36 protein-coding genes (2 of these 36 cut by a window edge) are annotated in these 57,671 nt (G+C 49.5%); 5 read left to right on the top strand and 31 right to left on the bottom strand.

Annotated features, from left to right (window positions below; all coding sequences use genetic code 11):
* The 6 genes from BW42_RS15205 to BW42_RS16605 form a co-directional block, all read right to left on the bottom strand.
* On the bottom strand, positions 1-634 hold the 5' portion of the coding sequence (locus BW42_RS15205; protein ID WP_035413016.1) for a hypothetical protein. Its footprint begins 1,508 nt before the window's first position; the window shows 634 of its 2,142 coding nt (coding positions 1-634); its start codon is at positions 632-634; its stop codon lies off the left edge, out of view.
* Positions 635-728: 94 nt separating this feature from the next.
* A complete protein-coding gene (locus BW42_RS15200) occupies positions 729-2,417 on the bottom strand; it encodes an Ig-like domain-containing protein (protein WP_052019217.1) in 1,689 nt (562 codons plus the stop codon).
* Positions 2,418-3,091: 674 nt separating this feature from the next.
* Positions 3,092-5,200, bottom strand: a complete 2,109-nt coding sequence (locus tag BW42_RS15195; RefSeq protein WP_035413014.1) for a dynamin family protein — start codon at positions 5,198-5,200, stop codon at positions 3,092-3,094.
* 4 nt (positions 5,201-5,204) lie between these two features.
* Positions 5,205-5,501: a hypothetical protein gene (locus BW42_RS15190; protein WP_035413012.1), complete on the bottom strand. Its 297-nt coding sequence runs from the start codon at positions 5,499-5,501 to the stop codon at positions 5,205-5,207.
* A gap of 56 nt (positions 5,502-5,557) precedes the next feature.
* Complete coding sequence (locus BW42_RS15185; protein WP_035413010.1) at positions 5,558-6,841, bottom strand: McrC family protein; 1,284 nt, start codon at positions 6,839-6,841, stop codon at positions 5,558-5,560.
* The gene (locus BW42_RS16605) at positions 6,816-8,951 is read right to left on the bottom strand and encodes an AAA family ATPase (protein WP_052019215.1); all 2,136 of its coding nucleotides are present in this window, start codon (positions 8,949-8,951) and stop codon (positions 6,816-6,818) included. Before BW42_RS16605 ends, BW42_RS15185 begins: the two co-directional genes overlap by 26 nt.
* A gap of 519 nt (positions 8,952-9,470) precedes the next feature.
* Here BW42_RS16605 and BW42_RS15175 point away from each other — a divergent pair.
* A complete protein-coding gene (locus BW42_RS15175; protein WP_155960234.1) occupies positions 9,471-10,055 on the top strand; it encodes a hypothetical protein in 585 nt (194 codons plus the stop codon).
* Between the two features lie 51 nt (positions 10,056-10,106).
* Here BW42_RS15175 and BW42_RS15170 read toward each other — a convergent pair whose 3' ends face one another.
* From BW42_RS15170 to BW42_RS15125, 10 genes are all read right to left on the bottom strand, one after another.
* Positions 10,107-13,484 (bottom strand): Ig-like domain-containing protein, encoded by a 3,378-nt coding sequence (locus tag BW42_RS15170; protein ID WP_035413006.1) that lies wholly within the window; start codon positions 13,482-13,484, stop codon positions 10,107-10,109.
* Positions 13,485-13,836: 352 nt separating this feature from the next.
* Positions 13,837-14,259: an SMI1/KNR4 family protein gene (locus BW42_RS15165; RefSeq protein ID WP_035413004.1), complete on the bottom strand. Its 423-nt coding sequence runs from the start codon at positions 14,257-14,259 to the stop codon at positions 13,837-13,839.
* A gap of 14 nt (positions 14,260-14,273) precedes the next feature.
* A complete protein-coding gene (locus tag BW42_RS15160; protein WP_035413003.1) occupies positions 14,274-14,816 on the bottom strand; it encodes an HNH endonuclease in 543 nt (180 codons plus the stop codon).
* A 4-nt stretch (positions 14,817-14,820) separates the two neighbouring features.
* Positions 14,821-17,883 carry an ATP-binding protein gene (locus tag BW42_RS15155; protein WP_035413001.1) on the bottom strand — a complete coding sequence of 1,021 codons (3,063 nt, stop codon included), beginning with the start codon at positions 17,881-17,883 and terminating at the stop codon, positions 14,821-14,823.
* On the bottom strand, positions 17,880-19,784 hold the full coding sequence (locus BW42_RS15150; protein WP_197026255.1) for a hypothetical protein: 1,905 nt from the start codon (positions 19,782-19,784) through the stop codon (positions 17,880-17,882). Before BW42_RS15150 ends, BW42_RS15155 begins: the two co-directional genes overlap by 4 nt.
* Before the next feature lie 159 nt (positions 19,785-19,943).
* A complete protein-coding gene (locus BW42_RS15145; RefSeq protein ID WP_155960231.1) occupies positions 19,944-22,445 on the bottom strand; it encodes a hypothetical protein in 2,502 nt (833 codons plus the stop codon).
* Between the two features lie 121 nt (positions 22,446-22,566).
* On the bottom strand, positions 22,567-25,383 hold the full coding sequence (locus BW42_RS15140; RefSeq protein WP_197026254.1) for an exodeoxyribonuclease V subunit beta: 2,817 nt from the start codon (positions 25,381-25,383) through the stop codon (positions 22,567-22,569).
* Positions 25,384-25,956: 573 nt separating this feature from the next.
* The gene (locus BW42_RS15135) at positions 25,957-26,475 is read right to left on the bottom strand and encodes a hypothetical protein (protein WP_052019212.1); all 519 of its coding nucleotides are present in this window, start codon (positions 26,473-26,475) and stop codon (positions 25,957-25,959) included.
* Positions 26,476-26,529: 54 nt separating this feature from the next.
* A complete protein-coding gene (locus BW42_RS15130) occupies positions 26,530-26,883 on the bottom strand; it encodes a hypothetical protein (RefSeq protein WP_035412993.1) in 354 nt (117 codons plus the stop codon).
* Positions 26,884-26,937: 54 nt separating this feature from the next.
* Entirely contained in the window at positions 26,938-27,588 is a 651-nt protein-coding gene (locus BW42_RS15125) for a hypothetical protein (RefSeq protein WP_035412986.1), read from the bottom strand.
* Between the two features lie 273 nt (positions 27,589-27,861).
* On the opposite strand from BW42_RS15125, the gene BW42_RS15120 reads away from it, so the two are divergent.
* A complete protein-coding gene (locus BW42_RS15120; protein ID WP_035412983.1) occupies positions 27,862-28,476 on the top strand; it encodes a hypothetical protein in 615 nt (204 codons plus the stop codon).
* 8 nt (positions 28,477-28,484) lie between these two features.
* Here BW42_RS15120 and BW42_RS15115 read toward each other — a convergent pair whose 3' ends face one another.
* The 4 genes from BW42_RS15115 to dcm form a co-directional block, all read right to left on the bottom strand.
* On the bottom strand, positions 28,485-31,619 hold the full coding sequence (locus tag BW42_RS15115) for a hypothetical protein (RefSeq protein WP_035412981.1): 3,135 nt from the start codon (positions 31,617-31,619) through the stop codon (positions 28,485-28,487).
* A gap of 284 nt (positions 31,620-31,903) precedes the next feature.
* Positions 31,904-33,244: a hypothetical protein gene (locus BW42_RS15110; protein WP_155960228.1), complete on the bottom strand. Its 1,341-nt coding sequence runs from the start codon at positions 33,242-33,244 to the stop codon at positions 31,904-31,906.
* 709 nt (positions 33,245-33,953) lie between these two features.
* Positions 33,954-34,427 (bottom strand): very short patch repair endonuclease, encoded by a 474-nt coding sequence (locus BW42_RS15105; protein ID WP_081780450.1) that lies wholly within the window; start codon positions 34,425-34,427, stop codon positions 33,954-33,956.
* Between the two features lie 129 nt (positions 34,428-34,556).
* Positions 34,557-35,825: a DNA (cytosine-5-)-methyltransferase gene (gene dcm / locus BW42_RS15100; RefSeq protein ID WP_035412978.1), complete on the bottom strand. Its 1,269-nt coding sequence runs from the start codon at positions 35,823-35,825 to the stop codon at positions 34,557-34,559.
* A 190-nt stretch (positions 35,826-36,015) separates the two neighbouring features.
* Here dcm and BW42_RS15095 point away from each other — a divergent pair, with 190 nt between their 5' ends.
* Both BW42_RS15095 and BW42_RS16080 read left to right on the top strand, forming a co-directional pair.
* Entirely contained in the window at positions 36,016-36,789 is a 774-nt protein-coding gene (locus tag BW42_RS15095; RefSeq protein ID WP_035412976.1) for a hypothetical protein, read from the top strand.
* Positions 36,786-37,898: an HNH endonuclease gene (locus BW42_RS16080; RefSeq protein WP_052019210.1), complete on the top strand. Its 1,113-nt coding sequence runs from the start codon at positions 36,786-36,788 to the stop codon at positions 37,896-37,898. The genes BW42_RS15095 and BW42_RS16080 overlap by 4 nt, the downstream gene beginning before the upstream one ends.
* Positions 37,899-38,020: 122 nt before the next feature.
* Here BW42_RS16080 and BW42_RS15085 read toward each other — a convergent pair whose 3' ends face one another.
* From BW42_RS15085 to BW42_RS15025, 11 genes are all read right to left on the bottom strand, one after another.
* Entirely contained in the window at positions 38,021-41,383 is a 3,363-nt protein-coding gene (locus BW42_RS15085; protein ID WP_035412974.1) for a hypothetical protein, read from the bottom strand.
* Positions 41,384-41,446: 63 nt separating this feature from the next.
* Positions 41,447-44,020 (bottom strand): SNF2-related protein, encoded by a 2,574-nt coding sequence (locus tag BW42_RS15080; RefSeq protein ID WP_035412971.1) that lies wholly within the window; start codon positions 44,018-44,020, stop codon positions 41,447-41,449.
* Complete coding sequence (locus BW42_RS15075) at positions 44,004-45,218, bottom strand: hypothetical protein (protein ID WP_035412968.1); 1,215 nt, start codon at positions 45,216-45,218, stop codon at positions 44,004-44,006. The genes BW42_RS15080 and BW42_RS15075 overlap by 17 nt, the downstream gene beginning before the upstream one ends.
* 188 nt (positions 45,219-45,406) lie before the next feature.
* On the bottom strand, positions 45,407-46,198 hold the full coding sequence (locus tag BW42_RS15070) for a hypothetical protein (protein WP_035412962.1): 792 nt from the start codon (positions 46,196-46,198) through the stop codon (positions 45,407-45,409).
* A complete protein-coding gene (locus BW42_RS15065; RefSeq protein ID WP_035412959.1) occupies positions 46,195-46,971 on the bottom strand; it encodes a ParA family protein in 777 nt (258 codons plus the stop codon). Before BW42_RS15065 ends, BW42_RS15070 begins: the two co-directional genes overlap by 4 nt.
* The gene (locus BW42_RS15060; protein ID WP_035412958.1) at positions 46,968-47,651 is read right to left on the bottom strand and encodes a DUF3102 domain-containing protein; all 684 of its coding nucleotides are present in this window, start codon (positions 47,649-47,651) and stop codon (positions 46,968-46,970) included. The genes BW42_RS15065 and BW42_RS15060 overlap by 4 nt, the downstream gene beginning before the upstream one ends.
* Positions 47,648-48,427 (bottom strand): ParA family protein, encoded by a 780-nt coding sequence (locus tag BW42_RS15055; protein ID WP_035412957.1) that lies wholly within the window; start codon positions 48,425-48,427, stop codon positions 47,648-47,650. The genes BW42_RS15060 and BW42_RS15055 overlap by 4 nt, the downstream gene beginning before the upstream one ends.
* 626 nt (positions 48,428-49,053) lie before the next feature.
* Positions 49,054-50,130, bottom strand: a complete 1,077-nt coding sequence (locus BW42_RS15045) for a hypothetical protein (RefSeq protein WP_035412954.1) — start codon at positions 50,128-50,130, stop codon at positions 49,054-49,056.
* Between the two features lie 1,600 nt (positions 50,131-51,730).
* A complete protein-coding gene (locus BW42_RS15040; RefSeq protein ID WP_035412950.1) occupies positions 51,731-52,066 on the bottom strand; it encodes a hypothetical protein in 336 nt (111 codons plus the stop codon).
* An 83-nt stretch (positions 52,067-52,149) separates the two neighbouring features.
* Positions 52,150-53,292 carry a hypothetical protein gene (locus BW42_RS15035; protein ID WP_155960224.1) on the bottom strand — a complete coding sequence of 381 codons (1,143 nt, stop codon included), beginning with the start codon at positions 53,290-53,292 and terminating at the stop codon, positions 52,150-52,152.
* Between the two features lie 2,045 nt (positions 53,293-55,337).
* Positions 55,338-57,329, bottom strand: a complete 1,992-nt coding sequence (locus BW42_RS15025; RefSeq protein ID WP_035412939.1) for a hypothetical protein — start codon at positions 57,327-57,329, stop codon at positions 55,338-55,340.
* 213 nt (positions 57,330-57,542) lie between these two features.
* Between BW42_RS15025 and BW42_RS15020 the strand changes: the two genes are divergently transcribed.
* Positions 57,543-57,671: the beginning of a hypothetical protein gene (locus BW42_RS15020; protein WP_035412937.1), read on the top strand. 1,395 nt of this gene lie beyond the right edge of the window; only the first 129 of its 1,524 coding nucleotides appear in the window; its start codon is at positions 57,543-57,545; its stop codon lies off the right edge, out of view.

Here is a 57,671-nt window from a genome sequence, read left to right as displayed (position 1 = left end):
CCTGCTGTCCTGATCGAACGATCACGGGTGGACTTGCATCTATCTCATCATGCCTTACCGATACCTGCTGATGCTTTTGCCATTCGCCGATGGTCTTGTCGATGGAGAAGTTACCACTCCCTCTCTTGCTGAACTCTCCACGGAAGTCACCCGTCTCATCGGTCGTCAGCGACCGTCTCGAGTTCCAACCTTCGCCGTCGTAAGAGTACTCTATGGACGCATCCGGTTCGGTGTTGACGGAGATGGTCGTATCTCCACCCTTCATCGCCTTGATTCGAGTCACGATGGGCGACACTTCTTGGGTCCATTCCTTCAATACTTGTCCGTCCCTCGACAGGAGCTGGAATTGGAATCTGGTTTGTTTAGAGATATCGAATCGATACGGATATGTCGGGTTGCTCAGGGTAGTCTTTGTCCGTTCCCCATCAGCACGTTCATACTCCGCGATTAGATAGGATCCGGTAGGCGCATCGGATAGATATGATTTAATGTCTAATCTGATTTCGGTATCACTTTCCATGAACGACGGGCTGCATGCGCCCTCGGAAGCGGAGACCGTCTGGGAAGCGGCTAACCCGAATCCAAGCGTGATTGCCGCCGTCAGAAATATCTTGTACACCTTATTGCTTTTCACGTCATCATATCCTTTAAGTTAATTTATGTTCTCGTTGATCGGTCAGATAATCCTTGGCTTACATGCCCTTACTTCGTCAGGGTGGATGGTTCAATCAAAGGACTCTGATCGTCTTGTCCTTACTCCTGTTACCAGACTTGTCTTGAGCTCGGATGATCAGGACTGAACCACCTTTTTGTTTTTTTATCTTCACCTTGAAGCTACCTTTCCCATCGACCTTTCCTTCGCCGATTTTCTGTGAGCCGCGGAAGACGGTTATCTTGGCGTCGGACTCTGCCTTCCCGTTGACGGATCCGTCAGTGCGCTTCAGCTTGCTCACGCTCGATATCATCGGGGGAGTACGATCCGACACGGTCACTTGTCGCCTAGCGCTTTGATTCCCTGAGCTGTCGACGGCGTGGACGGTCAGCTTGGTACCCGCCTCCAATCCAATGATTTTGATGCTGTATGCTCCCTTATTAGCAATCACGCTCCCGATGACATTGTCACCCATCTTTATGAACACCTTCGCACCGACTTCGGCACGGCCGCTGATCGTCGTCGACTGGTCAGATACAGGATTCATCGTCGGGACCGGCGGTGGTGTCTTGTCCAAGACGATGATCTTTCTAGCACTCCCGATATTGCCCGCCTTATCGATTGACTGGACAAGTAGCTCAGTGCCCGACTTCTGTTTCGCGATGACGATTCCGTATTTCCCATCCTTACCGGCCGTTTTCTCCCCGATGATTTTCTTACCTACCTGGACCTTGACTTTCGCTCCCGGTTCCGTCCATCCACTGACCATGGTGGAGTGGTCCGAGACGTCGTTCACGGTCGGCGGGGATGGGGCCGTGACATCCTTGACGATGATTTCCGTCGCCTCACTATGATTATCCGCGTTGTCTATTGCGACGACCTGTAATCTCGTACCTGCTAATTGAAGGGGGATGAACGCTTCGTAGTTTCCGTCCGACTCTACTGAAGACGAGCCAATCTCTTCTCCGTTCTTCAAAATGACCGCATGGTTTCCGTCACGTACCTTTCCTCTTACGGTCGTAGTCTTATCAGTCACCTCATGGAAGATGGTCGGAGCAGAAGGCGGGCTTGCATCCCTGACGACCACCGAGGTCTCCTTACTTCTATGGTTCGATGCATCCGTCGCAGTGACGGTCAACTTCATGTTCGCATCAAGGGAATAGACCGATACCTTGAAACGCCCATCTTCCCCGACTTCCGATGACCCCTTGATGCTCGTTTGATGTTTGACGGTGATCGTGGTCCCGGGTTCAGCCGTACCGGTCACATAGGAAATCGCATCCGTCACATCATCGACCTGAGGAGCATCTGGCGGGGTGACATCCTTCACGATCAACCTCGTCTCTCCACTCACTTTTCCTTCGTCATCCATCACCTTGACGATTGCCGTCAATCCGGCTTGCTGTCTATCGACGATGAACTCGAATTCCCCGGTCCCGCTCGCCGTCACAGGTCCGAAGCTTTTCGTCCCTATCTTGAGGATGACCGTCGCGCGAGGCGCTACCTTCCCGCTTACGAGCGTCGTCTGGTCCGTTATATCGTTCACCACCGGGGGAGCCGGTGGTGTCGCATCCTTTTCGCCGACTCCTGATTCGTCGCTCGCATCTCTCGCCTGCATCGCTTTAGGTCTAATATCTCCAGAAGAAACACTCGTGGAACTAACCTTTTCATTTTGTGTGAAGGCGTTCGCCGGCATGGACATGCCCGTCTGCATCGCGCCAATCAATAGACTAGTACTGATGAATAATCGCTTGAACCTTTCCATGAATACCTCCAAGATGAAATTTCTTTGCGTACCGCCTCCACACTTGATGAATGAGTCACGAGATGACGGTATTTTTTCGCAGCATCACTAAAATCATTATCCTTCTTCATAGACATGATTGCACCATAAAAATGTATTTTTTTACTTTAGATTACTTTATCTTCTATATTTTTCTTTTATAAAGGAGAAATCGTATACAGAGAATTTCATCGCTCTATTCATTCGGATGATACGTCCGGATGAATAGAAAGAAAAAACAACTAAAGTGTATACATTTCGGTGTCGAAATGTATACACTTTAGTTGTTTTCAACAATCATCTATCCTAATTCGTTCTAGCACTATGATCAACCAAGGACGCAGATATGCACGTGGACATCACATGATTCATTCCAGCTCCTTCTCGATTCGAGACGACGTCCTATCGTCCGATTTTCCTACTCCAGTCAGTATCGTTATGGTGTAGAGGAAGGAATATTTAAAATAAAACGGATTAGGAAAGCGGCCCGTCGACTCATGTCGATAGGGCCGCCTACCATTCATCAGATGAAGATTTCTCAACTGCTCTTCGCTTTCCAAAAACATGGCAATGAAATCCTGAAAACTGGATCAGCTTATGAAAATCATTCTTCCTGAAGTCAGCTTATTTCGAAATTCGCATATGAGTATGCTCAATCACAGCATACTTTTTAAAGCGGATAAGTTTGTCTCATGACGTGACAACATTTCAATCTGTTTCTCGATTTCTGAGTTTTCAGCTCCATCAATCTCAGCTCGCATGTTCTCGATGTACAGACGCCACTCTTTCTCAAGTTCATCCGCACCTGCATCAAATCCGATTCTCGTATCATCCCAATACTTCGTGATACCAACGACGAATTGTTTTTCTGCATCTTCCTTATCGAAGGATTTACGTATCCCTTTCGCCATGCTCTCTTTCCAAGCAGTAGCTGATAGAGCCATATAAACCGAGAATCCGATGACCGCCGTCAACGCAATCCCTAACGTGATTGGACCACCTATAGCAGCGACCCCACTCATAATGCCCGACATCCCACCAAAGATTCCAACGTTGAGACCCAGTGCACTGAGGATGCCAGCACCTTTAGCGATGAGAATATATCCGCCAAGGTTTCCCATAGCAGCAGCGTAGGCAGCCATACCTCCGAAGGCGACGGCTCCTACAGCTCCTCCTACGAATACATTTTTGACGTTGAAGGAAACATTCAATCCATTCGAACCAATCGATGCGATCTCTATATCACTCTCAAAATTTGCTACATAGCCATCAACTTTCTCGACGAACTCTTCGGTGGATATCTCTAGGGCTTGGTTGAGACGGAACCTTAAATCGTTCGAGATGAGGTTCACTAGTGCGTTCTGACCTTCCTCATCTTTCTTTATACCTGCCTCATCAATTTGATTCACAATTTTCTTCGTGTCCATGACATCAGCGTATTCTTGGCGGAATCGAAAGATGTCCTTTTCTTTCAATCCCTCGATGAATCTATGGATTTCTTGTCGTTCTCTTCTTGCATTCAGACGACGTCCAGGTTCTGCAGTCTCTAATACATATAGTCGCTCGCTGTACTCCTTGCGGTCAGAAACGATTGCCTCGTGTTGTCGGATCTCTCTCTCAATCATTCTGCGCTGATCCTCAATCATGTCCTTTAGCGTGTTTCTCGTCTGCTCCTCTATCAGAGGTGGGAGCACATCTAGTACTTTGATTAGTTCCATTTCGAAACTTCTACGTGTCTCTTCATCATTCGTCGTGTACGGGTGGCAACGTTTTCTGATGTTAGCCTCAGAATATTCGAGACCACGGGCATTTGAATGAGATGCCCATTCTTCCTCGGGAACAGAACGATAGAAACGTCGCATACCGGCATCAAGAATCTGGTTCACCTTCGCCTCGTCACCGATGATATGGGACTGCGAAGCAAGAATGAATAGATTCTGCAAAGGACGACCTAATCCCTCGATGAAAGGTAAGGTATCAATGGTACTCTTCAAGAATGAGATATCCGTCCCCCTCATGAATGCATTCGATACCGACATGTAAAGGACGAGGTCAGCGATTTGTCGAGATTCCTGAGCATATTGATCATCCGATTCACGATCTCCCGTGCCGAATCCAGGGACGTCAATGATGTCACAGCGCTCCAATATCGGACTATCTAGATAGACGACAGCCGCTTTCGCCTCGTTCTCCTCGACATCAAGTTCTGACATCCTTGTCGCGTATGTGATTAGAAGGTCTTCTCCTCCTCTCATCAACACGCAGTTCTCTGAATACGCGCGTTCATCAACTCGATTGACGTCAAAACCATCCTGTCCCCCGGAGAAGATAATGACTTCATCCGAAAAGAAATCAGGTCTATCTTCGATATGTTTGATATATATGTTGATTGACGTCATAGGTGACCAATCAGAGGGAATTTTTGATGTACCGAGTAATGCGTTGGTCAGATGACTCTTACCAACATCAGACATGCCGACGATAGCTAATTTAGGCTTCAGCAGGGACTTTCGTACGACCCCTTCCAAATCTCGAATCCGCTTCATCGTTGTATCGTCCCATTCTCGGTCTTTCTTCAATTCATTTATTCTTGCGAGGAGGTCCAGTCTGAGCTGACGGATTGATTTCGCGTTTAACGTTTTCTCGATGTCCTTCTCGAACACCCTGCTCACTGCAATCTCCTTCGTCTCATCGATGACTTTGGATAACTTATCAAATTGTTTTTTTAAGTTCTTTTGATTCAGAAATTTTTTTGGATCGAACATGTGATTACCTTCTTTCATATTTAGTAGTTAGCATATAGGTCAGCTGACTTCGAGTCGTCAAACGACCTTTGAGCCATGCTTCGCTCGAACGACCCTCCAGTCTTCCTTCAGCAATCTCACGATGGTTGGCGTCCGTGCGCTCTAGGAATAACTTGATTTGCTCATACTTATCATTTGCAGCATCTCCATAGATGTCCTTCATCTCTTCAAGAAGAATGTCCTCCAAGGTATTAGGACGCTCTCCATCTCTTCCTATCTTTTTGATGATATCTTGTGACAAATCAAATAAACTTTCGTACATTTTCTTCTCGTCCGTTTCATTTAATAAATCTCCTCATCTCACCTCAACACTCATCCCTATGAATCCAGGCCTTGCAGGAAGCAGACCAAATCCTCTTCTCCATTCACGCAATCGAACAGATAGATATGCACGGTAATGTCACCATCCGTGTATTGGATATCCCTTATGTCATTCGGGAGGTTCTCGACCAGCGGATAAATCATTACGACCTGTTCGCAGGAATATTTCTTCGCATACGCGAACATCTGATACATGTCGCTCGAGGAAATCCCGAAGTTGGAGTTTCCATGATTAAGAACCTTCCATTTCGTATCGATGATTCGTGTTCCCAGTCTCCCATCCCTCTTGCCTTGATACTTCACTACTATGTCAGGGATGAGTCTGAACGAACCATTATCGAATAGATGTTCGACGGGGCCTTTAAGGGAAATATCCCACTTCTCATCAAAATGATGTTTAATCGTTTTTGCGATGTAACTCTCGAACAGTTGATTCATCGAGAATAGTAGGGATTGTACATTCAAACTACCGGTGGTATTTGATACGTTGGAGTCGTTCAAGAGCAGTCTCGCCCACCCTAACGGAATCTGATAATGTCCGTTCTTCCGGCTATCAAAGATACTAGAGAAGTCTTTCGCCACCTCGTGGCTCTCGGTCGTCCCCTCGAAGTACTCCAATAATCGTCTCGCCTCTTTACGATTCTTCGCATCTGTCGTAACCCCGATGACTTTCATTAAGGCCTTCTTCAAAATTCGATTCTCGGCGCAGTCGATTCCGTACTCGTCGTACGTGACGAAGAACCTTTCTTTATGCACGTGATTGATCGTGAGTTGCCGTGCGAAGTTCATCTTCCCCTTGTAGAAACGCACGTTCTCCTCGAGTTGACGATAGTCTGATTTCAAGCCTCTCCTGACCAGGAGGGACACTTCCTTCAAAAAGAGCTTGATATAGATTTCGAACATAGACATGTCCGAGCTTCCGAGATTCGTCGCATCGAACGACTTACTAGGGAAATCGCGCATCGTCTTCAACATCTTGAGCATGGCAGCCCTTGCGTCGACCTTCGCCCCATGGATTTTCGGAAGGATTTGGAGCTGTCGACCACTCGGCATCTGCAGGACGCCGACGTAGTTCCTTGCACGGATGACCTTGCCGATACCCTTGCGTGATGACAGGGACAGGAAATCGAGTCCGTCCCTTCCTTCCGAAGACAGTTCGAGCATGAGCTCCTCGAGTTCCTCGAACGTCTCCTTGTCGACTTTCTGTCCTGGCCCTCTGCGTACGATGGCTTCATACTCCATCACCTCGATGACATCAGACTTCCGCATGATGACCTGCATAAATCGCTTCATAGACATCTCGACGGCCGAGCGCCTCGGAGTTGATCTGATATGTCTTCTCAAGGTCCATGCTATAGATGGACGAACCGAACAGCTTGGATGAATCGGGACGTTCCGTCAAGATGTGTGGTCCGTTCTTCCTTTGGTCGTCTCCGAGCACGGCCCTGATTTTCTCCTGGTCATCAAAGAAATACTCCTGTAGGAGCGGTATGATCGACTTGAGGAAGATTTCCTTGAGCGCATCCACATCGTCCTCGGACGACAATCCAGAGAAATAGGCATGACCAATCATATGGTCCCGGTCATACAACGCCTCGATTCTACGGTTCATGACGTCGAGCAAGCGCTCTAGGTCGACCCCTCCGACGGAGACACCCTGGAATATCGAAGGATCGGGAGACATCTCGATGAATCGGAATCTTCTCCGCAGCGCCGTGTCCATCAACGCGATGGAACGATCCGCCGTGTTCATCGTCCCGATGATATAGATGTTGTTCGGTACGCCGAACTCCTTCTTCGAATAAGGGAGCTTTACGAGCGTCTCCTCGACCTCACCCAGGCGTTTCGAGGGCTCGATCAACGTGATGAGCTCACCAAGGATTTTCGAGATGTTCCCGCGGTTGATTTCATCGATGATGAACACATATGGCCTCTCGCTCCGGTCGTCCACTTCCCGGATTCCAGATTCCTCTTCGAGCATGCGCTCGACCTGGGATACGGATAGACGATCCAAGGGATAGACGGTCTTCTGCGTCAATTTCTTGCGCAAGTTCATTTCGTAGATGTCGAGCGATATGTTCTTGGCTAGCCAGTTCACCTTGCGGCCACGCTTATATCGCTCTTCATTCCCCAACCACTCAACATCCCCATCGATGATGCCGATGCCATCGATGCGATGTTCGTCCTTCAACGAGAGAACGATATCGCCCACTTCCATCGTCTCGTAGAAATAACTCAGGATGCTGCGCTCGGATGGATTCATGGAAGATGGATTCTTGAACGGATCTTCACCGAATCCATCCCAACCGATTCGCATCATCCCATCTTCGAAGCACGATTTCTTAAGAGGGTTTTCGCCCGACCCACCCAAGGAGACCTTCCAGATACGCGCATCGGCGTCAATCGAGACATCATGTCCTCCGAAACGATGGTCGGCGGAAGCAAGGTCACAGAACTCCTTGAAGATGCCCGATTCGATGTTGAACCCGACCTCGTTCGAACCTGCCGTCACGACCGGCTTGATACCTTCGATGAACTCCTCGTAGCCATAGGACTGGTGGAAGGTCGTGAAGGCGATGCGATTCTCGTCCCGATATGTCGCATATCTTCTTTTCACCTCTGCGTAGCCCTCCGTCTTGATTTCACTCATCGTCTTACCTTCGATGATTGCGACGGCATATAGTACCGTATGATATGTCTTTCCGGTACCCGGCGGCCCTTGTAGGATCATGTTCTTCGGATGCACTGCTTTTCCCCCTTCAAAATTTTTCACTTCGGCTGTCACTCGCTCCTCGAGCAGAGTCGGCGCCACTTCGAGTATCGCCTCGTAACTCGGCATGATTTGTTCGACCGCACCACGCAATACATCCGACAGTTCTCGATCAGTCGTCCTTCCGGTGGCGTTCGAGACATGCGTATAGACGAGTTCCACCTTCTTACTTTTCGCTTCATTGACTCGTTCTCTCAATAGTTCAGGATTTTCCGTTCCCGAGTCCGAAACATAACTGAACTCGTCCCCTTTCAGGAATGGGGCGTCCAATAGATGAGCATGTCTTGCCAAGTCGTCCTTTGAAGGACGACGTCCTCTCTCCCTTGTCGCGTATCGACACTGGAGTACCACGCGTGCGATTATGTTCTCCCCGTCTCTTTGTAGGTCGACTTGGATGCCGTGTGGTAGTTCCTCATATCCTATTTTCTTGAGAACGCCCCAGAGCCTCACCCCACTCCGTCTCACCGGTCTATTCATATCGTCTAAAATCGTTTCCCCATCGATGATCAGGCCCTCATAGAAACGTTTTTCCGACTCTTGTAAAATGAGCGCCTCCTCACCACTGATTTCATCTTCTCTCATGAGATGTTCCAAGAGGATTGTCTCGATTGTGTCGTTCATCCAATGCTCCTTCCAATCCATTCCACTTCGTCCGTGAATCGACAAAAAATCTACATCGAATACAATGGAATGAATGTTGATTTCAATCCTTATAATTGAAAATACACATTCAATTTATGCTTATAAAAGGATTATATAGATTTATTTTCCATTTAGCTATCAAAAAAAAGTACCTGGTCTATATCCGATTGAACAGAGAAGAGATTTTCAAGTAGACATCTCTCAGCAGACACAATTACCATTAGCTCATTTTCTAAATGACCACAGAACACCAATTCACTCATGAAAAATCGTAAGATTATGGACTTTTGAAAGTTGTTCATTCAACTGGCAATCATGGTTCAATGTTTTGGATTATTTTTCATCCATGTACATGCTTTCATAAGGAACTGACTGACCTAAATATTAAAAAGAAAAAGTAAAGCTTTCAGGATGACATGTATAATTCAACTTACACAATATGTTTGAAATACAAGAAAGGAAGATGATCACTTGCCATTCACCGAGAACGCGAATTTAATGAGAAACCTTTATGAATCGATGGATGATACTGCCCCTCACTCGAATTTCCATGACTTAACTGAAATCGTTCCAGGTCTAGTTTTGGAATACCCGGGTAACCTACAAGGACAGGTAAGAGGTGACTATCGTCTCAGCTTGGATGGATATCATCCTTCACATGCCGAGATGGTCCAAGCCATCCATGATTATTGTCAACAAGACGAACGACATGCCGATTCTATGCACCGAGCATTACGAGGTCTGAGTATGGAAGGTCTCGATAACATCTACCACCTCGATTCCCCTTTCCTCATCAATCATCGTTTACTCGACGGATTACAATTCAACACCTTACTTTATTGGCTCATCCTTCAGGAGGACATCAACTATCCACGAAATCGCTACATGGGTGTCCGCATGCCTTTGACTCGCTATGTAGAGGCAGTTATTTCCGCGCGCCATCCTGGACTACTCCCTCTAAATGTGGTCGTCGCAAACGCTACTAGGAGATATGGTCGTCCCACGCCGCGATTCACGCATCCAGAATTGCCCCAGGCATATGATGAGACGCTGACATCCATACAAAACATGCCCACTCATTGAAAAGACGGACGATGCCACGCGTCGTCCGTCTTTCAATCTCTTATCTATAGATTATTTTTTGATTACAATCTTGGTCTCTCTCGTCAGATAAGAACTCTTCGTAGATACTAGATACAATACTACACCCTTCTTCTGACGCGGGATTTTCATTTTAAAGTTTCCTTTATTATCTACTGTCGTCTTCGCGATGGTCTGTCTCGTCACTGACTCGAGGACGATTGCGGCCCCAGGCGTCCCGGTACCAGTGATGATTGATGACTTCGTCGTCAGCTCTGATACCTTCAATGTTTGTACACCCTTCACTCGTACTGAGAGAAGGTCAGATTGATTCCCAGATGAATCCTTCGCATACACACTGAGTTTCGTGTTGATTTTCAGAGGCTTGACTTTAAATGAAAATTTCCCATTCTTATCTGTCTTCGTAGTAAGTGTCTTTTCACCGATGACGATATAAATCTTCGACTCTTCATTGGTCGAACCTGACAAGGTCGTTGATTGGGTTGTGACCGTCGTCATTGTCGGTTTCTTAGGTGGTATGACATCCTTCGGATAGACTCGTCCCGTCGTACTCAAACCAACCAGGTCCGTTATCCGGAACGACCATGTGGCTTTGAGGTCGACAGGTTCAGCAACTTGGTAGTAAATATTTCCGAACTCATCCGTATTACCTCTGAATACGACTTTTCCATTCTTCATCAATTGTAAGCTTGCATAAGGCTCGACCCGAGCAAAGAATACATATTTATCCTTCACTCTATGATCGCTATTGTCGAAATATAATCTCGCCGGCTTAGCTGGCGGGGTCGTATCCGAGAACTTCTTGACGATGTCCTCAATCTTCTCGCCTTTCGCTGAGACGACTCGGAATTTGACCGATTCATGATTTTTCAGCGAACGCGGCAAAGAGTAGGACTTACTACTCCTGTTCAGATTAATCTTTCTCTCGACATTATCCAGAATCATATATATTCTGATGGGACCAGGATTATTTTTGTCTACATTGGTTTTTATGGTCACAGTCTTCCGATCGCTTTTCAGGGAGATGGATTGGATTCCCAGAACCAATCGTTCCATAACGATTGGTTTATTACCTGATTGACCATCTTGTACTTCTACTCGGACCTTCTGGTTCAATTTCATTTTATCAACGCCAACATCGAAAGTACCATCGTCCTTAATCGTACCGTAGAAAATTTTCCCTTCTGTTTCAACAATTACTTTCGTATTGATTTGTCCCTTCCCCCTTACATGAGTATCATTGACCAAAGGAGAATCAATTTGTGGATTCATGTCAAAGGGGACGACACTGTATGGTTCTGATACGTTACCTGCATAGTCGATTGCCGTTACTTCTACTTTGACTATATCAGAAGAAAAAGTTATATCTCTTAATCGAAATTCGTGTACAGATTCGTAATCAGATACTACATCTCGTTCTTCTTGCTCACTCGTTCGTCCATCCCGATATATGATTTTTATTTTTACTCTTGCCAAGTCTTCTGGTTTATTGATTAGTTTAGATACCTTAAGCGTCAGACTACGATCTCCATACTTAACAGGTAAAATCGAGATATCCGGTGGAGTTACATCACGAATTTTTAATTCTTCATACATGATATTATTACCGCTAATTTTTAGACCCAACTCATTCGGAAAACTGAATCCTTCCGCCAATGCGCTTGAATAATCAATTGTGAATTTTCCATGGCCATCACTGGTCGTCTCAAGATTTTTCATTTCGCGATCTTTATAAGATGTTATGAATATTTTTGCTAATGGTATCGTTCTACCCGTCACTTTCATCGATTCTTCTGTAAGGTCATCTAAATCGATAGCAGGAATGGTTCCTTCTACAGTCTGAGACTCGATTCCCGTCGGTGATATAGTTTTTAATATGATCTTATCTTCTTTTTTGATTCCTATCACATCGTATTGGAAAGACGAAGGATATTCTTCTTTGAAAAATTCGAAAGTACCATCTGGGTGCATCACGGTGACTTGCGTACGAAGAGGACTCCCGCTGAAATCTCCCTTATACACCGACAACTTCCCTGACCGGTAGCTATAGGTCGGGGTAGGTGGTCTACGTACATCCTTTACCTCCTTCGTGTCAACGTGTTCGTAGTCCGCCGTCCCATTCTTCCGTGAGACGAAGACGCTGAACGTTCCAGCGATTGTCTTCGGATACTTCACTTCGAAACGACCTTCTTCATCCGTCTCGGTTTGCATAATGTAGTTGTCCCTCGGATAGGAGAATCGGATTTGCACGTCCGCGAATCGTCTATCGATTTTTCCCTTCAGTACGTCTGAATCGCTCGTCGGGTTCGTCCATTCTACTTGATGATTTCCTGATTCGTCCTTTACTTGATAGACTTTAAACTTTTTCTTATAGTCTGTTATGGCATTCTTCTTCGTCATGATTTCAACCGTTTTCGTATCCTCAGCCAATTCTCCACAATCGAATCGACCATCGACTTGAACAGGAGAACACTTTCTGACTTCTCCATTTTGGACGATTTCGATTTCGTTCCCTGGAATCGTGTAACCTGTCACTCGTTCGTCAGATGTGACGAACTCTTTCGATAAAATCAACGGGTCCGTACCACTCAACACAGGAACTTTCAGTTCGTATGTCTTCTTGAGCGCATCAGGCAGCACTACACCTTCACCGCCTTGAAGAGACAGGTTGAACGTGACCTTCTTCTGTTGATTGATTAATTCAATCGGATAGTCAAGTCGCGCGTCGAAGTCTCCATCTTCATCGCTCAATATCGTCTGATATCGAGGTAGATAAGTGTCATCCGCATAGGTGACAGTGATTTTAGTATAGGGTACAGTATTTCCTTTCAGATAGTATCTCCCGACTTCACTCGCCTGCAGGGTGAAGGGGATGACCGGCTTCTCGCCCAATATGATTTCTTTCGTCTCGCTCTTGATTCCAAAGTAGGAGGAATACACGTATGCTCTGTCCACGCCAGACATTTCCGGAAGACTGACAGAACCCATACCCTCGAAAAGGTTACCACCAGCTAATAGATGTATCTCTGAATCTGGCAAGACCGAACGGAACAGCGATTCCTTCCCGTTCCTACCTAAATAGAGTGGTGGGGCGAACGCATTCCCTTTCGGGACAATCGATTGGCCCGCGTCGTAAAAACCATCTTTTTTCTTACTCTTCAAAAAGAGTGCCTCATGACCAGCAGTGGATGGCAGGTCAAACTTGAAGCCACCATCTGATTTAGCGGTCGTACTCAGCCACGCCCCTCGATGCAGCAGCATCAGTTCTTGGCCGGGTTCAGCAGTCCCGACGACTTGTCTGTCCCCCGCCATCACTTCCGAATGATTAAGTTCTGCCCTTACTTGATCCGGCATTGATATGGTCAATATGTAAAGAACCAATGCGACGATCATATAATTCATCTTTTTCATGATTTCATTCACCTTTCTCGTTCAAATAAATGCTTCGTTCCATCTTCTTTTCAAAGCCGTAAGATGCTTCAGAAAAAATAGAGACAAAATGCGGAACACATCAAAATCAATCATAGTATTTTTTCTTTAAATTTCCTTTTTTAACAAAATATTTTATTTTTTGATTTAGAGTATACTTTAACTTGATAAAGAACAGTCAAGTGACACACGAGGGTACGAATAAAAAATGAGGATGTATACTTTCGACGTCGAAAGTATACATCCTCATTGGTCGTCCCTGAAAAATCATCCGAACCTTACTGGTTTCCTTTGAAAGATTCGAACTATACGTTTTTCCCTTTTGGGCCGTCGACTAGATGACAGGTTCGTAGAAGACGTCCAGATACTCATCGAAGGAACTGGTGATTTCTTCCTCGGTCTGTGCCTCCTCGTCCCAGAACACGACGGCCGGTACATCGAGTAGCGGATCATAGTATAGACAGATATAGTTACCGAACTGATCTATCATGAAGGGATAATAGTCATGCGGTAGCCTCTGGCGCATGTTCGCCGTCGTGTCCCATATGTTGTCGATGGACGAAGGATTGAAGGAAAGTAGCGATTTGGCCACTCGTTCCTTCGTCACCCTCGTGTCGAACACGTTGGGTCGCGGACGCCCCCCGTTGTGCTCGCGTATCAAGGCAATCAGACGTGAGGGAAGCTCTATCCCATACTTTTGCTCATAATCACGGATGTTCTCCTCTGATTCCAATGGTTTACTCAGGATCCATTCCATCATGTCACCTCCTATCATCTATAGAACTTACCGCCACCCCAGATGGAGCGTCCACCGGTATGGGCAGTCTGTTCATGTATCGTACGGTCGACGAGTTGCAGCACTCCCGGATTCTCGGCATGATGCCAGACCATGCCTTCAGGCGTATCCCCCGCGGCAATCTGTCGCTTCTGCTCTTCCGTGAATCGTCCACTCAGTTCGGGATTCGTCCGGATTTTCTCCGCCAATTGTCCGTTCGCCTCCTTGAACTGCCTCGCGTCACTCGACAGATATCCACTCTCGTCGAGCTTAGCGTCGAAATGACTCTCGAAGTTAGGGAATACTCCCTCTCGTTTGCTACCGTCGTTCATCTCGATGCTCCTGCTCACGAACGGTACACCACTGACTTCATGGAGCTTCCCCGCCAAGGATTCATTCCGACATTTGATGTACGACGCATCGTAATCCTTGTATACGTTCTCCGAGAACATCGTTCTCGGGAGGTCTGCTTTTCCCTCGAATCCTGACTTTTCCCTATAGGAATCCAGTTCGTCGAATCGGATTTCGTTCAATCGCATCTTCTCACCCGTCCTTTCTTTCTAGGTACGAGAACCATTCTTCATAGAAGGAGACGTGCTCCTCGTGCAAGGTACAATAATGTAGGAGGAGCGGCTGCTGTATCAAGGACTTGGTCCGTTCTCCTTTGACATAGAAGGACAGGCTTCGCTGGAACCTCTCGTCGAATTGTTCGAACGTGTCCGCCCCCATGGAATACGTCATGATTTCGTCGAGGGGTACGAACGTCGCGATTACCTCTCCTACGAACGCTTCTTCCATATCCTCGAACAGTCTTCCATCCGGATTCGTACGTATTTTCGAAATCAATCGTTCCTTTAGCCCTGATCGTACGTTCATCTCATGGTTGACGTCTTCGAGCAAGGACTGGCGGTCAGGACGCTTCGCCAGGAGATTTTCGAGGAATCTCGTCACGCGTTCACGTCTCTGGGACAGGCTCGCACGTTTGTCATAGACATAGGAGAACCCGGATTTGATTGCGTGCTCAGATATCTTTCCTAGTATCGGTTCGAGCCAATCGTTCTGATAGACGACGGCGACGCCCGTCTCTAGTTTCGATATTTCTGACGTCTGATGTTCGTCAAGTCCTATCGAGGAGCCGACGATCTGACGATCCATCGACTCCGGCAATCTCATGATGATTTTGGTGTTGGTGTTACGAATCGCTGATGGATCGAGCAGGCTCGGTGATTGATCGACGAGGATGAATCCTTCGCCGAGCGAGCGCATCTCGGCGATGCCGTTCGATATCATCTCCACGGACTTGCCTTGTACGTTACTCCCTTCGGCCGACTGTTCGACGGATGTTCGTCTCAGTAGATGGTGTGCCTCCTCAAGTACCGTGACGTGCCGCAATCGATTCCCTAGGACGTTAGAATGGTGTAGACGATGCTCTTGTAGTCGTATGAATAGTAGTCCCATCAAGAGTGATTTGGACTCACTGGAACCGACCATGCTCAAGTCGATGATGCAGTTCTCATCAAACAACTTCTCTGACGATACCTCGTCCGAAACCAATATCTTGCCCAGCTGTCCGAGCGCAAGTGAGTTCACGCGCGTGACGAGCGCTCCGGTATAGTTTCCCTTCACCTCAATCGAATAACGTGATCGTTCGATGACCTTCGGTAGGGCCTCAACGAGGTCCATGACAGTGGGGAAGACCGGATTCCTATCAAAACAGATTGAATGTTCAAGGTTCCATCCACTCTCCACATAGATGCGTTCAATCGATTCACGAAGGATAGCTGGCATCGCGTCGTACATCGGCCAACAAGCGTTGAAGATTTCAACGAGTCGGTCGATGTGTTCGAACACGTGTACCGTCTCCGGGAAATAGAATGGATTCAGACGAAGGAGCGGTGTATTCGCTTGGTTCGTACCGAAGACATTCACGTCATCTCGGTCACCGAAGATATGCTTGTACTCACCCTTCGCTGGTTCGATGACCAAGTATGTCACATCACTCTCCTTCAAGTTTTCGAGCAATCCGTAGACGGTATTCGACTTACCAGATCCTGTCGAACCCGTGATGAAGGTATGCATGGAAAGGCTCTCGACATCGAGCGATAAACTGGTCTCGTAGACGTCACCCATATGATAGACGTGTCCGATGTCGATGCTCCTTCCGAGATTCTTCTTGTTGAGATAGGATACGTTCCGGCCGAACTCAGCCATCTCGATGACCGGGAGGCCAGGCGTCGATTTCCGGGGGAGGGTGAGTGCCAACGCTAGCTCCTTCGTATTGATGAGCGCTCCACTTGAGAGATTGAGCTGATAGACATCCGGGCTCTTGAACAGAGGGTGCTCTAGTCTCTCGAGCGATCCCATGATGTTCCTTGCATCGGGATGGTTCGACGGCCAGACGGAAATCGCAGATCCCTCTATAGAGGAGTCCTCGCCTCTAACGAGCGACTGGTAGTTCGCCGCGACGATTCTAGCCGTCTGTTCGTCCTTCGTCACGAAATAGGCTGCGAAGTTCCATAGTCCGATGTCGGAGGCGACGTTCAGACGGTCGAGATGCTTGTCAGCCTTCTTCAGGACCTCGTCAACCTGCTTGTTCCCGACCTCGAACTGGATGCTCATCGTGTTTCCGCTTGTTATGGTCTGGTTGCTGGATTGACTGGTGCTCTCCGATTTAGAGAATCCTTCAGTCTCACTCGTCCCCTCCGTATTGCTGCTGGTGTCCGAATAACTTACATTGACTCCTCCATACACGCTGCCACTCACTCCCACACCTCCGATTCCTACCCCGGCAGATGCCGTACCTCCTGCAGAAACCCCTCCTCCTAAAGTCTGACTCGATGTATGTGATTGGGTCTTCGCCAAGCTGACGCTGAAGGAATCCGTCAACCCCTTGCTCGTACCTTCGCTCAATCCTTGGCTCTCGTTCCTTCCACTCGAATACGTAGTCTTCCGTAATCCGGATATCGCGGTATGCATCTCCTCGAAGCCTTGGCGCATCTCGAGGATTTGCCCGGCTGAGATGGCTTGCGCAAGGAAGATGGCACTGAACTCCTCACCATGCATCGCATTGATGAGTCGTTCCAGTCCTCTTACGTCATGTTCGTTCCGTAGGTCCTTCAGGGAGGGGACGCCTGTTACGCACGAGACCGTCAAGCTACTCGAATTCTCTACATCGAAGATTCTGCGCGTCATCTCATGATATTCAGAGTTACGTACTTGAGTAGTCCTCGTACCGGGGAGGTTCCCCTTCATGCTCTTGAGCAATCCGTCCTTGACGGAGGACGCGGAGAAGTCTTCGGTCTTCGTCCCGATATAGAATTCGACCTCATGGCCATCGCTATGAATCATTAGGCAGATGTTCCCTTTCGTGGTCCCGACCGCATTGAAGATATTGATTAGCTTCTCCAGGATGCGCTCTTCCTTCTCGTAGACGATTTTATCGATACGGACGAGACGTATCCGCTGCATGGTGTCTTCGAGAGACTCGTGAGTGGTCGAGACCAGATCGAATTCTGTGAGGCGGTGGAGATAGTTCTTGTCCATCACGTCCTTCGATATCGCCAATAGGTTTTCTGCCGAATCGTTCATTACGACTAAATTCTTCATGTCCCATCTCCTCTCTCTGGTGCGAGATTCGGTCTCAACTCGATGACGGACGATAGCATCTTCTGCATGACGTCTATCCATTCGAACTGTCTCGTCAATTCTTCTATATTTCTAAGGTCTTCCTGACGCTTCTTTTCAGATGAGCTCGTACCGGCCTCGAGTCTCTGTACGACTTCCTCCGCCTTTCGTAGTTCCCTTATCAAATATGTCTTGAATGCATCTTCTAACGATCCGATTAATCTCGCGGCTTGTCCATACGTATCGCGGACCTTTTTACCGACGTTCTCTTGATACGTCTTGAACGACTCGTCCTTGAACGAACGCAATGAGCCCTCATAGGCCAATATTTCATCGAACGGTCGTCTCCAAGAACCGAACAAGTTCCACGAAGCGTTTTCAGTCGCGGGTTTCAGAAGTAATCGAGCTCTCGGCATGCCATCGCTTGCTTTGTGTTCCTCAATCAGGATTTCAGGAACCTCGAACCTTGAGCGCCAGGTCGGGGTCGACGAATTCAGTTGTTGAGTATCAAGGGGGTCGTTCACGAGATGGATATACTTCTCAACATCCCGCTCGAACCGCTCCCGGAACAAAGATGCGATTTTATACTCGATGCCCGTGACGGCATCGAGTTGTAGGTTCTGCATTTCAAGATCTGCGCACTTCATCAACCTAATCATCTGTAACCCACTCGTATTCTCTGATACGCGTTTGGAGTCTTCTATACTCCTATTATATCTGCGCAATACGGTCGCCATCCTCGAACCGAAAGGGTTCGCTGTGTCCACTCGGCGATTGACGTCCAACATCGCTTTCAGATGTCCTTCTATGGCACGAGCATAGGAGGCTTCCTGCTGCGACTTCTCGATGCGTTCATCACTTTTGAAGAAGAGGACATCCTTCTTGATACCAGTAATTCGCTCTTCGACGTCATCATGCGCGATTTGGAGTCTTGTCTCCAAAGTTTTGAACAAACTCAAAAAATCGACATCCCGTTCTTGAGTAGCGTGCCTTTTCAACGCAGCGAATATGACTCGCTCATCGATTGATTCATCACGGATGTTCCAATCTCTATCCTCTTCGTCCATCTTTTTTGTTCGGGAATGCTCGGCACTCTTCTCATCTTTCCGGTGATGGTTCATGTTTGTAAGAAGTCTCGAGAACAGACCACCCTTCTTGTTCACGTTCACCTCCGTGCTTCCAACGATGGCTTCTCCGACTTCGTTCCCCTCGTGCTTCTCGACCGGATGTTCCATTTTCACATTCCCGAGGACGATACGTTCCACCCTGTTCGCCGTCCGTCCAGTTCTGCCATTGATTTTTCTCGAGACGACCTCGAACGTCTCATCCTCTGCTTCCTCGTCGGTGAAGTAGATCACCTGACGTGGAACCTCCTTTCTTGGGTTCCATGATTCGAGCAAGTCGATGGAACGGATATGATTAAAATGGATGTATCCACCGTCCATACTCATCTTCATAGGAGTCATGTATGGTACATGACTTTCATCGGTCGTCGCGGTCTCAAACAACGACTTGAAAAGCTCTATCTTCACCTCGTCGAGATTCGTGATGACCAACGTCCGAAGATTTGCATCCGATACCCTCTCATGGCCTAGCCCGCTCTCGTCGATTCGCAAGGACTCCACTGGACCCTCCTTGAGTTGATTGAGGATTTCGCGAATCATCATTATCCTCTCATCGTCGTCCATTATCTCTTCGTGAAAGACGTCTACGCCTTGATATCGATTACTGATGATTTTCAGATGATCATAGTCAGTCTTCTTCCCGAGGAAACGTAAACTGAATGTCTCTTCGTTCAGTTCATCGATGAGATAATCAATCACTTCTCCGTACCATTCGTCGAACGGTTTGAACTGGAACCTCGAGAGCTTGGAGTCCTTCATCAAGTCTCTCCTCATGTAGTTGATTTTCGTAATCCTATCGTAGGGGTTATGCGACATCTCTACCATCCGCATGGACATACCACCTTCACCTTCATCTATTTGATGACTCTTCTTTTGATGTATTTTACCCTTTCTATACCTTCTAGGTTGTTAAAAAATTCACCTGGTGTTGACGTGTGCATCTCGACAAATCATTTGATAGGGACAATATTTGCAGTGATTTCCTGGACTCGATTCGATGTTCATGTTTTCGGGATTTACTGTATTCGCATTCCTTTCCCCGAATATAGCCAGTCTTTGTAGGGCGTCCGTATACTTGATTCCATCCAGGTATAGATAGGCTGGTCGGTATTCATTATTTCTCCAGTATGCATCATGATGAAGTCTGAGCATGTTTTTCTCGACTATCGTCAAATGAGGAAAAGCGTTCGATATCAAATTAAATCGTCCATCCCCCGCTTCTGATTTACCCGCGATATCGTGATGGAGGAGGTTCTCGAAAGTGAAGCTACCGTGGAACTTCGACTCAAAGACCGGTCTGTCGTTCAAAAAGAAGCTGTAGAGTGCCCGTTTCTTGCATATCAAAGCAGTATCACGTTGCAAATAGTGATAGATACGTTCAGGATATTCGAGTTCTTTGTCTATATACTCATCTCTCTGGTCTCGAGAGTCTTCGTCTTTTTCCTCGTGTTCCGGAGGTCGGCTTACTTTGAGTCCCATCAATTCCAGATAGTATGAAGGGGACAACCCTTGCTCCTGTTCTAATTCTTGTACGAAGGAGAACTTGATGTGTACTGCTTGACACATCAGAATATAGAAGAGATAACAAGCAATCTCAAACTCCAGGTCCTTCTTCATCTTCAACTGTCGGAGGTTGACATTTTCAACGAACAGCTTGTCAGTGCTCACCTTCTTCAACGGCCACAGATTGAGTGATTGTACATATGGAAACGACTTCTGATCCATCAGACAAAAATGAATGTTCCGATTCATGTCGAACTGCAAACCGTCGCTATTTAACATAGGACTGACGAGAGGGCTTCCGGAGGTCCTATGTCCATCGCGCATCTCTGCAGCATATTCATCCTCATGTGAACTCCCCCCGAGGAAAAAGTTCAATCCCCTGATTAAATCTTCTCGTTGGACAATTTCCAAGGGACTATCCTCAAGATCACTCAAGGCCTCACGGACGGACTCGACGATTTGCTTGTCCGCCTCCTTCTTGATGTGTGGTAAGACCTCGGATTGGACATGCTCATCGAGTATTTTGACATATGATTTAATGTCCACCTTCTCCTCTTTGAATAGCTTGTGGTACAAGGTTCTTATCGCCTTTATCCCTTCGATGATGCCATCGATTTCCTCATCCTGTACGGAAAGGTGCCCCACGACCTCAAATGGGTTATTGTACATCAGGTGGTCAGTCAGGTTACTCCCCTTGTATGAATCTTTATTGAATGGCGATTTGCTGAATTCTCTTTTCAAAGAAACCCTTAATTCTTTGATTTGTTGAAGCGCCTCAAACCATCCTTCGAAAGTTTTCTTCTCCTCTAACACTGGCGACAGCATTTTGAGGCTCTTCATGTATCTGTTGGTGGACTCTCCCTTCACCATGAGGAAGCCGGAATTAAAGATTCTTTGCAGAAGATCCGTGGTCATCGCATCATCATTTCTGTACCTCCCTTCGACGACATCGTATCTCCCGACGTTAAGACGGTGGACATCGAGAAGAAAACGACCAAACGGATACTGGGACAGCTGCAAATCCTGTGGATTGTCCGGATCTTCCATATACCCTTTCAATTTTCCTGCTCTTGGTGATACCAGCACGTGATCTTCCTTTATAGCTTGTTTTCGGAACTGATAGAGGTTGGTGTATCGATGAATGTATCCTTCTACCTCTTCTCCGAACGTACCGTTCAAGACATCTAGGAACCTCTTCGCGTGGACATTGATCGGATAGCTGTGGTGCAGCGCCTTTATACATGTCACGTTCTCCATGTCTAAGAACTTCTCGACGGGCTCGAACCCGCGAGCATATCCTTCTGCATGATTCACGACATGTACGACCTCGATATCCTTACTCAACCGATCGAATATCATTTTCTGTATCGGCATCAAGAAATAGAATCCATGAAGTACGAGCATACCTTTTCTTCTAAAGAAACGCTCGACGAAGTCCTCGGATTCTTTTTCATCTGATTCTGACCATTGAGCAATCTCTTCCTTTTTCTGCTTATGAATGAGCTTTACTAACGCTTTCTCAAACACATCGATTGCTCGTTCGGAGAAAGCGAGATACCAATCATCAAATTCTTTGAACATCTTCATCCGTTCCATCCCACGGATGGCATGGTATAACGTAACCTCCTCGTCCGTCCCTCCCATGAGTTCGTTCAAATTTTCCGAAGTGATTCCGCTCTCGCGTAGGAAACGCATCGTCGATAGCACGGTCTCCTGATTCTTATCGATGGCTCCATGAATCGCATGATGCTTCACTTTCTGACTATCCGAATACTGACGGAGCACTTCCGAGAGTGTTGTGTATTGAAGAAGCTCTGTAGATGCAGAGAACCAACCATTCCCTATCACCTGCGATAACTCTGAGAAAGAATAGACCTCTCTCCCTATCCAGTTACAAAAGTCATCGTTGTTGTTCATGATGCCTTGCTTCAAGGAATTCGTAGCCGTGATGTGGATGGCATCCCGATATGGAGTAAACGTCGAATCCGGATGCATCAATTGTTCCGTCGTCTCATAGGTGATTATCTTATAAGGCATGTCATGACCTCCTTGCCATCTTCAATAAATCTTTCCATGTGTTCGGTTCGTCGCCCGTTTGTCTTTTATCATCCATTTCATAAATGAACAGTCGTTCTTCCGCTCTCGTCATTGCGACGTAAAGAAGTCTTGTCTCTTCACGGAGTTGTTCCTCATTCTCGCCTGTTCTCAAACTTTCGTACTGCGATGTCTTAAAATCGATGACCTTCTTGTTCTTTACATGCTTCACCCGTCTCCATGCAAACTCGATTTTTCCAGTGGATGATACATGTACGATCGTATCATTCACATCCCCATCATCTCTCCTTACAATCGCGTTGGTCGTATAAGGAATCAAGACGGTATCGAATTGTAGCCCTTTCGCTCTGTGTACGGTAAGGACGCGTACAGGGTTGCCATCAAAACTGGCATCATCCAACTCTGCCTCGTCTGCCTCCCTGTTCGTCGCGACTTGCATCTCCAACCATTCATGTAGAGTCAGGATATCAATCGGTTCGTCAGCGAACGTCTCGTGGATGGACATCATGATTTTATGGAGGTTCAGTTCATATTGAGTGATGTCTACTTCTGATACCTCTTTCTCTCGAAGATGTGCTTTATAGTTCGACTTCTCGATGAACGAATCGATGACAGGGAGCAGTGGGCTGAACTTCAATCGTTCTCGTGACTCTCTCCAGGACTCATGTAAGGAAAGGCTCGTGTTGGTCGCAGACAAACGCTTCTCGTTGACGAGCTCGAACATCTGGGGATGAGAATTGTCAGTTTTCGCATATGCCGTCTCCGACAGAGCATGAAGGGCATCTCGCCGCTCTGGGTACACCCATGAGTTGATAAGGATCAGTAGGTCACGGGCGGCAGCGGATTCGAACAGAGTCCCGTTCATTCGCACTTCAAAGTTTTTAATGCGTCCGTCTCCTCTAATCATATCTCCGATTTTTTTGGCTTCTCCATTCCTCCTTACGAGTATCGCCATTACTTTATTCCCTTTGCTCTCGTCTCCTCGGCTGACCTCATCTAATCTCATCTTGATCTCATCCATGTCGATTTGGTCGTTCTTAAGGAACAGGCATTCTCCTGATTGGTCGGTCTTCTTTCTCGAAACCATGCGACCCTCTCCTTCAGGGAGTAGTTTCAAAGGACTTCTCCTCCAGGCCGAGAAATGGTCTTCCATTCGTACTACGAGTCGCTCGCTCGATCTGAAGTTCTCATCGAGCCGATAAGTAACGGGCTGATCAAGCCTATGATGGTTCATCATTTTATCTAACACATTGAATGCAGATGAATCTGCTCCCCTGAAACGATAAATCCCTTGCTTCACGTCACCTACTGCTATAAGTCGGATATTCGTTGCTGCGATGATGCTTACGATGGACTGAATTTGTGAGATGTCCGTGTCCTGGAACTCATCGACGAACAGATAGCGATACCTATCTGATAGTTCCGCGATTGGCGCGCCGTTCTCTCGGATCAACTTCATGAATCTGGTAAGGTCCGAAATCCCGATCGTGTCATTCTCGATTTTAAAACGAAATAGTTCTTCGTCTGACTTCTTCAGTATTTCGATAACCGATTTCGTGAAATCGGATTCCGATTCGCACATCTTCATTTTGGAGAGATCATCAGAGATGACACCCTTTTGTTCGAACTTGTCCCACACGCTCTCCAAGAATTCCCGAGCCTCGAAATACCACATTCCATCGAACGGATTTTCCACCGCTTTTTCGTGAAGAACTTCCTCGAACATCCGTTCAATCATTCGTCGTCGCTCCATCGTCATCTTGGAGACGCGAAAGCCCGATCCAAAACCAAGGTACTGGCCGAATCGAGTCAGAATGTTCTTTCCGAATGAGGGGATGGTCAATATATCCATCCGTCGTAGGTCATTGATGTGCTTCATGTATATTGGATTACCCGTCAATTTGAATCTTTGGATGAGTCGTTTCGCGAGAGACTCTTCCATGTTATTGGCCGCCTCGTTCGTGAATGTAATCATAGCAATCTGATCGAGTCCGTCCACCAATCCCATGTCGAGAAGGTACATGATACGTGCGATGAGTGTCGTCGTCTTACCACTTCCCGCACTTGCGTTGATTGCGATATGTTGGTTAGGATTTGCATGTTCTACGACATATTGGTTGTAGTTGAATCGACTCGACAGATGACCATGCCTCTTCAGGTACTCTTCCTTCCCACGTAGACTTAGGGCGTCCCCATCTATCACACGAAAGGGGGTGATTCCTGGTACATCGATTGGTATATGATGAACCTCGACACCATCTCTCCGAAGCGACTCGAACTCAGCGGAATCCATCTTCCCACCAAAAATCACGGAATGTGACGCGAGAACCTTTCTTGGCTTGCCTGCCTCTTCTATGGCCGTAACGGCCTCTTGTCTTCTCGGAAGCATGACGAAACGATCAACGTCCGACTCTGGCTTCAACTTTTCTTCAACGATGTCCATCTCTCGACTGAACAGGCCTAAAACCTCCTGCACGTCTTCCTTTTCATATAGGGACATCGGATTATCAGAAGCATCAAGATGATTTTCACGTAACTTTAACGGCATGGCGTAGAGTCGATAGGATAGTCGATGCTTGATGCGTTCGAGCGATATCGACTTCGTCTTCACATAAGCTTCGTCTCCAGAGAACAGTTGGAGACCTATCGGGACGCCATTCTTCACTACGAGCACGTCACTCTTCGCAAAGATATCGTGCGAAAAGCTCATCTCCACCTTATCGAACAACTTTGACTCTAAGAGTTGAAAATAGAAATGGATGTCCGTCAACAATGCCTTATAGGCGTATTTCGCTTGCATCTTCGCAGAATCCCTGTCTCCTCTAGGAAAAAAGGATGTGACGAAGTCTTCACTAAACTCCTCAGCAGACGGGATTCTTTTCTCTTTAAGAATCATGAGATATAACTCACTCGTGTAGAGCGGTGCTCCACGATTGACAGTCCGTCGTAATCTATAGGAATGAGAGGGTTTTTCGTAGGAACTTCTTAATGCGTAGTAAACATTATCAGAGCTACCGATTACATCCAGCACTTCTTTCATATCAATCATATCGATACCTCCTATTAAAGTAGTTGTGACCGCTAATGCAAACATCATCGTCCAATCTTCGTTTCACTCGAGGACGTTCACCGAGACTGCCTTCTAAATGAATTGAATCGACTTCATCTCTAAATACAATTTTATCCTATTATTTTCAATAAAACGATTCTAATTTGAATTTCATGGAATGAAATGAATCATGTTGATGGATGTCCATACGGACTATTTATCGTTCCGTCAATATGTCTTATCCACTCATTCCTAAAGAGACGAAAAGGCGACCCTGTCATAGACGGAGCCGCTCCTCAAATATCAATCATGCACTTCATTCTTTTAGTTCACTCCGTGATGACCTTCCAAAATATCAACTCTGACACATCGCGATAAGACGTTCTTGTTGACAGACACCTTCCAAGCCCCCATCCGAGAGTGCCAACTCTTCAGCTCCAGGAAGGTGCTCCAATCCATTTCGTATACTCCAGCCAACGTATAATCCTTGTTCAGCCTCACGAGTATCAGATGGTCGAAGAGGTGCTCCTCTTCCTTCTCCTCCCCAGGTGCATTGAGTCCATAGAACACACCGGTCGACGTACTCGTGACCGTCTTCACGCTATATCTCCGACCATCCTGGCTCGTCGCATCGAAGTGCTTCATGCTGACACGAGAGATTTCGAGGTCCGGGAACGATGGATTGTCACGATACGTCTCTACTGCATAATATTCTCCGACCTCACCTACGATGTTCCGCGTGCGGACGATCCCCCTCGTCTTCATCTCTTCATACCATGCACCGTACAATCTCACCAAATCGCCATCTTCCATCCTTTTCAGACGATCAATCATGTCCTCCATGAAGTCCCGTCCTTTCCGTTTCGATTACCTACTTCGAATATATGCTCGATATCGTCAATCAATTTCATGCTCCATCTTGAAGTAGGTCTTTCCTCTAGCATGTGGATATTTCCCGAAGTACCATTCCTCTGGACGGTCCATCATGACCTTATATAGTATCTGCCCGTAAAACTTCGCCGCCTCAACGTTGTTCTTGCGGCAGGCAATCCAAATCGGTTCATACAATGTCCCTCTCCAATCGCTACCCGGGATCCAACTTGAGGTGTGGACGTCACCACGGTCGATGACCCGGTTCAGCTCCTCGATGATGACTTGATAATCCTTCTGGTCGATGCTCTCCATCCGCTTCTTGAACTGTGTTTCGTAGGCCACGTGCGTTATCAATTCTCCGTCGATTGTCTTTAGCATGTTCGCTCCTCCGCTTCCTGATTCATTAGAGTCGTGTCACCGATTGCTTCATTCTCAGTCCTTCGAGAGCCGCAGCACCTCGACCGCGGCCTTCATGCGTAAATCGAGGTCATCGGAATTCAACGCTTCGATTAGAACGTTTTTCGCGGCACTTACTATATCCTCGTCGAACAGTCCCTTGGACTTGTATGTCTCGATGCTTCCTTCGATGACGGTGAAAGGGTTGTTCCCATCCTCCTCGATCAACTCCAGCAGCCCGGTATCATCCAATGTTCCGGAGAACTTCGTCATCGTCCCACGATTCTTGACGAAGTCTACGATCTTCTGCTGCATGCTAGCCTTCGCGACCGTCGCTTTCCATTCGACGCGACGACGATGACACATTCCAACCTTCTGGTCGTCATACTCTTCAAGATACTGATAAGGTCCGGCAATCCCGACATGAACGATGGAGCCATCCGGGACGAGGATGATGTCGCCCGGCTTCACGACGTTGACGAACATGTTGACCACCCCCGTATAGGCCCCGAGTCTCTGTCCTTCGTACCGGTATTCCCGTTCGAGTTCCCGTCGTATGTCCTTCTTGTCAGCATTCTCGAGATTCCCGATTCCCGGCCATCCGATACAAACGAATCCTTCGTCGAGGAATTGCTTACCTCGATCAAATCCATGCGGCTTGTCCTTGAGCTGAAACACCTGTCTCATCGATTCCACTCCTTCTCCTCCAGATAGGATTTCCACTTCATGAACATAGTATAACGGAATGAAAACGAAATTACAACACCCTAAAACCCTAAGGATTAAATTAGGGTTTTAGGGTGTTCGAGAAGGTTCGATTTCCAATTTTTCGACAGTTCGGGTCCTGAATGATTTATAGTATTGAGGTAGATCATTAGAAAAAGACCGGATTAATCGTCCGGCCCTACTTCATATACATCATAACGTGGCGTATCATCCGTCACGGAGGAGTCGATTCAAATGGAAGTCAAATATTCACAAAAGGAACTCATCGAGCTGGTCCTTCATCTTCAACAGGATAGGAAAAGGACCATCAACGCCGCGATGTATGACAAGTTGGCTCGTCGCGATTCATATCCGCCACTTAAGGATGTCATCGACGTCTTCGGTTCGTGGACGCAACTCCTTGCCCATGCAGGAATCATCTCTCTCGATGAGCTTGATTCACATGCCATATGGCGCCTCAATCATCTTCGGATGCCGAGGGAGAAATGGACGATACAGGAGAGTCTCATCATCTGCCGTCATCTCCATGGGAAGTATCTCTCGACTTCCGACTATAACCGGATACGTAAGGAGCATCCCGAGATGCCGAGCCGAGCGACCATCGTGAACAAGCATGGCAGTTGGGCGGAAACCTTGAGGCACCATGGCTTGACCCCACATAGCCGTTTCACGGATGACGAATGCCTTGATTTCTTGAGGACTGCCCTCTCTGCGCGCGAAGGTGCGCTGAACTCCGTCGAATACGACCGCTGGGCGATTGAGAATGGCGCACCGCGGCTCCTCGCATTGACGAAGCGGTTCGGCTCATGGCCGGGCGCGTTGGCGAAGGCACGGGCAACCTCTGATTAAGAAAGGCTTTATTTTATCTCTACGCCTGCGTATAACTGTTCGAAGAAGTCTCTCTTGTCGAAATGGATTCGTCTTGTCTCCGGGACGTAGTGAGCACCAGTCATCCGTATCTTCTCGATGGTCTTGTTCGGATCGAGCGAGATTCCGAACTCCTGTGTGACGAACGATAGGAGTTCGTCCACGGACATGCCGTCAATGATACAGTCTCGGACGAAGTCGGTGAGATTCCTGACATGTTCACCTCGATAGAAGATGTCGCCCGTCGCCGATGGGATATAACGTATCCCTTCATGTGCTCGACAAAGTCGTTCGTAGAAGATGTCATCGAAGCCCAGTTCAAGGATTTTATGCGGGACTCGTTCGTGGATGTTCTTGACGGTGAAGTATCTCTCGTCGGAAAAACTTCTAGAGACGATCTTCTGGAAATCGATGAGATCTGATTTTGCGATGCCTATCTTCTCGAGTACGGAGATGTTCATGTAGTGATTTCTCCCTATCTGTAGGAGGTCGAGTCCTGACTGGAGTTCCGATATTGTCTTCCGGAACGACCGTGTCTTCAGTAACGGAGATTCATCCAGCACAAAGTACTGATTTCCCATGAGAAGATTTCGGTAATAGCATTCACCACTCCCTATCTCTTCTCGGACGATAAATCCGCCACTCAACACATAACCAACGCTTTTCAACATTTTTTTGTTCAGATATATATTTCCTGAAGATTTGAGGACGGGAAATCCATCAATCAAATCCTGAGCGATATAGATGTCGTCGACGAGGATTCTTTTAAGGAAATTCTTATGAATCGTCGCTGGTTTAGCAGACGCATGGATTAGTTTTCGTTCAGGCGTGACGTATTCCGGCAAATCAGTAAGCACGCGAGTCCGCGTGGATGGTCCATGTAACCCAAAATTCTGCTCTAGATGATTGATGAAGGCGTCCAGAGTGATGGGGGATAGCTTCTTGATCAATCGGGTGAACCATTCGATTTTATCGGCGACGCCTATCGCGAACTCTGGGATGCGTCTGATTTTAATGAAATCAAGGTCTAGCATACGTTTCAATACGTTATGCAGTTCGTGGTGGTCCTTTATGTCTAACGACCTGAAATAGGATTCATTCGTTTCATAGACGAAGCTCGTACTGTAGATTCCTTCAGGCAGCATGAAGAGCTTTTCGAGATTTGCTTTCTCCTCGACGATTCGATCGACCTCGAAATATCGGACCTTCTGGTCATAAGAGTGGATGCAATACGACGATTCTGCGATGGTACTTTCGAAATTATGTAAGGAGATTCTATACTCTTCGATGACACTCTTCTTACCATGAAGCTCTTCGTCGAGGAATTCTGAATATCGTACATGATGGTTCTTGGTGGAATCAGCATCTCGTCCATGCATGAAAAAATACTTCTTCATGAGATTCCGCTTGGTCATCTTCACTACGTCACCGTTCTCATCCTCGAAGAGCGACTCGGCTTGAAGATATCTGATGCGTTGATCTGGAAGTAGTTGATTCAGACAGTCCGACTTACTCTTCTTGACGCCATCCCAGATTCGTTCTTTTTTACATTTTAGCTTCAGCAGATGGAACGTCTCTTTCTTCTCTAGGAGTACCTCCGTGAAGAATTCCTGGTCGACAGCATATTCTCGGAATATATCAATCGTCCGACGCGTTTCCTTGATGTGCGTGATTGGGATTTCAGCTAATACCTCATCCAATACTTGGCTAATCCTCTGACGAGATTTCCCTTGTTCTTTCGCAATTTCAGCAGCACTCATCCCTCTCAGACGTTTCTTCAGGAAGAGTTTTCCCTGTCCCTCCTCCATGGTTCCCATGAACTCGTCAAGCGATCTGAATCGTTTAATCACATCGAAATTCGAAATGCTGATGTACTTCAACTTTTCAAGGCGCCGTAACCCCCTCATCACTTCTTTTGCCGTCATACCCGCTGCATCATACCACGAGCGGTAAGAGTCCTCTTCCTCCATTTGATCGTATACGGAAATCAATCTACGGACAATCGTCTTCAAATCAATCCTGTCCCCGGTTTTTCCGCCATGTCCCATAAGAGGTATTTCCCTTTTTTCACCGTGATTATCGCCAGGACAATCCGGTGGGATGTTTCGTCCCGATGATTTCACCACTTTACTGTCACCCACTCTTCGTTCGTGTCCGACATAGGACTCGTAGGCGCACATGACTCTTTTGTAGACTGACGACCGCTCTACTCCTCCAGTCAGTCTCTTGAATGTCTCGTAAGACATACCACCGAGATCCTTGAACCGTATCCGTGACGGAATCAAAATATTTTTTACGATATACTCACTCATCCCTCCTTCTGCTAGGACGAGATGGTACAACGATGTCATATCGTCCAAAGAAGCAATCTCTTGTGGATTCAAATCAGCCAGGAGAGCCTTAATCGACTTTCTGATAGTTTGGTTCGGCCAGATTTCTTTCTGTACTTTCCTACGGTTGATGGCTTCGAGCGTGACGCCTGACTCCATCATTCTCGCTAGCAATCGGAAGCTTACATTATGCCCCTTCTCAACCGCAAAGTCGGCAAGGCATAGCAATCTTCCGTCTATATGTTTTACCGGTGTAGTTACCGAACCCTCATCGTCCTTACCATCCATAGCTTTTGCATGATTTTCATCTGATGATTCATCAGGCTGATCGACAAGAAGCCCTTTATGTCTTCTGATATAGGCCTCACGTGCAAACATGACTCTTTTATAGACTGATAATTTCGACGCTCCTCCAACCCGTTCCGTAAATTCCTCGAATGTCATGCCATCCAGGTCCACAAAACGTATCCGTGCAGGAATCAAAATCGATTTCACGACATGCTCGGTCACTCCTCCATCAATCAATACGAGATGATACAGTGATGTCATGCCTTGCAAAGAATCCATCTCTTGTGGCGTCATGTTATACAGAAAAGACTTCACCTTCCGTCTCGTTACGAAGTTCGGCCAAATATCGTCAGGAGTCTTTCTACGGTTGATGTCTTCAAGGGTTACTCCCGACTCCATCATCTTTAATATCGAACGAAAATTGATGTTATGCTTCTTTTCTGCCGCCAAATCGACGAGACATAATAACCTTTCGTCGACTCTTTTCTCATGTTGTGATTGTGACATGTTCTATTCTTTCTTCCTTCCTTATGATTCGTTCGTCACTAAAATTGTCCAGGACGATCACATTACTGAAGTCTCCTGAACACTCATCCTCAAGTGTCGATGATGAGTCACCATTCTCGCGAGAAGAATCGATTCTACATCAAGAAATCATTCCACTCATGGAATAAAAAAAATGCTGAACAGATTATCGTTGAGATGAACGTCCAACTATAGAAATCTCGATATACACAGAATCCGCCTGAAATCAGTCTCACCATCGATTCTTCTTGGGATGGGCATGCTAATCATTTTTCATTATCGTATAAATCATCGAAGAACTTTTCTTTATCGATATAAATTTTTCTAGTCTCAGGAACATAATACAAGCCACTTGTCCTGACCTTTTCTATGACCGTCCGTGGTTCGAGACTTATGCCATATTTCTCCTGGATGATTGATAAGAAATCATCGAGCTCAATGTCATCCACGATTTGGTCATTTATGAAGTCGACAAGGGCTCGCTTTCGAGAACCCTGATAAAAAATATCCTTACCGTTCAAAGCGATGTATCGGATTTTCGGATGAGTGCGCCAGAGTCTCTCATAGAAAATTTCGTCGAAACCTAAATCAAATACTTTATGCGAAAAATGATTCTGCAGATTTTTAACGGTATAGTACTTTTCTTCCTCGAACATGTCAGCCACAAGATTCAAGAACTCACGTAACTCGTCTCTCGTCACTCCATTCCTCTCGAATACCGAAATGTTCATGTAAAGGTTGTCCTCAATCCTGAGCAATTCTAGATTGTTTTGTAGTCTGATGATTACTTTCTTGAACTCCCTCGTCTCCTGAACACCGGAATAGTCACTCTGGAAATAGTCATTTTTCAATAAGTAAGTCTTAAAATACTTATCGACAGTGCCTATCTCACGCCTAACCAAGAAACGCCCATCCCGAACATATCCTTTTTCCTTCAATGACCGTTCATTCAAATATTTATATCGAAAATCTTGGATTGACCGATTCTGTCTAACAAGATCCGCCTCCAGATGAACATCCTCGAAAAGAACACCTGTCATGAATTTCTCTACTATCAAATCCCGTTCTTTCTCCTTAGAACGTTCGCTATGTACGTGCGACGAGTCTGACGACAATCTATCGGTCTGATTACTCAATAGATTCTTCTTTTGTTTGAAACTCAGCAGAGGGTGGGACTCGAACTTATCCTCTTTCCCTTTAGTACATTTTTCATTCAAAAAATAGTATAAGCCTACTTCTTCCGCGAGCACCTTCGTGAAATAGGCGACGTCTACATCATATTTTTTGAACAGCGGGGAGTATGTTCGCGCCTCATCGATATGGGTGATTGGAATTTTAGCAAATATCTTTCCGACAATACGGTTAATCATGATTCCCTGTATGTTATATTTTTTACCGAGATCCGACATGCTCATACCACTCAGACGATCAATCAGAAGTAGCTTAGCATTTCCTTCTTTTTGATTTCGGACAAATGCGGCAAGCGTTCTCGTGACCTTTTTTATGATTTGATTTTCGATTGCGACGTATTTCATCTTCTCTAATCGTGATAAGGCAGACTTAAGTTCTTCCGCTGACAAGGTCGATTCGTTCAACCATGCTTCCAAAGACTCAGCATCTTCCATGTCATCATAGACGTACGTCAATAAGAAGTCTGCGTTTTGTTTTTCTAATCGTATCGATTCCTCTGATGGAGTCGTCCGTATCTGCGCTTCTTCTTTAACCACGACGGGCGCCTCAGCCGGCACCGTCTTTTTTTCTCCGACGTCAGTGGGCTCGACAATCAGGAAGTTCCTTCTCTTCGCACATTTGACGAAGGTCTCCTTCATGATTTTGAACAGGCGGACTCTCTCTGCACCACCAAGAGAATCCTTGAAGGTCTCATAACTCATGTATCCGATGTCACGCAACCGTATTCCTGAGGGTACAAGGATATTTCGGATTATCTCTTCCGTCAATGCGCCGTTATACAAGGAGAGCAGATAGAGAGAGGAGTCTTGCCGCAATGATGCCCAATCGTCTGCATCCGCCTCTTTACGTATCAACAAGTTCAATTGTGCGCGCGTGACTGCATTCAATCCGATTTTCTTTCGAACTTCAGTAGTGATTCCGTCAGTCAAATCTTCCAGTTCGATTCCGCTTCTTATGATTCTGATGACGGTCTTCAGTTCCAGCCTGATTCCCTTTCTATCTCCGATATCCATCAAACCTAATATTCTTGTATCTAGACCATCGAACTCTTCTCCTACTGCCATAATTCTCCTCATCTCTCCCTTAACAGTACGATATTTCATATATCTCCATTATATAACAGAATTAGTCACATGGGTCATCCACGCCCACCTCTTCCTCGAGGTACGTCTCGAGTCTTGCCTCCTGGACATCCGCCCCCGAACCGAGGAGTGCATGATACGTCTTATCAATCTCGTCGATTACCCGGTCGAAATCGTCGTTCACCTCATGCTCCCAGTAACGCAGTACGGTCCATCCTTGACAAAGATAGTGCTCCGTCTGCTCCTTGTCCCGCTCGCGGTTCCGCTTGATCTTGTTACGCCAGAACTCGACGTTGCTCTTCGGCTCCTTATAATGTGCCGGACAGCCGTGCCAGAAGCACGAATCCAGGAACACGACGAGACGCTGTGCCGGGAAGGCGATGTCTGGCGTTCCGAGCAGTCGTCGATAGTTCTTACGATATCTGAGTCCTCGATGCCATAGTGCATGTCGCACCTTGACCTCCATCTTCGTGTCCGTCCCCTTGACCTTGCTGAGGTTCTTGTTCTTGGTCGCCATCATTTTTGCCTCCTCTAGTCATCCTCATACTCCGCTTTTCCCGTTCCGGGGTCCTCCGGAAACCCAAAAAGGCACCTCCATAGCGTATGGAGATGCCTCGATATGTCCGTCCGGGTCACGCACGGCGCTTTAGTTGTTGTTGATGTAGAAGGATTCCTGCGCAGGCACCGGTACCGGGTGTCGGTCCTCGATCTGCTCGATGCGCCAACCCATCCGTTCGATGAGGCCGACGACCAATGCGTTCCCCATGCAGAAATAGCGCATCCGGTCACTCATCGTGCTCGTCCAGTTGTCCGGGAATCCGTTCAGGCGCTCGCACTCGAGCGGTGTCAGGAATCGCCGGCGGCCATCGACCTCGACCACGTGCGAGCTACGGTTCGTCGTCCCCTCGCTCGTCAGCATCGTACGACCCGGCTTGTCGAGATCATCGATCTCCGACATGCCACCCTCGGCGTAGATGTACTTGTGGCCGTCCGCCGACGTCCGCTCGATTTTCTTCGCGCCACGCAAGAAGTTGAACTTCTCGATTGCGGAGTCCTTGAGATAGAACTTCTCAGGCACCGTCTCCTCCGGCTGCAGGATGTCCCGCAGCGGGGTCGGCTTCTCGAAGACCGGCTCCGTATGGATGGAGTGGAAGCGACCATCATGCATGTAGCCCGAGTTGTGGAAGTTCGCAGAGAACGTGTCGGAAATCTCGACGATGTCTTCCGGGAGCATCCCTTCGAGTCGGCGGTTCTTGATGACCTCCGGCTTGACCGGGAAGACCGGTGCGAAGAAGCCCTTCTCGAACAGGATGTCGTCCGCCGTATAGGACTCGAGTTCCTTGGAGAACCCAGAGTCGTCACGCGTCGCGAAGATGAACACGCGTCTACGACGTTGCGCCATGCCATATTCTGCGGCGTTGAGGACACGCCACTCGACCTTATATCCGAGGTCACGGAACGTCGCCAGCATGACTGCGAAGTCACGACCACGTTGTTTCGCCGGTGACTTCAGAAGACGATCGACGTTCTCGAGGAGGACATAGCGCGGTGCCGTCGCCTCGATGATGCGCTTGATTTCCCAGAAGAGGACACCCTTCTTCCCTTGTATCCCCTTCTCGCCCGACAGGCTGCGTGCGACCGAGTAGTCCTGACACGGGAACCCACCGACCACGATCTGTGCGTCCAGGTTACGGAACGCCTCGTCCGTCACGGTCGTGATGTCCTCGTTGGAGTGAATCCCTTCATCGAAGTTCGACGCATAGCACTCGAAGGCATCCTGTGCCTTGCGTGAGGGCTCCCACTGGTTCCCCCATACGACCTTGAAGAGGTCCTCGTTCGCCTTCTCGAGCCCGACGCGGAAGCCGCCGACCCCTGCGAATAGCTCGATTGTGTTGAGCCTTTTTCTTGTTTCCATAAATACGAACATCCTTTCGCTCTGTTTCAGTTTCTCAATTATATCAGATATCTTTAGGTTTGAACAGATCGAAATTTCCTCGATTCCAACTTCGTCCCCGACGCCTCCCTCCCGGCTCGGCAGTCGCTTGGCAGCATGCTATAATCTAGGCATGAGCGTCAAAAATATCTATACATACGGAGAGATGTCCATGGAACCGCAGAACAATGATACGAACGAGATGAAGAACAAATCCTTCCGCCTGTCGGAGGAGGTGACACGTCGGATCGGCGAGCTGGTCCGGGAGCGTCAGGTGACGACGAACCAACTGTTCGAGGAGTTCGTCACGTTGAGCGAGAACCGCTCGCACGATCCCTTGCTGACGGAGGAGGACGAACAGCTCTCCCTGTTGCTACGCCAAATCGGCAACCTGTTCGAGGAACGCTCCCTACGACTGAAGCGTCAGGCGACGGATCTCGCGGGCATCAAGACGCGACACGAGGAGACCATCTCCCGGCTCGAGGACGAGGTGATCGAGGAACGAGCTCGAATCGAGGAGGAGGGACGTCTCGCCGGCGAACGGCTCGCTGAACGTGAACAGGAACTCGTCGCTTCAGCACAAGGGGCGGAGATCGGACGGAAGAAGGCAGAAGATTCTCTTGCACGTCTCGAGAAGGAGCATGCCGACACGGTGAAGGCGTTGCGTAAGGAACTCTTCTCGCTCGAGGAGCGGCTCCGGCGCGGCGATGAGGAGAAGGAACGACTACAGCATCAGCTCCATAGCCTGACGGCCGTCGCGGACGACTACAAGGATCGTTCCCGTAACGCCGAACGCCTGGAAGAGGAGAATCGCGAGCTGATGATGAAAGTCCGGCTGCTCGAAAACGAGAAGGAGCGACAGGATGCCGCAATCGCCGAACGCATCGAGCTCGCCGTCCTGCGCGACCGCGAACGACGCGCCGATGAATCAGGGGACGGTCGATGAACCGTATCGTCCCTCAGGACCTCATACCAGGTAAGGTCTATCCGGCAGGGACGGATTCATCCTCCCACTTCGCGAACGAACCCTTGAGCCGTCTGTTCCGTTTCGGGGACGGACTCCGCGGACTCGGCAACCAAGGGGGCATCCGTCGTTCGATGGTCGAAGGACGGGATGGTGCCCCACGGGAGGAGGCGTTCACGGTCATCCTCGACACCGGGAAACAATCCGAATGGAGGAACGAATACGACCCCACCAGCGGCATCCTCGTCTATTATGGCGATAACCAGACCCCTGGCAAGGACTTCCGTGACACGAAGCAACGTGGGAACGAGACCTTCCTGAAGTATTTCGACCGTGCGTATTCCGTTGAGGAGAGCCATCATGCTCCGTTCTTCTACTTCGAGCGCGTCGGCAACAACGATGTACGCTATGTCGGGATCGCCCTGCCTTATGTGGAGGGAATGACGCGTGACGAGGTACTCCGTCGTCAGCAATTCCATCATCAGGGTGCAGGCGCGTCATATGAGAACCTCGTCGCACGCTTCACCGTCCTCCCGCTCGCCGTCTCGGGCGAATGGCTCGTCGACTTGAAGACGGGAATCATCGGTGGTCCGAACGAGCCTGAAGCCTGGCGCGCGTTCCGCGACGATCGTTCCATCATATCATCGGATGACGATGCTTTGGACGACCCGGCAGTCGAAGATTTTTCCCGACCACCGCGCCTCCACGAAGGTGCGAGGATGACGATGTATCGCCTCTCCCAGTCGCGTTTCCAGGAGTCGCTCCTCAGACGAAGCTCATGTTGTGAGCTATGTGGACTCGCGGTACGAGAGCTCCTCGTCGCGAGCCACATCCTTCCCTGGGCGCATTCAGATGACCGACAGAAGGATGATCCCGACAACGGACTCGTCCTCTGTGACATGCATGACGGCCTGTTCGATAAGGGGTTCATCTCGTTCGATGAGGAGGGGAGAATCCTCTTGACCTCACGGCTCGACGCGAACAGTCTCCGCCTCGTCGGCATCCGGGAGGACATGACCATCCGGATGTGGCCTGGACGCGAGGTCTACATGCGACATCATCGCGCACGCTTCGAGGACCCACTCGGGTGATGTATGACGATCACCCCGCCACTATGAGCGGATGCTGAGCGACATGCCATCATCTTCGACATCAATACGAAAAAACAAGAGAAGGACACTGCCCCATGACGGTGGCGATGTCCTTCTCTTGCTCATTTACCTACGATCAACGTCTTCTCGAGCGACTTGAAGTTGTTGCGTTCGACCTTCACGACGAGTTTCGTCTTCGCCGTCTGTCTCGGGATGGATAGCTTGAACTTCCCATCCTTCGCTACTAGGACCTTCTTCGAGATGCTCTTGCCATTCTTGAAGACTTGCACGTAGGAATCCCGTTCCGTCTTCCCCTCGACGAAGCGTGAGGAAGATGTCACGTTCTTGACCTCTAGATACTTTATCGTGCCTTTCACGGTACGCCGTTCATAAGGAGAATCGATGCCATCCTTCCCCTTCGCCTTGACGACTATCCGAGAGCCTACCGGCCAGCCCTTGCCACTTAGGCGGTAGTTACCGCGACTATCCGCTTTCACGAGATACTTCGTGGTATTGATCTTGATTTCCACAGTGAGCCCGGGCTCCGTTTTCCCGGTAATCGTCTTCGAGTTATCGAAGACCGGATTCACGGTCGGCTTTCTCGGTACGTGTTTCAAGACCACTTTCTTCTCTGAACGGTTCCCTACTATATCCGTCACGCGTAGGAGCAGTTGCTCTCGTGTACCGAACGCTCTGTTCACGACGTACTCGAACTTACCGTCTGATGCCGTCCTCACATAGAAGATCCGCTTCGACTTCTGATAGATTTCGACGGTCGCACCAGGTTCACTCGTACCATAGAGTCTCGTACCGACGGTCCAGTCATCTCGCCAATCGATTCCGACGTTCGTGCTCGGTCCGATGGTGTCGGATTGCTTCGCTTTGTACACCACTTTCTGAGGCGCATTTCTGCGTGAGAGATGTATCTTGATTTCCGAATGATTCTTGAGTGGCTTGTCGAGATTGAACACGACCTTCTCAGCAAATCCTTGGGTGATTTTTTTACCTTCGTATTCGAGTGTGAGATATGGATCGACCCTTGAACCTTTGATGTTCGTTTTCAGGACTACCGACTTCCTATCCTTCATCAACTCCACCGAGTTGATTCCTAATACGGAAGATGCATCCTTTAGCGTGACCAGGTTATCGCCCTTGTCGAGTATCTCCATATCAACCTTTTCGGATGCCTTCAAGACATGAGTCTTGATGGAGAACCTTCCTGTTCCGTCAGCCTTCGCCGTGTATTCCCGACCTGAGATGCTCACCGTCACATTCGCCTGCGGTTCGGTCTTCCCTTCGATTGAATCTTCTCCTGCGTAAGGTGTGACTAACATATCGAGACTAGGTCTTACGGTATCGATGGGAATGATTTTCTTACGACTCTCGTTCCCGTTCGGGTCCGTGCTGACGAACTCGAAATATGCTACCCTACCGAAACTGGAATGGTGACTGTATACCACGTTATCCCAATATCGTCTCATGGCATCGACCGTCTCGGTCCCGCCGTCGTCGTAGACGATCGTGATTCTCATCGTATCACCCGGCATGAGACTTGCTCTGATTTGGTCATCTCGATCCTGGATTGGTTCCACTTTGATTGCCGGAGGTGTCGTATCCCGATAGGTCAGTCCCACGGTCCGACGCACTTTATTCTTCTCATCATCAATCACTATCTTATATGGACGATGCGCCGGACTGACGTCCGGAAGCTTCACGGTGAAGTTACCTATCGCGTCACTATAAGTGGTCTCGAGGTGTCCATCGTAATATATGGCAGAGACCTTGAGGTTCGGAGCCGTTCGTCCGACGATGCTCTTACTGCCATCGTCCAAATCATCGATTCGTGGAGAATCAAGCTCTACATATTCTCCGATTACGGAATCGGACTTCACATTGTTCTCATCCACTACTCGTAGAGTGAAACGGTCACCGTCCAACCAATCTTCGATACCGATCTCATATCCACCGGACGGATTGCGATCGTAAAGGAGGAACTTCCTGACGTCGAAGGTCCCGTCATCATGTATCTTCGATAGCTCTATCCATTTGTCGATTAATTTTTCGTTACTGACGGATACCTTCATCGTGTCGTTCTCAAAATAGTATGATGGCTTTTCGTTCGGACGCAAATCGATGACTTCCGTCTTCCTGGTCATGCTCACGCTGCCACCATAACTGGCCGTCACGGTTACCGTACCATCGAACTCGTTTGGTAACAAGGCGGAAAAACGACCGTTTTCATCGGAGGTGGTATTTATTCGATAACTTCCCATCACTCCAATGAAGTCGATATGGATGTCCATGAACCTCGGAGCACTGCCCGTCACCTTCGTAGAATCAGAGGTCACATCATCCAGGACTAAATCATGACTATCAAAGTTTTTTTCATATAGTCGATGCGTTTCTTGACCGAAATATGTCCCATCCTCTTTTTGCACCACGAGTGTTATGGCGGGAGCATCTATTTTCCGAGGGACGAATATCGAAAAATTCCCTAAAGCATTAACTTCGCCTAATCTTTGGAGCATATCATCGCGTTTCATGAACACCCTGTATCCCGGTCTTCCTTCACCTCGAATATAATCATTCTCTCGGATTCGCTCCGTCTTTATGATGAGGGGATTATCAGCGCTTATCATCGGGCCATTGACGTTTTGGGGGCTTTTAAAAATCTCCGGCATCACATCTTCGCCGATATTGCTCATATCGATTCTGTAAGTGGCAATTCCTTCATCAAAGTAGGTCAATTCATATAACGCTTCTGAGAAGTATCCTTCCTCGTCACTCCGGAACAATGTACCTTCTTCCCATGTACCATCGTCCATCTTGTTCTTGAGAAAGAATTTCATCGAAGGCAATGTCTTCCCCGTCATGATGACCTGATCACCTTCCACCTTGCTCGAGATGGTGAAAGGAATTTTTTCTGGGGTAGCGATGTCTATGCTGACTATTTCACTTTTGATTTCGCCGTTACGTACATAGGCTTTCACACTATCATAGAACAGATTTTTGATTCTCAAAATCGAAGTTCCGCTGTATACTCTTTCTCCTGCGAGGACGACGGTCTCATAACCCTGTGGACTATAGAAGAGGGACTCCCCGTCCTTGTTCTTCCCTAGATACTTGGGTGGCTGGATTGGTTCCGTCATTTGTTCTGCGGAGTAGCGGGCGATTCTTCCATAGGTGCCGTCCATCTGTTTTTCACGTATCCCGATGCTCTCTCGACCGATTTTCTGGTCGAATCTCATCTTGAACTTCCCGTCAGCATCCGACTTCGTCGCATACCATTTGTTCGCGAACAGAATCATCACTTCGGTGTCCGCCTCCGCAGTCCCTTCGATTTCTGAATCAATCGAAGTGAACGGCGTCAGTCCCACTTCCGCATGGACCGGGTTCTGAAGAATGAAGAATATCAAAGGCAGTATGAACATGAATGCATTGAATCGTAAAAGGTCTTTCACCCTTTTCAAGCTCACTTGAATCATCACCTCTTTGGTTTGATTGGGCACTGCCAGATTGCTTCTAGACGATTCCGTTCGACCGGACCGTCACTCGAATAGTGCGATGATTTCCTCATAGTCGACCGTCGGATCCGGACGGAGCTCGCCGTTCTCGATTGCGTCGAGCATGCGTTGCTCCTTCATCTTGAGGCGGTCATAGATTTTCTCGTCGACCATCCCGTGTTCCTCCGGTTGTCCTTGCATCATCATGTAGTGATAACGCGTGTATTGTCCCTGAGGTAGACCCAGCCGATGGATGCGGTCCCGCGATTGTAGCATGTGCGTCAGGTTGAACGAATATTCCAGGTAGACCGCATCATGACAGACATGGTGCAGCGATACCGACTCGGCAAGGGTATGCGGGTTCGTGACGATGACGTCGAGCTCGCCCGCCTGGAACGACTTGATGATGCGTTCGCGTTCCTCGAGCGGCGTACTCCCATAGATCGCCTCCGCCTTGATGCCCCGGGCGAGAAGCTCCGCCCGGAACTTGTCGATCGTATGGACGAACATGCACCAGACGACGGCCGTCTTGCCCTCATCATGCAGGTCGGAGACGAGCTCCACCCCGGCACGGAACTTCCGTGTCGTCGGCACGCGGCGCAACAGTTCGACCTCCGAGCGGTCGAGCGTGACGGGAGGCGTGTCCTCCTGTCCGGCGAAGGTGAGGCCGGACGCCTCCTCCTCTCCATACATCTCCTGGAAGTCGAGCGCCCGCAACAGGAGCTCCGGGCAGGTCGAGGCCTGCAGGAGGCGGATGTACATGCTGAACGGGTTCCCCAGGTACTTGCGATGGACGAGGTCGATGATCGCCTGCTCGGCATCGTTCGCCTCCACGTGGTACTGGATGTCCGGCTCCGCCTGCGGTACCTGGAGCTCGTGCTTCGTCGTCCGCCAGAAGAACGGCAGCAGCTTCGCGTTGATTTCCTCGATGCGGGTCGAGGAAGGATTCTTCAGCTCGCTCGGCTTGAAGTTGAAGAAGCTCTTGTAGTCCTCCCCGTACAGGATGTTCAGGAAGTTATAGACGTCCTCGTAGGTGTTCGGTATCGGCGTACCGGTCAGGACGTATTTATAGGAAGTCAGCGTCGAGAGACGCTTCGCGATTTGGGCCCGTTTGCTCTTCATCCCCTTGATCTTATGGACCTCGTCGAAGATGAGCATCGTGCGTCCGTCGATGACGTCGCTGAGCACGCCCTCGAATCGTCCGAGAGACTCATAGTTGACGAGGACGAGGTCGAACGAGTCCCCACCGAGACGAAGCTGACGAATCGGCTCGTCCGAGTCATGGATGTTGAGAAGGCTTAGGCTCCGCTTCGTCCCGAAGTTCTCGACGTACTCGTCCTTCCAGGCGAGGAACGTGTTCTTCGGCCCAATCATGATGATCTTGTTCACGCGGTCGACCTCCGGGGAGGACAGATAGGCGAAGGCGCCGTATACCATCGAGGTCTTCCCTGCACCCGGCACGGAGAAGTTCGCCGCCCGATGCATCTCCGCCATGTAGAAGGCGGACTGCATCTGCTTGTCGCGGAGTTCCCGGTGCAGCTCACGGTCGACGATCGATGCGAAGTTCGCATACTTGTCCTCGATCCGGTCGTCCTGCGTCTTCAGCAACATCGCGTAATTCGATCGTTCCTCGATGAGATAGGTCTGTCGCTCGAGATGTTCGGCCAGCGCGCGCGTCACCACGACGTCGAAGTCCCGTCGTCTGCCTAGCTTCTCGAAGAGTTCGATGACCTTCCGGATTTCGACGTACGTCAGGTCCTCGCGGAAGTGAGGATATCCTGCATCCGCGTAGTAGGGCTTCAGCTTCGTCTTGATGGTGAGCTCGTTTTCCTTCATCTTGCCTGGTGTCACGTTGTCGTGGATCACGAATCGTCCGTCATCGTCCACCGTGAGGATCATCGCGTCCTCCTGTAGCATCTCCTTGTCCAATATGATCGTCCCCTTGTCGTATGTCAGTATCTTCTTGATGATGAGTTCCTCGATGTGCTTGACGTAGATGTTCTCCTCCCGCATCCGGTCCGCCCAGAGCAGGTCGAACTCGCGACGCGCGCGAGGGATTTTCTCGACGTCGAACGGGGAGGAGAGCCATGTCGTCGTGATGTCGAAGGACTCGAAGTTGTTCTGGATGGCGGCGCTCGTCTCGTTGTTCGAGCCCGTGAAGTAGATGACGTTCCCGTATTCGTCCTCGACGAGACCGAACTTCGAGTGGAACAGCCCGGACGACTTGAAGCCGATCCGGATGTCGACGACGCCGGTCGCGATCAGATGGGCGAGGTTGCAGTAGTCCATCATCTCCTGACTATCGAGCCGTTCGTCGAGTCGTCCGAGCAGGTCGTCGACGGTCTGTTCCCGCAAGGCATAGCCTTGTCGTATCAGCCGTACGTCCTCCTCGCTCAGCTCCTCCGAGACGATGAGCCGCATCCGTCCACCGTTGCGGACCAATCCCTTGACGCCCTGACCGTAGGAGGCCAGCGCCTTCGAGCTGAAGTAGCCGCTGACCCGGTCATAGGCGACCGCCCGTCCGAGGACGGGCATATAGAAGTCCTTGCCGATCTGATGCTCCGTCGTATAGTAGGACGGTCGCAGCACCAGGTCGCGGAAGTCAGAGTCGTGATTCATAGGCCCCGAGTTCCTTCCGGATCTGTTCGACGAGACGGGCGAACTCCTTCTTCGAGCCGGCATCCATCCGGGCGATCTGGTCCGCGTCGACGTTGTCGAGCGTCCGGATGACCGTGTTGAGCGAGTCGATCGGCTTCATCTTGACGCGCGTCAACACCGTCTCGTCCACACGCTTGCTGACGATCGAGCTCGCCTCCTCGCGTACGTTCTTGAGGTTCTCGTTCAGCTTCTTGACCGTGTTCACGGTCACGCTCGCCTCTTCCTGATAGGCATCGTAGACGTCCTCGACGATGTCGTCGTATTCGTCGAGGAACTGTTCTCGGTTGCCCGCCTGGATGATTTCCTTCCCGATGCGTCGGATGTAGCGCGTCAGGTCGCCGTCCTTCGAGAGCGTCATCGCCGTGAAGAGGGCGTTCTTGACGCGTTCATGTTCCTCCTCGTCCTTCTCCTTGTTGAGGATGAGCATGACCTCCTGGAGCGGTCCGTCGAGCTCCATGTCGCGTGCCACGTAGTACTTGCCCTCGGCGTTGATGAACGAGAGGAACTCGACCATGAGGTTCGCCTTCTTGAGCATCTTCTTGACGTCCCCTTCGGTCTTGTTCGTGTTCGTCGCATATTCCTTCACCGTGAAGTACTTGTTCTTCTCGATGTCGTTGTAGACCTCGACCAGGTTGTCGATGGCGTTATAGTCGACCGGCCGCTCCTCGCCGTGCTGTAGGTTGAGCTCGAGTCGCTTGATGTCGATCGCGGAGAGCCCCTCCGACGGATCAAGGATGACCGCCTCGAAGAACGACGTCTTCCCTTCCCGCTTCAACTGACGGAGGCATGTATAACGTCGGTTCCCGTCGACGACCGTCCCGTCGTTGAGGACGACGCCCGGAAGGCGCTGTCCGAAGAGGTCGATGTTCTGCTTCGTCTTGTTGAGCGCGGCGCTGTTCGACTCGACGATGAACTGCTCGACGAGGTCGTTGTACTCCTCCTTCGAGAGGCTCTGGATGTCCTTGCCTTCCGATTCATAGCGGTTCATCGAGCTGATGATGCGTCCGTTCTGGCGGTTATATAAGAGGTGCTCGAGCGGGATGCGGTGTACCGGGTAGCTGCGTGTCTGGCCCTTGATCGTCAGCTTACGCGTTCCGTCCGTCAACGAGATGGTCTTACCGATTTCTTTTTGTAAATCAATCTTATTATCGAAGTTCATAGCTTGTGATTCCTCCCAAATTTCATGTGCGTCAACCAGCTGGTGACGCGACTCCATAACTAAATTTTACGCATTTATAGAAAATAAAGACAGTATGTTTTCGGAAATAGTTGTCAGAATTTCTAAACTGACCCCCATGACAGACGGGCACGCCCATCCGAGGAGATGAGCGTGCCCGATTCATGGCTTCAACGACGTAGATATTGCTCGAGTGCGAGCCGGATGATGTCCTCCGGGCTGCTGCCGTCCTCTTCCGCCCGTTCCTGTAGGTTCTTCAACAACGGATCGTCATCCCCGAAGTCGATCCGCAGCTTGACCGGACGGCTGACGGACGGCTGTTCGATGACGCGTCGTTCCTTGCGGTCGCCGAGCATCCGCTTGACCTCGCGGAGTTCCTCCCGCGTCATCTCGTAGACGGTCTTCTCGCCGTCACCGACCTGGTATGTACGACCCTCGAGCATGACAGCCCTCGGGTCCTCCGGCCAGGACAGCAGTTCCGCGAGCTTCGACGCCGTCAGCTCCTCCTCGACCGCGCGGACGAGCAGCTCCTCGCCGAACACGTTCCAGAACGAGACGAAGCGGCTCACCTGCGACTGCGACAGGCCGATGCGCCCGACGAACTCGAGCCATCCGCCCTCCTCCTGCCGGAAGCCGTCACGCGTCCCCTCATAGCGGAAGATGGCGTTGGCGTGCGCGAGCACGCGGCACTTCTCGACGAAGCTCGTCGCATGGATGGCATCGATGTGGTTGTAGTACTGGACCAGTCCGTCCATGTTCTCGGGTAGCTTCTTCGTCACGACACGGGACAACGAGGTCGCGGACAACGATTGATACGGGTTCACGACGCTCGTCGTCGAGGAGAACTTCTTGACGGCGTCGACCTTCTCCCCTCGTGCGTCCGTGTTCGGGTTCGTCGCCTCAGGGAGCGCGCCGTTCGCCTGGAAGCTCGAGAACTTCGGTGCGTTCTTCTTACGACTCATAAGGCGAGCACCTCCTCCGCGAGCTTCAGGTACGCGTCCGTCGCCGGACCCTTGTGGTCGATGACCGGACGGGACTCACGCTGGAGCGATTGTACCTTCACCATGTACGGGATCGTCGTCAACACGGGGATGCCGACCTCCCGTCCGAGGTCGACGAGTTCCTCGACCGTCGTCAGGTCCCCGCGCGAGCGCGTACCGACCATCGTCGGCACGAATGCCGCGATGTGGATGTCCTCCTTGTAGCGTCTGATCTCCTCGAGCTCCTCTGGTGCCGTGTAGACGGCGTCCATCGAGAACTTCTGCATCTGCACCGGCATCACGATGATGTCCTGTGCGACCAGGGCGCAGCGGGCATAGGGGTTCAGGGCGGACGTCGATCCCGGACAGTCGATGAGGCAGACGTCGAACAGTTCCTCGACGCGTGCGAGCTCCTCCCTCAGGCGGAACTCGTAACCCATCTGGCTCGTCAGGCCGGTCGGGGAGGCGGAGCGGCGCGTCGGTACGAGATGGACCGTCCCCGTCTCGTACTCGCAGTTGACGATGACCTGCTCGATCGGTGCATAGTACGGATCGTCCTCGTTGATCAGACAGTCGAGCAGCACCTTCCCTGGATAGTCCTCGGTCAGCCCAAGACCGTTCGAGGTCGACGCCTGGTCGTCCGCGTCGATCACGAGTACACGGAGCCCCTCCCTGGCGTAGGCATGCGCGAGGTTGATCGTCGTCGTCGACTTCCCGACCCCACCCTTACGGTTGTATAACGCGATTTTCTTCATCGTCTCTCTTCCCCTTCCGTCTCATCTGAGCCCTCCACGATGCCGTGGTCGAGCGATTCCTCTATCAATCGTGACAAATATTCGCTGATGCTGAGCCCTTGTGCGCTCGCGAGCGCATGGAGGCGTTCCGATGTGTCCGTCGGCACGCGTGCCGACAGGACCGTCGACGTCGTCTTCTTCTGACGGAAGGCGCTGACCTTCACGGCCGACGTCGCGGAGCGGCTAGCCCGGAGTTCGCGTACGGTCGCCTCCTCTATCGGTTTCCGCCCGCCTTCCACGGGCAGGCCGTTGAGCACGACGTCCTCCGGGTCCTCGACGTACATGAGCTCGAAGATTTTCGAGGCCGGCAGCTTCCCGAGCGACTCCTCGAACGGTTGGAGCGTGTCATAGGCCTTGACGTAACGCGATGCGAGCGAGTTCGACATCTGGACCGTCTCGAGGAACCCTTGCCATTCCTTGCCGTCGTGCATCTCCGACTTCGCTATCGAGAGACGTTTGCCGATCTCGAAGACCGATATCGTCTGGACGCGCGCGAGCTCCTTGATCTCGACCGCCAGGTTCTCGAGGTCCTTCGACACGGGGAGCTTCTGGACGACGGAGCCGATGTCCGTCAACCCGCTCCGATACGGATGTTGCTCCTGAGGCTTGATCTTATGGATTTGCTTGTTCCGGGCCTTCATGCGTCCTTCCCTCCTTCGACCATGCGACGAGCGAGCTCCCTGAATGGTGCGGCGAGCTCTTGTCCTTCCTTCGACTTGTACTGCAGCACGCTCTTCCCGTTGTCGGCGGCCTTCTCGATGAAGGCTGCACGTCTGACGGACGGGAGCACGGCGAGCCCCTCCTCCTCCGCGAGCCGTCCCATGGCCTCCGCATATTCACGGTCACCCTTCAGTCCGACGTCGAGTGCGACCGGCATGATGCCCGTCAGTTCGAGCGAGCCGTTGTAGAACTTCTTCACCTGTCGGATCGTCCGGATGGTACTGCCAAGTTGATCGAAGACCAGCTTCTTCGGCATGAAGGGGACGATGACATGGTCCGCACAGGACAGGACGACCTTCGAGAGCTCGTTGATCGACGGGACGGAGTCGAGGATGATCCAGTCGAACTCCTCCGCGAGCGGCGCGAGCAGGTCCTTCAATAGGAAGAGTTTGTCCTGTTCTGATATCAGGTTGATGAGTCGGGCGTTCCGTTCGTTCGAGGGGAGAAGGCTGATGTTGTGTTTCTCGTCGTCGAACAAAATCTCCTCGATGGCGAGTCCGCGCGCCTGGACGTCGAAGAGCGTCATGTATTTGATCGTATCGGACTCCTTCAGCATCAACTTGCTGAGGGAACCTTGTGGATCGAGGTCTACGAGTAAAGTGCGTTGACCCAGTTCACCGAGTGCATGCCCCATGTTGAGGGAACAGGTCGTCTTCCCGGAACCTCCCTTTGATATGTAGAACGTCAGAATGTTCATCATCTCTCCCCTTTCTGTCTCCATCATCACATATGAGAGGATTGAAGACAATCATTTTTATCGTTCGGTGTCGATTTTTTATAATATCTATATGTATACAATAGTATTAAGTTGTATACGTTTCGACATCGAAATGTATACATAACGTTTCGTCTGTCTTCCCGAACTTCAATCACCAGAGAGGGTTCTCCTCTCCAAGATGATGACATGAGAGCTAACCAGATTATCTTCATTACAGACATTCTAGGAGATTGAAGGGATTAAAAAAGAATTAAAAGGAATTGGAAAACGTGAACCGATCATGGAGCCCGTGATACCAACGTTCCTTGCCGAAATCGAAGTCCGATAAAGAGACATGATGATTTGGAGAAGTTCGCCTTCATCTGGATTATGCGCTCTGATTACTCGTTTTCGTTCGATGCGAGTCGTTTCTCTGCATCCATTAGCTTTTTTTATGTCCTGTATATTTGTTTTTTTTCCTGAATGGTATGACATATTCGAAAAATCGCCTGGACGGACATCCTGGATGCGGAGCCCCCCTTTTTCGATACCGATGACGCCGATATCAGAGGTGATTTGCCTCGTTTTCATCATTTTTTTCAGAAAAGGGCATGACAAATAGACCATCATGCGATGGCCAATTTTTCCGAGAGTCGTCGCAGACGCTCATTCAGATATAAAACTGGGGATTGGAAGAAAAGACTGTAGACGTCCGTCTCCTGCAGGCGTTCCCCGTAGCGGAGGAAGTCGTTCCGGATCGAACGCAGCACCTCGTCACAGGCCTCGAACCCGTACGTGTCGCTGAGCGACTTGAGGGAGGACTGCGGCACCTCGAGCAGGTCGAAGTCGACGAAATCACGAGCCACCTCACGAAGGTCGAACCAACCGATGAGCGTGCTCGCGCGTTCCGCCTCGCGGATGCGTCTGCTGTCGACCTTCTCCCCGATCTTCATCTGGAACATGAGCGGACGTGTGACGGTATGTATGCGTCGCTTGAGCGAGATGTTGTCCTTGACGGCCGACAAGAAGTCCTTCGTGTCCTCGACGAGTTGCACGTCGAAGAGGCGTGAGAGCTGGTCTAGCATGCCCTTCACCGCGAGACGATGGCCACAATAGCGAGGGAGGAAGCCCTTCACCTCATCATAGGTGAGGATGGCCTTCTCCTGGGACTGGACATGGATGTCCCGTTCCACCTGTACGAGGGCACGCAATGCCACGCGCAGGATGTTGACGTGGTCGATCTCCATGAGATGATGGATCATCCCGCACCAGATGGAGGTATATCCCGTCTTCGAAGCGAAGCTGCCGGATTCTTCCGTGAGGTCACGATAGTTGGAGAGGTAGTCGACGAGCTCGATCGATAGGACGCCGGTGAAATGGAAGTCATACCGGATGAGTCCTGCCTCCTCGAACAGACGGAGGTTGTCGTGCAACGAACGGACGGAGGTCCGGGCATGGTCCGCGAGCGTCTCGCTCTCGACGAGGGACAACATGCCCTTGTCGTCACAATGCGAGAGAAGCGTGAGAAGATGACGGATTCGCGACTTCGTCCATTTCAGGGCGAGGAACGGTCCCGGGATGTTATAGTGATGCTGTTCATACATGAAGCCTTCTTCTCGTTTCGTCCAACGCGTCAGACCGCTCATGGCGATCAACACCTTGTTCGCGACCAATACATGTCTGTTCTGCTGATTCATCGACATTGCCTACACCTCCCCTACTCTGGACTATTAAGCCTAGTATCCTGTCCTTGAGGAGAACTGTCAAAACGCGTCTCCGGTACGGTGAAAGACGACCAACACGCCAGGAACGTTGATATGAAGCCATTTTCATGAGTCAAAAAGATGTCATTTCGGTACGGTCGATTACGACCAAAACTGAAGGAATCCCCACATGAAGCCATCCACGGCCCCTCTTCGCCAGTGTTTTCAAGGCTTTCTGACTGATGGATGTCGCTCCGGTACGGTGAAAGGCGACCAGAACGCCGAAAGTGTCGTTCCGGTACGGCGCTGGACGACCAGAACAAGAAAAAGTGTCGTTCCGGTACGGTGAAAGACGACAATTCTTGCTGTTGGAGGATCTAAAAAAAATTTGAAAAATCTCAGAAAATCTTTGGAATGTCGTTTTGGTACGGGGATTCGCGACCATTCTATCAAAAGTGTCGTTCCGGTACGGTGACAAGCGACCAAAACATGAAAGGTGTCGTTTCGGTACGGTCAAAAACGACAAAAGGCATCCGAAATCGTTGAATATGTGTCGTTCTGGTACGGGAATGGGCGACCATAATCAAAAATTGGTCGTTTTACGACATAATTCGACATATGCATTGATTCCAATCTGATGGACCTCTTACGAGGACTACGATGCGTAATCAGACTAAAACTCCATCTAATGAGAACTTATGTTCTTATTTTGTTTTTATCTTGATGATCATCTTAAAACTAACGACCAAGATCGTCTGTCGGAATCGGTAAGTAGAGTACGGTACGTGACGACCAAAATGTCTATTTCCCTCCCATGGATTCTTTTCGTCTGTGAATACGACCGATATAAGCCTTATGTCGACGAGTCCTTCAGTCTGACGAATCACCATCAAAACTGACGGAGGTTCTTCATGAAGGAAATCATCAGTTCGAATGCCATACGGATGGGAATCAGTCAATAACACGACATCTAAGGTGGAGAAGATGTTCAATCTAAGCTTAGGTGGTGGTTCTTATTGGAATCAACATTGTTCTTACTCTCCTGCGTCACCTTTCACCTCACCTTGGTGATTGAATCGGGAAAACTATCATTGGGTCTAGAAGAAATGAGGAAATCAGAAAAGAAGCATGCGGAACGTCCAGTCACATGGACAACCTTATCAGACTGTAATGGCTGAGTACTGAGATGGATGAGGACGAGAAGTATGGAGTGAGGATGGAGTACGAGACGAAATTCAATCAGGTAGTGATCGACGAAGAGCGTGGACATGAGGAACGGATGAATGAAGAGATTGAAGACATATTCGAAAGTTCGAGGAAAACAGATATCTATGCAGTACATAAGAATCAAGTAGTGATGCGGACATAAAACGATAAGATGTTTGGAGATAGAAGAAGAGCGTACGGATGAAGAAATCCGTACGCTCTTCTATTAGAAAATAAGACATTACCCTCATTATAGAGACAATCAAAGAAAGAACTAAAGAGAGAACACGTCATCCTTTTGTAGAGAAAGAATGACGACAAGGATACATCATGTAGACGCTCGTCCCCCGGTGGACGGGTTCATGATTAGCGTTTCTACGAATGAACGATCATCTCAGAGCGAGGAGAAGTCGAAGAGAAGAGTATACCCGAATGTATTGAGAGGGTCTTCTTCTCCTGTACGGGGAACGCGCGTAACGGAAATTCCCTTCAAGCGGAAGTATCGGATGAGTGATTCACCGAAGCTCTCATGTAATAGAGGAAACTCTTCATCGAAATCTACTGTCGCGGAATGGATATCTCTTTCCTTGAGTCGTCTGAAGCGGAAGGTGAGTCGGTTGATGACTTGTAGTGCCGCACGGTTCTCCTGCAGTCCTTCGATCATCTGGACATCTTCTTCCGAGAGTCTCTCCTTGTACGGAAGAGGAGTGAGGTGTTCTGGATTGATCATGTGGGCATGCCTCCTTGAAAGATGATAGTTTTTGTTGCCCCAGAGGAGCAAACATCATTAGCAGTCGAGCTAGGAAGAGTCACTCAAAGCAAGAGCACGTTGCTCCGGTCATCGAGTTCCCATCTCTCGAGCGGATGGAAGTAGAGGAAGTAGTAATCCCCTGAACGATGCCAGTCCTGGATGATGAAGTCGAGCTCCTTGATCCGATCGAGGTTCGTCTCGAGCTCCTTCAGGTTCTCGGCCTTCCGACTCTTGTTGAAGCGGATGGAATGGGTGAACTGTCGCCAGTGCCGCTTCGCCGGCATCTCCTCCTTGAGCTGGAAGGAGGAGAGACGTTCCTTCTGCAGGACGAACGACAGATGATAGGCGAACGTCCCCTTCAGTCGTTCGATTTGTTCCCCGTAGATGCTGATAATCTGTTGCTTGAGCAGGTCGTCATAGACCTCCTCCGAGACGGTCACGGTGATCTGTGTGTCCCGCTGTATGGCGGACGCCCCACTTATCTTGACGGAAGAGAACAGACCGAAGATGGAGAGGTCGCCCTCCTCGTTACGGACCGCAACCCGATAGTATCCCAGCTTGACGAGACGCTGCGTCGTAAGGGCATAGCTCTTCCCGCTGTCGTTGCCATAGATCTTCTTGACGAGCTTCGAAATCGGGAACACGATCTTCCGGTTCGTCTGGAACGAGATATCGCGATAGGATAGTATCTCGTTGAATGCCTCGAAATCGCGCGAATCAAGGTCAGGTACCTTCCCGTCGAGTTCTGCCAGGAATTCATTGCTGACGAGGACGGATAGATTGTTCGGTACGCCCTGCTTGTATTTCGGTACGACGGCAGAATAGTCGTGTAGGTCGAGCGAGAGGTCCATCAACGTCCCCTCCCCTTGGTTGAACTTCTCCGTCGTGTTCTTCATGCGATCGGCCAGACCGAAGAACGGGACGGTGATCGAGGTGGATGTCGCGACGTGCGCCTTCGGTTGTACTCGCTTCAGTCCCTTCGCGACCTCACCGATGACCATCAGGACGTCGGTCCGCATGGTGCTCGTCCGTTGGTTCTTCGTCTTCTGCCCCCAATGTGGATACGTATGGATGAGGAGGTTGTTGTTCTCGGCCCATTCCTCGAGTTCGCGAATATGTTCTTTCATGAGGTCCTCGACACTGTCGGCAGAGAACTTTCGTTGGAAGCCTTCCTTTCCTGAAATGTCCCAGAACTCGAGATACATCTTATGCAATCCCCTAAGCTCTTTCATCGGCCCCTTATTCTCGACATAGTTTCGGATGGCGGATCTGACCCATCTTCTCTTCAGTTTCTTGAACGAGTAGTAGCGGAGCTTCGTATAGACGTCCTCCTCGTTCTGGAACTCATAACATTCTTCATAGAGCTGATTGACGTAAGCCTCGACGTCGACGATGTCGATCGAGGCGAGTTGTTCGGTGACGTCGTTCTCAAGCAACGTCTTGGCCGCCTGAGAAACGACGAGCTGTCGGTGTTGGACGGATGAAGAACTGTCCATGGTACATCGCCTCCTTTTTTCGATACATCTAGCATATCATGTCATGCGATGTACGGGGAAACCTGACAAAAAGTATGCGCCGGCGCATACTTTTCGGTGGAAGAACTCGTTGGGGGATCAGGATTACTGCCGTCTTGCAGTCGACATTTCATTTTAGGAACGTCAGAATCGTTCAAAAGGCATGACCACAGGAATCGAGAATCGTGGATCCGGACGCACGATCATCATCCTTAGAGGCAAACAGCATGTGACGTGTATCGATGATTACTATATCAGGATTGCGGTCTGTTGGATTGTAGTTCGTATTTAGAACACTAGAATACGCAGGTGTCCATCAATCATCTTGAGTCGATGAGTGGTGATGATACGATTACTGATTACTATAGAAATGATTGTTTGTCTGCTCTTCCGAAAAAAGTATGCGCCGGCGCATACTTTTTTCGCAATCCATCCGTCCAAGAGGCATAGTGCTTCTGCCAATCGGATGACACCTTCGTGGGAGGATATCATTCGTCTTGAGGGAAACGAACACAGACTAGGAAGGTGTAGTTAAAGAATTTGGAGCTGACTTGTGAAGTAGTAAATCCTAAAATAAAAGTGTGAGCGATGCATCAGTCATGGAAACAAAGTATTCAAGTTAAAGAAAAGTATGCGCCGGCGCATACTTTTTTGTGATCAGAACGACGAAACAGATGGAAGAAATCATCAGTAATGTACAGGCATCGGAATACATAAGTCGATGGGTTTAATAAGCAAGAAAATAGACAGCCTGATCGACGCCATGAATGAATATCGGGAAGAATTAAGACTGAAGACCGACTTCATCAAAATGGACGTTCTCCCGCATGACGAGGACGGGAAAAAGTATGCGCCGGCGCATACTTTTTTACAAGGTCTTTCCGTACTTCTTCATATAAGACAAATAGACATGTATCATACCTGACCTAGATAATCATCCGTCTACGAATGATGTTTGCGTCCACCCGGAGAATCAGAGGAGGGGCTAGTCCGGCCTCCGATGGTCATGTCGTAGAGCAAAAAAACTCCGAATAGGAATCATGAATTGGCTCAGACGGAAATGGATGCATGGATGAGTAGATTTAGCGACTACTAGAAAAAGTATGCGCCGGCGCATACTTTTTCTTATTTCACGTACCATATTCATAATAAATATTCGATTAGTCACGGGGGATTGCTCATACCTATACTAAAGACAGAAACATGTCTTTGAACCTCTAAATGGATAGGGGGAGGCGGAGGAGGCAACAATCATTTCTGAAACTTAGTCAGATTGACAAGGCGAAGGATGTCACAGGAACGATGAGATTGAATCGAAGGATAAGAATGAGTGATTACGCCGAACGATGTTTCACGTGAAACAAGATGATGCACATCTTCGAGAGTCCTCGATTCGTCAGAAGCCAGGATGATGTGAGGATGGATTTGGTAGATGGATGGACTCGTGGATCAAAGTGGACGATGGTATGGCGTCAGAGGGGAGGACGTGAGAAGTACTGATACATATGGATTTCATACGAGACATTCTATGCTGAGTAAAAAGTATGCGCCGGCGCATACTTTTCGTCGATTCGCCCTGCTGAAAAGAATACTATCTTAATGACCTCGACATATCTATACGTCGCTTCATTCTTATGGTCTGGAATGGAACGGGAGAGAGCATTCAGGAACGTACATGTGAAAGTGAGAAAGATGAGGATGAAAAAAAGTATGCGCCGGCGCATACTTTTTTACGTTCAATCCTCGTATACATGTCGGAGGAAGGAATCCTTGTCTGAGAATAGTCGTGCCAGTTCGTCCGAGACGTATATTCCAGTATCCTTGAGGATTCGAAGCACTTGCTCCTCTACAGGTAGAAAACCATAGCGCTCCTCCAGGCGATGGAGGTAGTCATCGATCGGTTCTCCATCCTCGACATGCGAGGACAAAAAGCCCTCGGCCGAATGACGGATCCGTCTTCGGTTCCGATAGTAGACGGCGCCTCCAGGAATGTACAACGTACGCAGCAAGGGACTCCTGCGCAACACGCTCTCGAAGAAGGTGGAATCAAAACCTAGTCCGTAGACCGCATGACCTCGCCCCAGGCCTGCTGCCATAGAGGAGCTGATGAACTCCTCATGAGGTAACCTCTCGAGAAGCCAGGAGACGTATCCCTCAAGTTCGGAAGGGGACAGACCGGAACCGAACAATCTGGACACACGGAGAAAGACGTCAGGCTCCACCTCTACGTACGAGGCATCATCGAGGAGTAGGGAACGAAGATGGTGTTCCCAGTGCGCCCGTCGATGACCGCTCGTCGTGGCCGCCTCCTCGGCCAAATCGCGGACGGATATGAACTCGGGATGAAGTCCGATCAATCCCTCGATGAACTCACGTCTCGTCCTCATGCATACGGCGACCTCTTCCCGAGAAAGGACGTGAAGTTCGTCGGAGGAGTGCTTCCGTCCGAGCATGTGCCTCAGCTCCATCGGTGAATGGATGTCGAGTGTACGTATCTCAGGGGACAATAGGTCGTAGATGACCCGGGGCGTGAAGACACCACGTAATCCATCCAACTTGTCTGATAGTAGGCCGGATAGAACGTCTTCATCATAGGGCATTCTCAGACGCCGGACATATCCCTCGGCACGAAGAAGGTGAGGAGAGACCCGTACGGCATCCTTCACCCGGTCCTTCGTGATCCCCAGGGTGTCCATGTGTCCATGTGGATTGACGACGGTCGACATCCGCTTCGCGTCTCTCGCGATGACCGCTTCATCGATGGGGGAGTGACTATCCTCCGTCAAGGAGAGTAGGATGTTCTCGAAATCGTAGTGCCGGACCATTTCCGTGGCGGGGCAGACATAGGCATCCCGCATGCGAAGGAAACGGGACAGTTGCCCGGCATCGAGGCCGGCGACGAAATCCTTGGAGAGCGTCTCCTGCACCCCACGTCCATGGAGGAGCTCGAGGTAACGGTCGATGCGATCAGGGACCTCGAAGACGGTCTGGAACATGACAGGGTCTAGCGCATATGTCGCGAACACCTCTCCGAAGAGGTGGTTCTCTAAAATCTTCTCGTTCGGCCATTCCCGTATCAGTGCGCGTAAGACATCGAGGGAGGTGGTACCCGATTGTCCTCCTCCGATCAAATATCGGCTCAGGGCGTCGTCGCAATCGTGCCATTGGATGACGGAATCGAGAGGATAGAGCTCGTCATCCTTCCCTTCGCCCGGGAAGGGGATGACGTTGAGCCCGTCCCGTCCATCATCCATCGAGGATGTCCGATTCTCATCGAACAGACCGAGCTCCTTGATGGCACTGATGATGTTCCGGTAGAGGGTGGACGTCCCCTCGCCACGTGTCCGTTCACGGAACTCGAGGAACGACATCGAGGAGAAGTCGACGAGCATGAATCCTCGTCTCCGGAGCAACGATTCAATCACGGCGAACGGGATGGGATGCATCTGGGATATCGTCAGGTGATAGAGGTTCGCCCTGCGGCATAGCTCGCGGCACGTCTCCGCGCCGAGGTCGTCGACCATCCGGAAGAGGACCTTGGATTTCTCGGGGGACACGGGGATGTGGCTCCGGATGACCGGGTCCAATATGTCATCGAGTCTGACGCCGATCTCGCTTAGGGAACGGAGTACCGTATAGCCGCTGATGCCCATCGATTCCATCTCACGATGCATCAATCCGAGTAGTTCGTACTCGCTCCATCTCTCATGGTGTCCTAGGGTGTTCATGTGCAACCTCCTCCTCATAAAGAAGTACCTAAAGACGATTCATCCTATACCTCGATTATAGAATGTGGACGAAAGGACGACCATATGAATCCGAATGTGATGACAGGATTTTCTAGACACCAACGTTACTTTTCTCATATAAAGTCATATAATGGATGTATGAGAAATAGTAGGGAGGGGGACCCCTCCATCGATGAAAGGATGTAATCAGGAATGAACCAGAACAAGAACGACCTGCTGTTCCACGAACTCGTAGGGATGGATTTAGAGGAAATATCGAGAGCATACGGACTGAACCCGGATCTCAACAAGAGCAAGGCACGCCTGACGAACGTGGCGAGC

It is taken from the genome of Exiguobacterium sp. RIT341 (assembly GCF_000632205.1).
Taxonomy (GTDB): Bacteria; Bacillota; Bacilli; order Exiguobacteriales; family Exiguobacteriaceae; genus Exiguobacterium_A.
Note: the sequence above shows the minus strand (reverse complement) of the source record. Positions and strands in the feature narration are given on the sequence as shown.

Bases quoted from the DNA above. Each gene is read 5' to 3' on its own strand.
- BW42_RS15135 (WP_052019212.1), bottom strand. From the start codon at position 26,475: ATGGAGGACATGATTGATCGTCTGAAAAGGATGGAAGATGGCGATTTG.
- BW42_RS15080 (WP_035412971.1), bottom strand. From the start codon at position 44,020: ATGAATCACGACTCTGACTTCCGCGACCTGGTGCTGCGACCGTCCTAC.
- BW42_RS15025 (WP_035412939.1), bottom strand. From the start codon at position 57,329: ATGAACACCCTAGGACACCATGAGAGATGGAGCGAGTACGAACTACTC.
- BW42_RS15145 (WP_155960231.1), bottom strand. From the start codon at position 22,445: ATGAACAACAACGATGACTTTTGTAACTGGATAGGGAGAGAGGTCTAT.
- BW42_RS15105 (WP_081780450.1), bottom strand. From the start codon at position 34,427: ATGGCGACCAAGAACAAGAACCTCAGCAAGGTCAAGGGGACGGACACG.
- BW42_RS15190 (WP_035413012.1), bottom strand. From the start codon at position 5,501: ATGTACGAAAGTTTATTTGATTTGTCACAAGATATCATCAAAAAGATA.
- BW42_RS15155 (WP_035413001.1), bottom strand. From the start codon at position 17,883: ATGAAGAATTTAGTCGTAATGAACGATTCGGCAGAAAACCTATTGGCG.
- BW42_RS15150 (WP_197026255.1), bottom strand. From the start codon at position 19,784: ATGAAGGACTCCAAGCTCTCGAGGTTCCAGTTCAAACCGTTCGACGAA.
- BW42_RS15140 (WP_197026254.1), bottom strand. From the start codon at position 25,383: ATGCAAGCGAAATACGCCTATAAGGCATTGTTGACGGACATCCATTTC.
- BW42_RS15075 (WP_035412968.1), bottom strand. From the start codon at position 45,218: ATGAACTTCGATAATAAGATTGATTTACAAAAAGAAATCGGTAAGACC.
- BW42_RS15045 (WP_035412954.1), bottom strand. From the start codon at position 50,130: ATGTCGATGAATCAGCAGAACAGACATGTATTGGTCGCGAACAAGGTG.
- BW42_RS15070 (WP_035412962.1), bottom strand. From the start codon at position 46,198: ATGAGTCGTAAGAAGAACGCACCGAAGTTCTCGAGCTTCCAGGCGAAC.
- BW42_RS15035 (WP_155960224.1), bottom strand. From the start codon at position 53,292: ATGTATCTCGAGTTCTGGGACATTTCAGGAAAGGAAGGCTTCCAACGA.
- BW42_RS16605 (WP_052019215.1), bottom strand. From the start codon at position 8,951: ATGAACGACACAATCGAGACAATCCTCTTGGAACATCTCATGAGAGAA.
- BW42_RS15095 (WP_035412976.1), top strand. From the start codon at position 36,016: ATGGAACCGCAGAACAATGATACGAACGAGATGAAGAACAAATCCTTC.
- BW42_RS15040 (WP_035412950.1), bottom strand. From the start codon at position 52,066: ATGATCAATCCAGAACACCTCACTCCTCTTCCGTACAAGGAGAGACTC.
- BW42_RS15085 (WP_035412974.1), bottom strand. From the start codon at position 41,383: ATGATTCAAGTGAGCTTGAAAAGGGTGAAAGACCTTTTACGATTCAAT.
- BW42_RS15125 (WP_035412986.1), bottom strand. From the start codon at position 27,588: ATGAGACAGGTGTTTCAGCTCAAGGACAAGCCGCATGGATTTGATCGA.
- dcm (WP_035412978.1), bottom strand. From the start codon at position 35,825: ATGGAAACAAGAAAAAGGCTCAACACAATCGAGCTATTCGCAGGGGTC.
- BW42_RS15175 (WP_155960234.1), top strand. From the start codon at position 9,471: ATGAGAAACCTTTATGAATCGATGGATGATACTGCCCCTCACTCGAAT.
- BW42_RS15065 (WP_035412959.1), bottom strand. From the start codon at position 46,971: ATGAAGAAAATCGCGTTATACAACCGTAAGGGTGGGGTCGGGAAGTCG.
- BW42_RS15165 (WP_035413004.1), bottom strand. From the start codon at position 14,259: ATGGAATGGATCCTGAGTAAACCATTGGAATCAGAGGAGAACATCCGT.
- BW42_RS15115 (WP_035412981.1), bottom strand. From the start codon at position 31,619: ATGTCACAATCACAACATGAGAAAAGAGTCGACGAAAGGTTATTATGT.
- BW42_RS15060 (WP_035412958.1), bottom strand. From the start codon at position 47,651: ATGAAGGCCCGGAACAAGCAAATCCATAAGATCAAGCCTCAGGAGCAA.
- BW42_RS15185 (WP_035413010.1), bottom strand. From the start codon at position 6,841: ATGCAGGTCATCATGCGGAAGTCTGATGTCATCGAGGTGATGGAGTAT.
- BW42_RS15160 (WP_035413003.1), bottom strand. From the start codon at position 14,816: ATGCGATTGAACGAAATCCGATTCGACGAACTGGATTCCTATAGGGAA.
- BW42_RS15055 (WP_035412957.1), bottom strand. From the start codon at position 48,427: ATGAACATTCTGACGTTCTACATATCAAAGGGAGGTTCCGGGAAGACG.
- BW42_RS15130 (WP_035412993.1), bottom strand. From the start codon at position 26,883: ATGCTAAAGACAATCGACGGAGAATTGATAACGCACGTGGCCTACGAA.
- BW42_RS15170 (WP_035413006.1), bottom strand. From the start codon at position 13,484: ATGAAAAAGATGAATTATATGATCGTCGCATTGGTTCTTTACATATTG.
- BW42_RS15120 (WP_035412983.1), top strand. From the start codon at position 27,862: ATGGAAGTCAAATATTCACAAAAGGAACTCATCGAGCTGGTCCTTCAT.
- BW42_RS15195 (WP_035413014.1), bottom strand. From the start codon at position 5,200: ATGTTCGATCCAAAAAAATTTCTGAATCAAAAGAACTTAAAAAAACAA.
- BW42_RS15200 (WP_052019217.1), bottom strand. From the start codon at position 2,417: ATGGAAAGGTTCAAGCGATTATTCATCAGTACTAGTCTATTGATTGGC.
- BW42_RS16080 (WP_052019210.1), top strand. From the start codon at position 36,786: ATGAACCGTATCGTCCCTCAGGACCTCATACCAGGTAAGGTCTATCCG.